The following is a 57671-nucleotide window of genomic DNA, read 5'->3' as shown; positions in this document are numbered from 1 at the left end:
ATACCGATTAAGGTAAAAACTGATAGTCCAATAGTATCTGAGAGTTTGAGGAACTTATTAACGCGTTTAGAGTTGGGGTGAAAGAATATTTGCATCCCTAATGAAGAGAGGGTGATAACAGTCAGGTAGCTCATATCCACCATCCAAAATAGTGGATGGCGATCTAAAATGACATCACGCACAGTGCCACCACCGATAGCGGTGACAATAGACACCAGTAAACAACCAAAAACATCGAAATTTTTGTGTTTTGCCAGTATCGTGCCTGAAATACTACAAGCGATAATACCAATCATATCAAAAAGGTAAATGAGAGAGCGTGGGTCAAACGTAGTGATTAGTGCTGAAGGGTTCAATGCGATAGCCAGCATGAGCAAATCTCACTAAGTTTGTATGATGATTGTCTGATTATTATAAGCCAATGCAGTAGAGCTTAGGGCTTGTTCTCATTTTAAAAATAGTGATAAAAATGAGATAAATTGCCGTCAAACAAGGAAAGAAGCGCAAATAATATTGAGATATTAAGAAGCTATTTGACGATGTTTGGCAAAATTTAGCTATTCTTAGGCCATTTAGAAAGTAAACGATTGAATTGAGAACACGCTCTAGTGTTTAAACCATATATATCGGTCTTATTTCACCAAACGTATAGAAGGCAGGTGCCAATCAAAACGCAATGCTAGCATCCGTACAGCAAAGATAACGCCCAGCATAACAAACTCGTTCAACCCAGCATTTACACCCAAACGATCAAGCAGCAGATAAGTGATCGAACCTACAATACTAGCAGAGATATAAATCTCGCGTTGAAGTAACAGTGGTATCTCATTACAGATGATATCGCGTAGCAGACCACCAATAATAGCCGTCCAAACCCCCATCATAATAGCGATAATAGCTGACATATCTTGTGTCAATGCTATCTTAAAACCGATCACGCTAAAAGCCGCCAACCCAATGGCATCAAACAGCTTCAATGCCTTATCAATCTTATGATATAGATGAAAGAATATTTGTAAAATAAGCGATGTCACTGTGATGACGATCACATAATTGAGGTCAGTCATCCAAAAGAGCGGATGACGGTCTAGCGCCATATCACGTAGTGTACCGCCGCCGATAGCATTGACCATCGCAACCAAGATACAGCCAGCAATATCAAAGCCTTTGTGCTGTGCCAGCAGTGTACCTGCGATCGCACAAGCAATCACACCAACCATATCTAATAAATATAATAAAATATCAGGAAAAATTAAATCATTAACCATGATTATATTACCAATATAATGGCCATCAAAATAGATTGGCTGTGCTGGACTAGGTTAGTTTTGAAGTTGTTTATATCAATAATTTAAATAGAGTTAACCTAATTTTAGATAGTAGTTTAGCCATCTTTTGCAAATAGAATAAGCCCAATGATAATCAGAGCAATACCTATTAAGCCCATCGCTGATGGCAGGGTATTATTGAGCAATAGCATACCGCCAATTAAGGCAAATATCACTTCACTTGCCTGAGTGGCATCAACCCCAGCCACTTCGCTTGAAGTTTCCGCTTTTTCACGGGCATATAAAAAGATACTGGTTGCCGCCACGCCTGCCAATAGAGCCACAAGTAAGGTATTGAATACCTGCTTAGTATCAGGCAAATCCGGATGAACGATAAAACCCAAAACCAACCAAAATGGCAGACTGCCCAAGGTCATTAACCATACTTTGTTAAAGGCATTTTGTAGCAGGGTGGTTTTGATAGCAGGTATACGTGCGATTAAAGTTTGCAGCACAGAGCTCGGCAAGGTTTGAGTGGGGTGGTTAAGGTTTAAGGAATCGACCGCGTCCGCCGTATAACTCATATCGGCTGACAATGCAGGTGCTTCTGTAATAAGTGAGGTTGTTTTTTTACTAATCTCGTTGGCTTGGATATCAATTTTTTGAGTGCTAGTAGGCTCGGCACTACGCTTGCGCGCATTGTAAGATACCTGCCAAACCAACTGGTTACCAATGGGATAGCTAAAGGCGGCTATTAGGGCAGGCACGGCACCATAAAGCAGCATATCTTTCATAGGCACTGCATCAGCATCTAGCAAAGAAGCGGCATGCAGTCCTTCACTGATATTGACCAGTACCACACCGGCAAATACTAATAATGCATATGCAATGAATTTTTTATCAAAACGTTGTCCGAATGCTAGCAAAACGAGTAGACTTGCGACCACTGTAAACATAAAGGTCGCGGCAACTACCCAGCCTGCGACATGATCGGCCGCGTAGCATATTCCTGTATAAAAAACTCCAAAACCAATACTGCCAGTAATACACCAAAAGCCCCAATGTTGACGGAATATAGTCATTAGCTCTGTAATACGCCCAAAACCATGCTGCATAATTATAATAGCCGTGAGTATTAGCCACATAAATGCATAGCGAAGGCTAGCTGACCAAAACCAATGCCCACCAGCCGCACTCATAACTTCGTTTAACACAAACGTCGAGCTAAAAAATGCCCCCGATAATAAGCCCAATAAAATGAGTTTGACCATACCTATATTCCTATCCTTGGGTCGCTATTTATGTTGAATATCCATTTAGATGATTGGACTATTATTTGCCTTTAGCATCTGCCCAGATGATTTTATGCAGTTGCAATTGGAAGCGTACGGGCAGCGCGTCAGCCAACATCCATTCTGCAAGTTCGCGCGCCAACAAAGGTACATCGGGGCTGACTTCGTCGTCGATATCCTCTGCGACATTAAACATCGGAGAGAACCAAACCGTTCCGACCAAATCGTTTAGCTCATGCTCGATCAACATGGCTTTTGCCCAGTCGTAATCAGTACGGTTCATGATGACAAACTTGATTTGGTCGTGCTGAGTGAGGTAGTCCAGGTTTGACCATAGATTCTTATCGACTTCGCCTGAGCTTGGCGTTTTGAGATCCATGACTTTACTGACCGCTTTTGGCACGTTTGCTACCGTGAGCGCGCCTGCGGTTTCAAGCGAGATTTCATAACCGTCGTTCAGTAAACGCTTCATTAGCTCAATGGCGTTCGGCTGAGCTAAAGGCTCGCCGCCAGTCAGACAAATACGCTTGCAAGGATAGCTTTTGATGGTCTCTATAATGGTTTCTAGCGACTGCCGCTCGCCGCCAGTAAAGGCGTATTCAGTATCGCAATAGACACAGCGAAGTGGACAGCCAGTCAAGCGTACAAATATCGTTGGCAAGCCTGAGGTCAGCGCTTCACCTTGCAAAGAATAAAAAATTTCTGTCAAACGTAGACCCGCTTCAGGATCAGTGACAGGAATGGCGGCGGTGCGTAATAGTGATTCACTCATAATATGTCAAATACAGTTAAAGATTGCTAATGGGATGAGGCATTTATCAACGGTAATAAAAAGGCAAGTTCTGGTATGGGCGTTTTGCGTTTGGATAAAGCCAAACCAAAAAAAGGGATTATAACGCACCACCCTCTATTAAGCTGCAAAAAAGACGCTGAAGTTTTCTTCAGCGTCTTTAATAAAGAGGATCTGTCGCTGTCCGTACGGTTTGGGTACGAGACTCTAAGTATTAAAAATACTAAGCTAAACGTAATAACTCATTGACTGATGTTTTAGCGCGGGTTTGTGCATCGACTTTTTTGACGATGATAGCAGCATATAAGCTATGCGTACCATCTTCTGAAGGTAAGCTACCCGGTACAACAACAGAGCCTGCTGGTACACGGCCACGATGAATCTCACCCGTTTCGCGATCATAAATGCGCGTTGATTGACCAATAAATACACCCATCGAGATAACAGCGCCTTCTTCGACGATTACGCCTTCAACGATTTCAGAACGTGCACCAATGAAGCAGTTGTCCTCAATGATAGTTGGATTCGCTTGCAATGGCTCTAATACGCCGCCGATACCAACGCCACCTGATAAATGCACATTTTTACCAATTTGGGCACATGAACCCACGGTCGCCCACGTATCTACCATCGCGCCTTGATCGACATACGCGCCGATGTTGACATACGACGGCATCAATACTGCACCAGCTGCGATGAAAGAGCCTTTACGAGCAACGGCTGGTGGTACAACGCGTACGCCAGCTTCTTTGAACTGTGCTTCGGTCCAGTTGGCAAACTTAGTCGGCACTTTGTCATAGAATTGCACATGTTCGCCCGCTGCCTGAACATAGTTGTCGTTTAAGCGAAAAGAGAGCAAAACGGCTTTTTTTGCCCACTGGTTCACGACCCATTCGCCATCCTTTTTTTCTGCAACGCGCAATGTGCCGTTATCTAGTTGCTCAAGTACTTGATTAATAGCATCACGCACGTCCTGTGGCATCGTGCTTGGGCTGTATTCGTTGCGTTTTTCAAAGGCTTGTTCGATGGTTTGTTGTAATGACATAAAGGTTCCTAAAGTTAGTGGAAGGTAAAGCATATATTATCGTGAAATAACTCGCATGACTTGGCGTAAAAACTTGCTTGCCGTATTGTCGCTAATTTGGCGACTTTTAGCAAACAAGTTGACCGCTGCTGTTAATTATCTGAGCTATGGCTTTCTATCCATTCTAAGATATCTTTATAAACTGTTTGGTGGTCTTTTTCATGCAAAGGCTCATGACGCATGTTTGGGTAGAGTTGGATATCTACTTGACTGAAATTTTGCTTGTTTAAGCGCGTGACAATTTTGCGGATGCCGTTACCCATATCTCCAATAGGATCATCTTCGCCGCTGATAAATAGCATCGGGAAGTTTTTTGGAATAGTCATTGCCCAGCCTTTGTTTAAGCCAGTTTCCATCAGAAAGAATAATGTCATAAAGCCATTATTGGTGAAATCAAAGCCCGTTAAGGGATCTGCTTCATAGGCTTCAATGGCGGCAGGATTTTCAGTTAACCATGCAAATTCTGATGAAGAGATGCGATCTTCAAGCTTACTATTCAAGACTTTATTCATCACCTTGGCAAACATTGCATTTGGTTTTTTGGGTGCTACTTTTGCCAGTACTTTATTGACTGGGAGTAGTACTTTAGTCAAGGGGTTGGCATCTGCTGTACCCATCAAAATAGCACCTGTAAAATTGTGTGCATGGTGCTTTAGGACATTACGCACAATAAACGAGCCCATAGAGTGACCCATTACAAAGTGTGGCACGTCAGGATGGCGGTTTTTTAAGCTATCTGCCATGACAATGACGTCTTTTAGCAGGGACTGTACTGGATGCTCTTCACCAAAAAAACCTAAATCTGCTGATGTTTTGACGGTCTTTCCATGTCCCAAATGGTCATAAGTTGCCACTGCGATACCATTATCCGCTAAAAACTGAGCGAAGTCTGCGTAACGTCCGCTATGCTCTGCCATACCGTGGACAATCAGTAACGTGGCTTTTACCACTGTGTTTTCATGGCTTGGTTCAAAAAAATCATGATGCAAGTAATGAATATTATCGGAAGAGAGAATGTGGTCGTTACCTGTATCGGTGTTGGTACTCATATAGGGTTCCTTAAACAGTTTTAATGAATGTTTTTAATAAATAGTTTCAATGGTTCATCATCTTAATAAATAGCAGGCATGACAATTTGAAATCGCCTGCTAAAATTTGGCTTATTATACGGCGCTTACCATGAGCTATTGTACTGGACGTTGGTAAATCGTTTGACCTTCTTTAATGGTTGTGATGACTTTGATGTCTTTGAGCTTGCTTGCCTCTATGGTTAACGGGTTGGCATCCAAGATAACCAAATCAGCCAGTTTCCCTGGCGTCAAAGTGCCTTTGCTGTCTTCTTCAAAATACTCATAAGCGGCATTGCTGGTAATGGCCTTTAACGCTTGATACGGCGTCGCTCGCTCATTTTTACCAATGATTTTACCTGAGCGTGAAGTGCGATTGACTGCTGACCAGACTGTAAATAGCGGGTCGACAGGTGTCACTGTGTCATCAGAGTGATTGGTGTATTTAAGTCCCATTCTATCAGCAGTGGCAATCGGGCTTGAAAAGTCGGCACGTTTTTTACCTAAGTTTTTAACGTGTACATCTCCCCAAAAGTAAGTATGGTTGGTAAAGAAGGACGGCACCATATTGTATTTTTTGAATGCGGCTAGCTGATCAGGTCGGGCAAATTGAGCATGAATGGGCACAGTACGGCGATCTTTATCAGCTGCTTGACCAGTCTTTTTGACCGCATACTCGTGTGCCTTGATGAGCATATCGGTTGCGCCATCACCATTATTATGGATAAAGAGCTGATTGTCACGAGCATAGGCTTTGACAAACATCTCGTTCAGTTCATCTGGGCTGACACTTGGTAGACCGCGGCAGTCCTTTTCACAATCTGGAACTGGCGTGAGATAAGGTTGGCTAAAATAGGCGGTCTTGCCTTGTGGCGAGCCATCTGCAACGATTTTGGTACCCTGTACTTTAAAACCGTTTTTATAGGTTTTCCATACGAAGTTTTTATCAGCCAAATTCTCATCTAAGTCACTCACTCCTGCCAGTGCGACCAAGTCAATTTTAAGTTTACCTGCATCGGCTTGTTTTTGAAAAAACTGAATGGTATTACGAGCTGTCGAACCGTTATGCGCCGTCGTTATGCCATTCTTTGCATAATAATCTTGCGTCTGCTCAAAGAATTTGTCTTGATTCGGCGCTAACACTTCTAGCATATTGCGCACGAACGGATACATCGCCGTTTCTTGTACGAGACCGTTTGGTTCATTAGAGCCTTTAATTCGAGCAATATTACCGCCTGCTGGATTTTTACTGTCAGCAGTGATGTTCATCATGGCCAGCGCCTTGCTATTTGCCACGCCCATGTGACCACTTGTGTGTTGTAAATACACTGGATTGTTTGGCAATACTTTATCAATTTCACTTTTGGTCGGATGACGCCCCTCAGTGAGCTGAGTTTCATCATAACCCCAACCAAATATCCAATCGCCATCAGCAATGTTATTGTCCACTTTATAATCTTTTAGCGTTTGCATCATTTTGGGAATACTATCGACTTGACCGATAGGCGGCGGGTTGAGATTGACCTGACCCATGGTGTTCGACACCATATCAAAATGACTGTGCGGATCGATAAAGCTGGGTAATAAGGTTTTATCTTGTAGATTAATCTGCGCGGCATTTTTATATTTCGATTGCGCCTCTTGTAAATTGCCCACATAGGCAATCTTGCCCGCTTGGGTGACTAAGGCTTCAGCCATTTGCGGCTGATCACCCTCCATCGTGATGATGTTGCCATTGTAATAGACAGTTGCTGAGTTGCTCATATCCTTGGGCGCGGTCTGCATGGTAGTGCAACCTATGACACTCATTAATCCAATGCTCAGTACAGTTGGTTTTAGTAATGTGCTCATATTCATTACGTTATCTTTAAAGGTGATTTGATGCTTACATCCGTGTGTCATAAGCATTGGTACGTGGTGGGCTTTCTATATTCTAAAAGTATTCATATTTTATCAGTGAATGTTGTTTTAAAAGATAGGAATGTTGCAACCAATTTAGCGATAAAGCCTTGTGCGGTCAATGCTATTTAAGAGTTTTGCACTGACAACTGTGGTATTGCCAATTGGATGAGAAGGTCGATCTATAAAGCTGCTGAATATAATATCTTAAAAGCCAAATTGACAAGTGCTGTATGACATCCTACGAGACGTCATGCTCATTTGGCATAAAAGGTGAAAATTAAGATATTAGTTGTCAATACTGTTTCACAATCAGGTATGATTAATTAGATAAAACACAAAGTGATAAGTCTAAAAATGAGATGATAATTTTATGAAATAGTCATAAAAAGCAATTGCTTGCGTGTGAGTTTTTCTTTTTTAACCTTTTATTTTTGCGTTATTACTCTTGCTTTAGAGGTACTACCAGCGGGGTTTTATACCATTATGAAATCAACTATCGAATTACTCGAGCACACGGATTTCCCAGCGCTCAAACGTCGTGAGTTAACCACGCTACAGGTAAATATGGGTTACTTATTCAATATGTCTTGTGTGCATTGTCATGTGGCTGCCATTCCTTACCGCACAGAGATGATGTCGCGTGAACTTGTTGAGTTGATTCTAGAAGTCTTGCAGGCACAAAATATCGAGACGCTTGATTTAACGGGCGGTGCGCCTGAGATGCACGAAGACTTTAAGTATTTGGTTACAGCCGCACGTGCCTTGGGTGTAACAGTAATTGATCGCTGTAATCTGACTATCCTGATGGAAGAAGGCTTTGAGGACATGGCGCAGTTTTTGGCAGACAATGCGGTCGAAGTAATGGCTTCTCTGCCATGTTATTCATTAGAAAATGTCGATAAGCAGCGCGGTAAAGGCGCATTTGATGACAGTATATTGGGATTGCATAAACTCAATGCGCTTGGCTACGGCAAGAAAGGGTCAGAACTCACGCTGAACCTTGTCTATAACCCGCAAGGTGCGACGCTGCCGCCCAATCAACAGCAGCTTGAAGCAGATTATAAGCGCGAGTTAAAAGCGCATTTTGATATCGAATTTCATCAGTTATTTGCCTTGACCAATATGCCCATTCAGCGTTTTGGTGCGGTGCTATTGGCTAAAAACCAATTCTATCCCTATATGGATTTGCTCAAAGCCAATTATGTGGCCGCCAATTTAACCGAAGTCATGTGCCGATCGACCATTAGTGTCAATTGGTTAGGAGAGTTGTTTGATTGTGACTTTAACCAGCAATTAGAGATTCCAGTGCCCAACAAGTCCCGTCGGCATCTAAGCGATTTGTTAACGCAAAATCCTACTGGCGATGACATTGCCATTGCAGATCATTGCTATGGCTGTACGGCAGGGCAAGGAAGTAGCTGCGGTGGTGCGCTAGAAGAAGAGACAATAGATCAGACGATAGAAAAAACATCATCGATTTAAATGGAGTAACTCATGTCAGTATTGAATAGCCGAAGACCTAATAGTCCAAGATTGAATAGTAAAAGTCTTTTTTTAAGCAGTGGTTTATTAATCAAAACGGCAGTGACCACTTCTATACTGTTAGCCAGTATGGCAAGTTATGCGGATTTTAATCACAGCACTTGGGATAGTTTACTGAATAAAAACGTTACTATGACCAATGGTGGCAAAGCCTCAGTCGTTAATTATAACGGTATGAAAGCGGATCAAAGCAAACTTGATAGCTACATGGCGGCGACTGGTAAAATCAGCCAGTCGGAATTTAACGCTTGGAGCAAAGATGAGCAATTAGCATTTTTGATTAACGTCTATAATGCTGGAACGGTAGAGCTGGTTTTGACCAAATATCCTAACATCAAGTCGATTAAAGATATTGGTGGAATATTTGGTTCGCCATGGAAACAGGATTTCGTCACGCTATTAGGCAAAAAGCGCTCGCTTGATGACATCGAGCACAATCTAATCCGTGGCTCTAAACGCTACAACGAACCGCGTATTCACTTTGCAGTGAACTGTGCGAGCATCGGCTGTCCTGCGCTATTAAATGATGCTTTTACAGGGCGTAAATTAGATAAACAATTAGAGCAAGTGACGAGTAAATTCCTCGCGGATAGTAGTCGTAATCGTCTCAAAGGTAATACGTTAGAGATATCGCCAATTTTTAAATGGTATAAAGAAGACTTTGAAACCAACTGGCGTGGTACTAATGATTTAGAAGGGTTTTTGGCTCGTTACAGCTCGTCTTTAGGGCTTAATAAGTCGCAAACGGCTGAGCTAAAAGCAGGAAAAGTGAAGATTGGTTATACCGATTATAATTGGAGCCTTAATAAGAAATAATGGTAACAACAAGTAAGAGTACTGCTAACTATGACGGCTATGGCAACGGTTTCTATCATTATTACAGTACTCAATGAGGTAGATAATTTGCCTTTATTGTTTGATAATATCAATAGGCTAAATCCAAACCCGCAGCAAGTGATACTGGTCGATGGTGGTTCAAACGATGATTCTATTGGCATAATCCAAAGTTTTATTAATGAGTTAAAGCCTGATAATGATTGTAAAATTGATTGGCAAATGACTGAGTCTAAAGCAGGGCGCGCTGCAAATGAATACAGGCGCAGCGTTAGCAACTAGCGATGTATTACTATTTTTGCATGCCGATACGCAATTGCCAATGAACGCTATAGAGAGTGTTTCTGAAGCGATGAAACGGGCAGAATGGGGACGTTTTGATGTGCAAATAGCCAGTCGTCAACCGACACTGCGATTGGTCAGTCAAATGATTAATTGGCGCTCACGGTTGAGCGGAATCGCGACAGGCGACCAAGCTATTTTTATTAGCCAGTCTTTATTTAAGCAAATCGGTGGCTATCCTAACCAAGCGTTGATGGAAGATGTCGAGCTTTGCAAACAGTTAAAAGGTATTGCTAAACCTGCTTGTTTAAAAAGTAAAGTCATCACATCAGCAAGACGCTGGCAACAGCATGGCACTTGGCGGACGATTATTTTGATGTGGCATCTACGTTTTGATTATTGGCGCGGCGTATCAGCTGATAATATCAAAGCGCGTTATTATAAATAAAAGAATAAGCTCTTACCATGAATCAAAACCAACAAACTTGTATTATCCTCTTTGCCAAGTTCCCCGCACAGGGCATGGCAAAAACGCGCTTGCAGCCAGCTCTTGGTATTGAAGGTGCCGCGCAAATGGGGCATAAACTACTATTGCATAGTATAGAGCAAGCAGTCGCTACCGGCTTTACGGTTGAGTTATGTGTTAGTCCTGCGCCAACTGATCCTTGCTGGCAAACGCTTGGTTTGCCTGACTCGCTGCAATGGTCAGCACAAGCAGAGGGAGACTTGGGTTTACGTATGTTAATCGCCAGTCGGCAAGCATTAGCACGTTTCGAGCACGTTATCTTGATAGGTACGGACTGTCCTAGTCTTACAACCATTCGTATTCGACAGGCTGCCCAGCAGTTAGAAACACAAGATAGCGTCATGATTCCTGCTTTTGATGGTGGCTATGCACTGTTTGGTTTTAAGCAAGTTGCTGCTCGTTTATTTAGCACTATCGAATGGAGTACGGCGAGCGTCGCAAAGGTTACTCAACAGCGCTTGGCAGAATTGAGCTGGTCTGTAGCGTTGTTAGCACCTTTGCCTGATATTGATGAGCCTGAAGATTTGCGGTACTTACCAAATGGCTGGCTTGATGGTTATAAAGTTATTGAGAATTGAGAATGCCTTATCATTTAGGGTTTTTAGGTATGAAAAAATCATCGAGCTATTTTGTTGACCCTATTAGGTTGATTATAGTTCGATGGCTTTTTGGTAATCATAAACTGGTATGGCTAAGGCAATAATGCTGAAAGTCTGGTTTTAGTCTCTTCATTCATCGCCTCAACAGGCGTGACTAACGCTTGAGCTAAAGCTGTATGGGCAATAGAGTCAGGCTGTTCTACAGCGAGTAGGGCGACCGCCTGCTTAATCACTGCTTGAGCGTTTTCAGCATTTTTCATTAGGTTTCTTATGGCATAGTCTGCACTAACGGTTTCTTCGGTAGGGTGCCAACTATCAAAGTCTGTGACCAATGCGAGCGTTGCGTAAGCCATACTCGCTTCACGAGCAAGCTTAGCCTCTGGCATATTGGTCATACCAATGATGTCCGCTTGCATCTGTCGATACCAGTGTGACTCTGCACGAGTGGAGAACTGCGGCCCTTCGATACAGATATAAGTGGCTTTTGCATGACATTGACCTTCGGCTATCTGCGCCTGAGTATAAGCACGCGTTAGAATATCCGCGACTTTAGGACATAAAGGATCAGCCATCGCGACGTGTGCCACTGCGCCTTCCCCAAAGAAACTGCTGTTTCGATACTTAGTCATATCGATCATTTGATCGGGAATGACCATATCTAAGGGCTTAAGCGCTTCTCTTAGCGACCCCACTGCCGATACCGAAATGACGTAACGTACGCCCAAATTTTTGAGGGCATAAATATTGGCACGATAAGGCACTTCGGAAGGGGTGAATTTGTGACCTTGACCATGACGAGTTAGAAAGGCGACCTTTACGCCATTTAATTCACCTAAGACAATATCATCAGAAGGTGTACCGTAAGGCGTCGATATGCTGACACTATGTTTATTGGTTAAATCTTGCATCTGATAAAGACCACTACCGCCAATGATGGCGATATCGGCAGATACTAATGCTGATACTGCCGCTGACTTTTCTACACTAGATATTGTCATAAAGGTTTTCCCTATTTTTAGAGTAACAGATAACGTTGCCAAGATATGTGGTGACGAATTTATAAATTTAGACGGGATCTACTTTAAGTGAGCTGCCTTACAAGATAACGGCTTAGGGTTTATATATAAAATATAATCAATCCTACAGTATGGTAAAAGTGCATTAAGAGCTACCATCTAGTCATTTTATATCAGTATTTTTTTGTCAAATAACAAATAGTCTCGTTTATATTTAGATGATTATAAAGGTTTACAATAGACACAGACTTTGGTTAAATGAATTATATTATGAAACATTGTTCCGCATAGCAAGACTATATTTGGCTATTGATTCATTACAAGAACTGCTGCGCCTTTACTTAAATAGCTTCGCATATAAAGTGTGAGTGTAGAGGGAATCTGGATGGCAGTTTATTTATAGCAAGAATTGCTATATTATTACAGGTCTGTAACGCATCACTATTGATATATTGATGCCGTTAAGTGTATTAACTCGATTATTTCAAGGATGAATTCAATGCTCAACTCTCTAAAATCTCCGTTACTTTTATCAGCAATGTTAAGCGCCACTTTAGGTCTGACAGCATGCTCATCACCAAGTTCAGAAAGTACAGACAGTACGGCAACAGATAGCGCTGCTACTGACACTGCCGCCGACAAACTGGATACCAAGTTTCTGACCATCGCCACTGGCGGAGCATCTGGCCCTTATAACATCATCGGCACTTCATTATCAGAAGTCTATGTCAAAACCTTTGGGGTCAACTCAAAAACACAAACTACTGGGGCTTCAGTCGAAAATGTCAATCTATTGACCCAAGGTAAAGTCGATATGGTATTGGCGCTTAGTGATGTAGTCACCGACGCGGTCGAAGGCAAAAACAACTTTGATAAGCCAATAACCAACATCCAACAGATTGCAGTCTTGTACCCTAATGTGGTGCAAATTGTCACCACCAAAAAATCTGGCATCAAAAATATTGAAGACTTACGTGGTAAGCGCATCGCTGTGGGCGATCAAGGCTCTGGCACAGAAGTAAATGCTCGGACGCTATTAGAAGGGTTTGGTATCACATATGATGACGTTACCGTTGATTATTTAGGCTTTGCGGAAGCAGCGGACGGTATGAAAGCGGGTAAAATTGAAGCGGCTTTCTTTAGTAGTGGTCTGCCAAACTCTTCATTGATGGAGCTAGAGCAGGGCTTAGACTTACAGTTGATCACCATCAATCAAGACAAGCTACAAGAAATCATTGCGACTAAGCCTTACTTTAAGACCTTTGAGATTCCTGCTGGCACTTATGGCAATGACGCCGCGATTCCAACCGCAGCAATCATGAATGCTCTATTGGTTAGCTCTGAGTTGTCTGAAGCAGATGGTTACAAGCTGACCAAAGCGTTATTTGACAATTTAGACGGTCTAAAAACAGCGCACCAAGCGGCTAATGATATTAGCTTAGCAACCGCTCGTGAAGGTATGGTCGCACCTATCCATCCTGGCGCTAAAAAGTACTATGATGAGCAAGCAGCTAAATAAGCGTTTAGGGTTATTGATTGGCGTGGCAGGCATTGCCGCGCTGGTTTTTTTTACGCTATGGCATCTCTTTGTCCGTCAGCCTGTGGTGGAAGTGCGTGTCGCAGGCATCGATGGTGCTAATGATAAAGTTTGCTATTTTGTCGAGCCAAATTTTCAACTGCGCTGGATACACTCTGTAGAAAAACAATGGTGGGAAGAGCAATACCAACGTATAGACAGCAGTAGTACAGAAGACGCTGCATTGCTTCTGACCACCACTTATTTTGAAGCTTTTGGGGCGGGCACACCCTCAACCGAAGCGCTTGCTACGATACAAAAACCTGGCTATCTGGGTTATCAAATCAATGAGAAATTGCCTAAGCTCAATTGGGTGGTCTCACGGCTTACCAAAGGTGAGATTGACTATGGTAACTACCAGATGCTCATTCATCGCTGGGTGCCAGACTATTCTGAAGTAACGATCATGCCGAAAACGTATGGTTTCATTGATAGATTTAACAAGGATTTGTGTCATGAACTCCCAAGTGATGGATCACAATAATGTGACAACGATGTCAGATAACCATATCAATAACGACTTGCCTATACATTCCAACACGGATGCTGATACTCAGGTCGACGCTGAACTCGAGGAGCAAGCCCACAATAAAGCCATATTAGAAAAGTATGATAGAGAATCCATCACAAGGCACATCACTCAAGGGCCAGTGAAGTATTTTATCGCTGGACTTTGCATTTTATATTCACTGTTTCATTTATATATCACCTTTAATCCCATGCCAGCGCTGCTACAGCGCTCTGTACACGTGGGCGTTGGTTTTGCCTTAATTTTCTTAATTTTCCCCGCAAGTAAAAAAAGCAGCCGTCAGCGCGTTGCATGGTATGACTGGATTTGGTTTGCCCTTTCATTGTCTGGCATGGCTTATCTGATATATGAATATCAAGATATCGTGACCTCACGTGGCGGTATGGCCAATCAGATGGATGTGATATTTTCGCTGATTACGGTGGTCTGCGTATTAGAAGGCAGTCGCCGTATCACAGGTTGGATTTTACCGATATTGGCAGGGATATTTTTGGCGTATCCGTTTGTCAGCCACTTAGACTTTATGCCCGATAGGCTGCTGACTCGTCCTTATGATATGGGTGATATCTTTGGTCAATTATTCCTAAAAACCGAAGGCTTATACTCTGTTGCGATTGGTGCATCGGTCACTTTTATCTTTTTATTCATTCTTTTTGGTGCATTCTTAGCGCGCTCGGGAATGGGGCAGCTGTTTAATGATTTGGCATTGGCAATCGCCGGTCATAAAAAGGGAGGTCCGGCAAAAGTAGCGGTGATTTCTAGTGGTTTTATGGGCAGTATTAATGGCTCTGCTTTGTCAAATGTGGTCAGTACTGGTGCCTTTACCATTCCGCTCATGAAAAAGGTTGGTTACCACAAAGATTTTGCCGGTGCCGTTGAGGCAAGTGCCTCTGTTGGCGGGCAAATATTACCGCCAATTATGGGCGCGAGTGCCTTTATCATGGCGGAGACAACAGGCTTGCCGTATAGCACAATTGCGTTGGCGGCCTTATTGCCAGCGATATTGTATTATCTGGGCGTCATTGCGCAGGTGCATTTTCGCGCTGGTCGTCGTGATCTAAAAGGTATCGCTAAAGAAAGCTTGCCAGCCGTGAAAGAAGTGTTAAAAGCCCGCGGTCATATGCTGCTACCGATTGTATTTTTGATTTTCTTATTAATCAGAAATGTGCCCGTCGGATATGCAGCGGCTTATACCATTGGTTTTACTGTCGTGGTTAGTATGCTGCGAAAAGAGACCAGGATGGGTTTCTCTGACATTTTGGGGGCATTAGAAGATGGTGCACGCCAATCGCTCGCGGTAATGGCTGCCTGTGCAGTCGTCGGTATTATCATCGGAGTCGTGAGTCTAACCAGCTTTGGAACGGTGATGACCTCATCAATTGTCACACTTGGTGCAGGGTCGTTATTTTTCACACTTATTTTGACCATGCTTGCCTCGATGGTATTGGGCATGGGACTGCCGTCTATTCCTGCCTATATTATTACGGCAACGATGGCAGCACCAGCCTTAGCTGGCTTTGATATTCCAATTTTGTCGGCGCACATGTTTGTTTTCTACTTTGGTATTTTTGCCAATATTACACCGCCTGTGTGTCTAGCCGCCTTTGCTGGTGCGGGCATATCTGGTGGCGATCCGATGAAGACAGGATTTTTATCGCTCAAACTGGCACTCGCCGGATTTATCGTGCCGTTTATGTTTATCTATAGTCCAGCGATGTTAATGATTGATCCTACTGGGCTTGCGGTAACTGCTAAGGACTTCCCGCTACCACCTATTATCGATATTATCACGGTAGTATTGACGTCAATTACGGGTGTTATCGCACTTAGTGCAGCATTAGAGGGTTATTTTAAAAGCGATATGAGCCCAGTAACACGCGTTGTTTTGGCAATCGGAGCTTTGCTGTTAATCTATCCTGGAATAACGACTGGTCTAGTGGGTGGCATGATCGTTATTGCTATCGCCATCCTTAATACTAGAAACAGTGGCGAGCCAACGCCCACTTTAACCATTTAAGACGTTGCGGTTGAAGGTTTTAAAAATCTATTAAAGCTAAAAAAAGGGTGAATAACATAAAATGTTATTCACCCTTTTTACATGCTCAACTTAATTTTTAAGCATTAGCTCATTAAACCCCGACACTTAGCAGCCAAGTTTGCCTTCTGCTGCCAATGCTTTTTTACTACGGATTGGCGCTGGGCAGTCTTCGCCGTAATATTGACGATCGGCAAAGTAGCTTGAGCGTACCATTGGGCCTGCCCAAATGTTAAAGAAGCCAATTTTTTTACCATAATCCATATAACGCTGGAACTCGTCTGGATGGACATAACGATCGACAGGCGCGTGGTTTTTACTAGGTTGCAGATACTGACCAACCGTAATCATATCCACATTGTGCGCTTTTAGGTCATCAAGCAAAGCATAAATCTCTTCTTCAGTCTCACCAAGGCCAACCATAAAACCGCACTTGGTCGCGATATCAGGGCGACGCTCTTTATAGAGTTTGAGCAAATCTAACGAATGCTGATAGTCAGAACCTGGACGGAAGGCTTTATATAAACGAGGCACGGTTTCGATGTTATGGTTAAAGACATCTGGCGGTGTTTCAGTTAACAAGTCTAGCGCGATATCCATACGACCACGGAAATCAGGCACCAATATTTCAATGAGGCAATTCGGGCTAAGTGCGCGAGATTCATTGAGCACTTCAACGAAATGCATCGCGCCGCCATCTTTTAGATCGTCACGATCCACAGAGGTGATTACCGCATACTTAAGCTGCAAACCTAAAATAGTCTCGGCAGTGTGACGCGGCTCATCTGCATCTAGCTCATTAGGACGACCATGACCGACGTCACAGAACGGACAGCGACGGGTACAGATATCACCCATAATCATAAAGGTCGCCGTACCATCAGCGAAGCACTGCGGTAGGTTAGGGCAGGCCGCTTCCTCACAGACGGTATAGAGCTTTTGCTCACGCAAGGTGGCTTTGATACGAGCTACTTCAGCGGGCGAAGACATTTTAACCCGAATCCAATCTGGCTTTTTCTTGGCCTCGATGGTCGGAATCACTTTAATTGGGATACGAGCAACTTTATCGTAGCCACGTAGCTTTTCGCCTTGAATGGCTTTTTTAGGTTTGACCTTAGCAGCAGGCACATGTGTTTGTACGGCAGTTGTCATAATAAAGTATCTCTTAACCCTTTATAGTATAAGGGTTTATGGAATTATTAGAATGTGTTGTGAGTGAGGACATTATAGCAGAAACTTAGGGGCTAATTTTCAATGAATAATGTTTAACTGATCATTTTGAGGTGGATCATTAAGGCTACTATGGTTTGTCTCGCAACCATAGTTTTAAATATCTATATCAATATTTAACTCATTCAGGGTTTCTATGGCAGCACGAAACGCTTCTTGAGTGGCAGGTGCCCCGCAATAAGACAAGCTGTGCATTAATACTTCTCGAATTTCAGCGACACTTGCGCCATTATTGATGGCACCTCGAATGTGCCCTTTTAGCTCAGTGGGGCTTTTTTGTGCAATTAAAAAAGCAATGGTGATTAAGGAGCGGTATTTGCGCGGTAATACTGAGTCATCTTGCCAAGTGCTGCCCCAAGCGTGTTCGATAATCCAGTCTTGTAATGGTTGGGTAAATCCAGTCGTGCTGTCAAGCGAGCGTTTGACATGTGCCTCACCCATCACGTCAGTGCGAACTTTGAGACCGTTTTGATAATTAGCGTTACTCTTTATATTACTGTTTTCCATGTCGCTGTTTTCTCTACTTTTGTTTTCCACTGCACTACTATCCATATCATTATCCTTAATGTTTATTCGTTTAGTATATGGTTAATAAAAGCTGTTTTTTCAAGCGTTATTTTTCTAAGTGATATTTTCTCTAAGCTATCGTATCAAGATGATATTTTATCAAATAATATCCTATAAAGCGTCTAGCAGTCACCGCGTATTTATTTAATCATAAATCGAGCGGTGCTTGACTAAAATGACAAGCTATATATCGATTGTGCAAGGCTGCTCAATCATATTGTTGATGGTACTATTTATATAATAAATGTTCAATATGAGCCCTTTATAACCGCTTTATGAGCCTTTTAAAGGCTGAGCCATTAACATTTAGGGCATTTTAAGCTATGATTGCACCAATAATTATTCCATCTAGTATATAGACGCAGGCGGTCATGCTGACTACCCACGTAATGTACTAATACTCCCAACTGACGAGGACGACTATTGTGTTAGAAGCTTATCGTAAACATGTCGAAGAACGTGCTGAGCTAGGAACGGTTCCGCTACCACTGAATGAAAAACAAGTAGCAGAGTTGGTCGAACTACTAAAGAATCCACCAGCAGGCGAAGATGCGTTCTTGATGAACCTGCTAGAAAACCGTATTCCTGCTGGCGTTGACCAAGCGGCTTACGTTAAAGCGGCGTTTTTAGCAGCGATTCTTAAGGGTGAAACCTCTTCACCACTTATTAGCAAGCAAAAAGCCGTTCAAATACTAGGCACGATGCAAGGTGGCTACAACGTTCAACCATTGGTTGCTGCACTGGATGACGCGGAAGTGGCACAAGATGCTGCTGAAGCGTTGAAAAAGACATTACTGGTGTTTGACGCGTTCAATGACGTGACTGAAAAAGCAGAAGCGGGCAATGCTATCGCTAAAGAAGTGGTTCAATCTTGGGCTGACGCTGAATGGTTCTTGAACCGTGATGCTGTACCAGCAAAGACGACTTACACGACGTTTAAAGTGACTGGCGAAACCAACACCGATGACTTGTCGCCTGCGCAAGATGCGTGGAGCCGCCCTGATATCCCATTGCATTCATTGGCTATGCACAAAAACTCTCGCGACGGCATCACTGCTGACGAAGAGGGCGTTGTCGGTCCAATGAAGCAAATCGAAGCGTTAAAAGAAAAAGGCCATCCACTCGCTTATGTTGGTGACGTGGTAGGTACAGGCTCTAGCCGTAAATCTGCGACCAACTCAGTATTGTGGCTCATGGGCGATGATATCCCGAACGTGCCAAACAAACGTGGCGGCGGTCTAGTACTTGGTAACAATATTGCGCCTATCTTCTTTAACACCATGGAAGATTCTGGCGCATTGCCAATCGAAAAAGTAGCCGTTGATAATCTAAACATGGGTGATGTGTTTGACATCTATCCGTATGAAGGCAAAATCACTAAGCATGATTCAGATGAAGTGTTGTCTACGTTCAAATTGAACTCACCAACATTGCTTGATGAAGTTCGTGCTGGCGGTCGTATTCCTTTAATCGTTGGTCGTGGTTTGACCAATCGTGCCCGCGCATACATGGGTCTTGGACATTCAGATATCTTTGCTAAGCCAGAAGAGCCAGTTGATACGGGCAAAGGTTTTACCCTAGCGCAAAAAATGGTCGGTAAAGCTTGTGGTTTAGAAGGCGTACGTCCTGGTATGTACTGTGAACCAAAAATGACCACTGTTGGTAGCCAAGATACTACAGGTCCTATGACCCGTGATGAGCTAAAAGATCTAGCATGTTTGGGCTTCCAAGCAGACTTAGTCATGCAGTCATTCTGTCATACGGCTGCTTATCCAAAGCCAGTTGACGTTGAGACTCAGCACACGCTACCTGACTTTATTATGAACCGTGGCGGCGTAAGCTTACGTCCGGGCGATGGTATTATCCATAGCTGGTTGAACCGTATGCTTCTTCCAGATACCGTTGGTACTGGCGGTGACTCGCATACTCGTTTCCCAATGGGTATCTCGTTCCCAGCAGGTTCTGGTCTAGTGGCATTTGCAGCAGCGACTGGTGTTATGCCACTTGATATGCCTGAATCTGTCCGTGTCCGCTTCGTTGGCGAACGTCAGGCTGGTATCACGTTGCGTGACTTGGTTCATGCGATCCCTTATCAAGCGATCAAAGAAGGTCTATTGACCGTTGATAAGAAAGGCAAAATCAACGAGTTTAATGGTCGTATCTTAGAGATCGAAGGTCTAGAAGACTTGACCGCTGAGCAAGCATTTGAGTTATCTGATGCCTCAGCTGAGCGTAGTGCTGCTGGTTGTACCATCACTTTGTCTGAAGCGTCAGTGACTGAGTACTTAAACTCAAACATTACCCTTCTAAAATGGATGATCTCAGAAGGCTATGGCGATGCGCGTACTATCAGCCGTCGTATCGAGCAGATGCAAGAATGGCTAGCGAACCCAAGCCTATTACGCGCTGATGCTGATGCTGAATACGCCATCGATATGACTATCGATATGAGCACTATCAAAGAGCCTATCCTTTGCTGCCCGAACGATCCAGACGATGCAAAAACGTTGGCTGATGTCGCCGGCGATACCATTGATGAAGTGTTCATTGGTTCATGTATGACTAACATCGGTCATTTCCGCGCTGCGGGTAAACTGCTACAAGACGTACCAGCAGGTAGTTTGAAAACTCGTCTATGGATTGCGCCGCCGACTAAGATGGATGCGCGTCAGTTGATGGAAGAGGGTTACTACAACATCTACGCTCAAGCCGGCGCTCGTACTGAGATGCCAGGTTGTTCGCTATGTATGGGTAACCAAGCACGTATCGCACCGAAGTCTACTGCGGTATCGACGTCTACTCGTAACTTCCCGAACCGTTTGGGTCAAGGCGCTAACGTATATCTAGCTTCTGCCGAGCTTGCAGCAGTCGCAGCGGTACTTGGTAAATTGCCAACCAACGAAGAATATCAGCAGTATGCTGGTATGCTTGATAGCATGGGCGAGGAAGTGTATCAGTACATGAACTTCGATCGTATGGATTCTTATACTGAAGAAGCCGACAAAATTAACGTTGCTCAGTTGACCTAGTTTTGGTTAAATCTTAAGTTAAAAATTTTTAAGTTATAAAAAAACCCCGTATCGTGATGATGCGGGGTTTTTTGTTTTCAATATCAATAATGCATTTAACTATAATCACGACAGGAGTTGTCGTAATAGACATACGTCTGTACTCAAAATTCTTAAAATATATGTATAATCAAGAAATAAAATTGTCATAGGAATTAAGATGAGTTTTTCAATAGAAATACTATTAGGATTTTCAGCAGTGATAGCAGCTATTACTGTACCACTCATTATCTATTTCCTGCAAAAAAGTAAAAGGAGATTGGCTTATGAAGTTGTTTCAAATGCACAGTTAGTTGGAGTTAAAAGTGAGGTTCAAAATAAGATTAAAATTTATTATGAAAATAAACTTGTTGAAAATGTACATCTAGTATCAATTAGAATCATCAATAGTGGTAACCAACCTATTTCAATAGACGATTTTGCGAGACCAATCAGTATACAACTCGGCAGTAATACAAACATTTTGACATCTGAAGTGTTAGGATTAAATCCCAAAGACTTAGATGTAAGTATTTTGAAAATGCAAAATAGCGTCGAAATTCAACCTCTGTTACTTAATCCAAATGACAGCCTTACTCTAAACATTCTTATAAGTGACTATAGAGGAGGTTTAGAAGTTTCTGCTAGAGTTAGAGGAATTAGCAATATTGAAATTTATAGAAAACCTGAGTCTATAAAAAGTATATTCTTATTTTCATTAGTCGTTTTACTGTTAATTTTAAACTTTTTTAACGCTGTATTTAAGAATAAAATTGGAAGTTTTTTTGGCTTAGATAACCAAAATCTAGCATTGATACTTTTGGGCCCTATCATTATATTTATGTGCTATACGATGGCAAGCCTCTTGTATCAAGTCATTAAGGATTTTCTTATAAGGAAAGTTAGAGAGGTTTATTCTGAAGAAAGTAAGGAATGATCTATCTATAAAATATTAGGTATTTCTCTAGATAGGATTTATATAAATTGTTTACACTTCAAAGTGCTTTATTGAGTCTCTTACTACGATAAGTGTACTGGCTGATTTTTTAACCTATCTTCTGTATAATATAAGGGCAGGCGGAAACCGTGGCTCTGTACTGAATCTATCTTTTCTATCTCGGGACGGACCGATACTTTGACATGCACCTTGCTGTTTAAATACAGGTGCTTTGGAGTCTTGGTTGATGACCTTATCACCGCTCAAACGTCGTCTGACATATGTGATTATCTTTGAGATTATCGCTATCATTTCTTCTACTTTTGTATTGATGAAACTCAGTGGTAGCGACGCGGCAGAATCATTACCAGTTGCTGTGATGGTGTCATTGGCAGCAGTGATTTGGAACTTCTTATACAATACAGCTTTTGAAGCGTGGGAACGTCGTAAGCATGTGGCAAAGCGCACCTTACTCATTCGCAGTGCGCATGCATTAGGGTTTGAAGGCGGATTGGTATTGATTTGCTTACCACTTTATATGATTTGGTATGACGTTGGCTTAATCAAAGCTTTTATGATGGAAGCGGCGTTACTGCTATTTTTCTTGGTTTATACCTTTATCTTTACCTTGGGTTTTGACAAGATATTTACCTTACCGCATCACTATAAGACAGCCTCTGATTCTTAAGAGTTAAAAGTGTTACTTAAAGATATGCTTAATACAGAATTTTCTTGATATCGTATGACCTAAAAAAAAGGCTGCCATTAGGCAGCCTTTTTGATGATAGCGCAAAACAGAGTGTGATCAGGTTATTATTTACCTTGATAAACGGGCTTACGTTTTTCCATAAAGGCGGTAATACCTTCTCTAAAATCATCCGTTTTAGCAAGCATGGTCTGTTGATCCACTTCCATATCGAGCGCTTCATTGAGACCCATATAAGCGTGCGTGTTAATCATATGCTTCATTGACGCCAATGCTTTTCCGGGCAGATTGCTCAGGCGCGTTGCCAATGCCAATACGCTAGCATCCAGCTCGTCGCTACTGACCACATCATTAACCAAGTTTAAGCGTGCCATATCTTCCGCTTTGAGTTTATCGCCAAGCATGACCATCTCAGTGGTTTTTGCCACACCGATCAATTGATTCAGTAAATAAATGCCACCAGCATCTGGTATTAGACCGATATTGACAAAGGCTTGCACAAATTTGGCATTGTCAGCGGCTATGCGAAAATCACAAGTCAGTGCCAAGTTCATGCCAGCACCTGCCACTGCGCCTTCTAATTTGGCGATAATAGGCTTATGAATATTACGCAGCTTTAAGCTAATCTCAGCGACTTCGCCAACCATAAAGTTTAGCTTATTCGACAGCGCCTCGCTTTCCATGCCGTTTTCTAACATCTCACCGATATGACCGCCACTTGAAAAGTTATTGCCTGCGCCTTGCAAGATGATGACTCTGACGTCTTTATCTTCATCTGCATTCGTCAGTGCATTCATCATGGCATCTTTGAGCACTGTGCTAAAGGCGTTCAGTGTCTTGGGATCGTTCATCGTGATGGTTGCGATATGGTTCTCTACTTGATATTCGACGAGAGGGTTTGACATAGTTGATATCCTTAATTGAGTTTTCTATAAAACGTTTTTGGTAACACTAGCTATTGGCAGTAAATGTGACAAATAATGCAATGCCAAATACTATAGCAGTTTGAGCTTATTATAAAAACAGGATCTGTGCGCGCTTAAGACATGATTCAGGTATGGTGTTTTTTGCTGCTATCATATTGCTAAAATTATTAAACCTACCATTCAAAAATAAGGCTACTATCTGTAGAAAGGTTGAATTATGCTAGGGTATGTCCTAAATTCAATCGAGCATTCTCTAAATGGGTTAAAAATGGCTAAATTTTGCCAAACTGCGTCAACTAGCTGATGAATATCTCGATATTATTTGTGCTGTTTTCCTTGTTTGGTGGCAATTTATCTCATTTTTTTCACCATTTTTAAAATGAAGAGACGCCCTAGAAGGCAGGTTTTAAAAGACTGATTTTTTATTTATTAAACCAACAAGGAAGTGGTTATGCCAATTATTAATGCCAATAATGTTGAACTTTATTATGAAGACAGCGCGCCAAATGATAAGCAAAAACCCATCATGGTATTTGCCCACGGTCTGCTGTGGAATACACACCTATTTGACAAGCAAGTTGAGTATTTTAAAGCTGGTTATCGCTGTATTACGTTTGATTTTCGAGGACAAGGTCAGTCTGAAATAACCAAGTCTGGCTATGATATGGAAACCTTAACCGAGGATACATTGGCATTATTAGAGGCGCTAGATATTCATAAATGCCATTTGTTAGGGTTATCAATGGGTGGGTTTGTCGCCCAGCGTGTCGCACTCAAACGCCCTGAGCTATTGCTGTCGCTTACCCTGTTAGAGACTTCTGCTGATCCTGAAGATCCCAAAAACGTGCCGCAGTATCGTAAGCTGGTCAAAGCCATTCGTTGGCTGGGTCTTAAACGCGTGAGTAACAAGGTCATGCCTATTATGTTTGGCAATACTTTTTTGACAGATAAGTTGCGTAAGTCTGATCGTAAGCAGTGGTTAACGATGCTACAAGGCAATCGCAAAGGTGGAGTCATTAAGGCAACGATGGGCGTCATTGAGCGGGCAGGCACCTACGATCAGCTAGGGAGTATTATGGTGCCGACATTAATCGTGGTCGGTGATGAGGACACAGCAATCCCTTATTCAAAGGCTGAACGTATGCATTTTGCGATAGCAGGGTCTAAATTGGCAGTAATCAAGGGCGCTGGTCATACCGCCACCGTAGAAGAGCCTGAGCAGGTCAATCGAGTGATTAACACCTTTTTAGCGGACTGTGTCTAGTTTTGAGTTGGTCTTGAAATAGCCTTAAATAAGGCATCGTTTTAATAATAATAGAGTAATGAAATCTTTGTGCTAAAAAAAGCCGTTATCTTGAATGTGATAACGGCTTTTTTATTGAGCGCATGTAAAAGAGTGCATTTAAAATATTAATTTGAAACATTGATTTGAAATTAGGGCACGTACTTATTTTTAGCCCATTTAGGCGCTTTCGTTCAGGTTCAGGACATGCCTTATTAACCTTAAGGTTTTTATTTATAACCGTGCCGTATAGTCATTATTGCCGTCATCAAGAGTGCCACATGCCTCGGCACGATTGACGATTTCTGTTGCCCACGCGCGATGGGTAGCAGGCTCTAGCATGGTATTATTATATTTAAACACCGCTTTCGCCTCGCTATGCAAGATTGCTTGCGCCTCATCTAAAATGCTCAATGGTACGCAATAGGCTTGTTGCACCAGCGCAATTTGGCTTGGATGAATGACTGTTTTGCCGACCAATCCTAAGCTAACATCGCGGGTCAGCTCTTGCATAAATAGCGTTGGCTGATCCAAATACTCAAAGACAGGCGCTGTTAAATAAAAGCCATGTGGCACAAAGCAGCCGAGCAGCTGATAGGCAAGGGTGCCGATAGGAGTATCATAAACGATGCTGTTTTTGGGACGTCGCAAACGCAATGCTGCAAATAAATCATTGCCACCGATACGCAAAGCAAATACAGGCTGGCTAAAGGCTTCTTTAAAACCAATGGCCAATTCCTGATTATGATGTGGATTAAATAGCGCTGCGGTTTCAAGCGTCGGCATTAATAGTTGCTCAGTACTCAGATTTTGACAGGCCATACGCCAATTGGATAGGCTATACATATCGACTTTTGGCATGACAAAGCCATCAATCAAATCGATATGGGCAAAACCTGAGAGCTGCTCTAACATCGCTGGATGACGCGGACGTATAAATACCAGCGGGCGTGTTGGTTGCTCAATCTGAATGTCGGCATGTTTTGATGGGTCATTGATGCTATCGACATGCGTCGCCCATGTATGCAGCAACGTTTGCAAGCGCTCAATTGCCAGCTCAACATCATTATGGCTAACCGCATCTTCTAGGCAGATGATAATACTATTAATCGTTGGTAATTTATCACGCTTAATGACTTGCCAAATATCTTGGCGAGTTGCTGGCATGTATAGGCTAGCCCCCAACTGATACGGGTGATGCGCATGTGGTTTGAGCATCGCATGACGCTCAGTAATAAGGTGAGCGTAAGACTGGGTATTTTGATAAAGAGTAGACTCGTTGTTTTGCATATCTGACATAATTGGCATCATCAATAGTGATAAGTGAATGGGTATAAAATCTAAGAGGTATCATCAAGTAATATGGCTTAGCAGCAATGACCGCAAACCCAAAAATACGTTTGGTAATGTCAAATTCGTTTAGCCGACAAGAGGGAGTACTTGTACTTTTTTCTTTCGCTGCTTTGAGTTTGAGACGGGTCTGGTTTATAAAAAACGCGAGTGTAGCAATGATTAATGGTCTTCGCTACGTTGCTTGATAAGCGTGATGGCTTGATAGGGATGTATTTTATCACCTAATACACTAACAATGATATTTCGCTGGGCACATAAATGTCTTAGCAGTATGGTATCAGGATGATCAGCGCTGGCTAATAATATGCGTTCAGGGTCACGGCGCAATATCGCCCGTGTTGCCTCTGCAATCGTTGGCTTAATGCGGTTACGATTGGCGATAGCGTAGTCTGCTGCCAGCTTGTCGATTAAAGCAGCTGTCTGATAGCGCGGCTGCTGAAACGTCGGAAAGCACTTCAAAGATGGGGCTAATGCACGGCGCGCTGCATCGATATGAGCGATGAAAGCTAAGCTATGGTCGACCTCAATTAAGTTATCATAAAACACGCTGCGGTGTAGCCCCAATGCTGGCTCGGTATATAAACTTCGCGAAATCAGTCCTGATACCGTACTATTTAATAATCCTGACGGAATTAGCCAGTCATCGATACTAGCTGCAAGCCAAGCAACGCCAGCTGGATCAGCCAGCGTTAATAAGGGAATAACACCTGCGCCTTGATGAAAGATATTGGCAAAGTTTGCATGGCTAGGATCGCTAAATTTTTCTAAACTATGAGCAAGCTCTTGATAAATCGCGCCTTTGCCTGTCCAACCGTCAACAAATACGATAGGACTGTCTGGATGAGCATTCAATATCATTTGTAACGCAACTGGATCAAGTCCGCGGTCGCGAATGATGCTGATACCATAATGCACGCTCGGCAAAGCAGAGCTGCTATTAACGTCTGCTAACGCACGCTGCAACAAAACGCCAACTGGCAAACCTGCGCGTACCAAACTGACTAAGACTAGCGGGCGCTCATTACTAACGGTATGTTCATTTCGAGATTTTTGAAAAATGTGATGTAGCGTATAAGCCAAATTAGTAATGTCAGTGGCAGTCCTCTCAGCTCCTTGCTCTAATGCTTGCGTGTATAGCTGCTCATGCATAGCAGTAGGCGCTTGCTCCAAGGTCAACATATCAGAATAATGACGTTGCCCACTTTGAATAAGTGCTTCTTTTTGACTGACTGGCACATCGGCGACCGCGTTTTTAGCGACTATATCGAGCAGTACGGTCACATCACTGGCAAGATAGCTGCCTGAGCCATATGCTTCTAATTTTTGAACATTAGGGTTCGTTATATGATGGGTCATAAAGTGGCTTCTACTTCTATAAACGGCGGCGATTATTGTTTTTATTTAGGAGAGATTAAGTGTTTAGAATGATTGAGAGCTAAGTCGTTCATGTAACTGACCATGATTGGGCATACCATACCAGTCAAGCAGCTGTAAAAATGGTAAATCAGCCAAACTGTCACCAAAGCCAAAGCTTGGTCGTTGACTGTCTAAATGATTAGCTAACAAGAACTGTACCGCATGGCGCTTATGAACTGCGTGCGGCAATATCGCTAGATTATTCGCATTCACGTGCACATAAAAATCCTGCTCAAAGTCTCGTATTAACGTTGGCAGTTTTGCAGCGAGATCTACTAATGCTTGATGGTCTTTTTGCGCATGTTTAATAGCCAGATAAATGGTTAATTCTCTATTATCAGCGCCATTGTTAAAGCTATCGATATGCGGTGTAAAGACCAGCTGGCTACTGTCATTTTTGCTGTGATTCGCGAATAGCTGGCTCAGCTGCTGCAATTTTTCCTGCAATGGCGCAAGCTTATTATACATATACTGTTGCCACTGGGCTTGTAACATACCGTCTTTGTCAAGAATAATCGCGCCATGAGTCAAAACTTGCCAGCTATCAAAAGGCAGTTTAACACGCTGGATTTCACTGCGGTCGCGTGCCGTCACTACGATTAGATCAGTGCTAGCAAGTAGCCAGTTAAAAAATGTGGCTTGGCGCTGACTCATAAAACTTAATGGCTCGCCTTGTTTGTTAACGGTTGCGCAAATCAAGTTTTCAGCTTCAGTGGTGGGTAAGTCCCATGCGTCAATTTTACGCTGAGTTTGAAATAGCGTATCGTCCAAATCCATCAGCGCGTAAGGCTTAACGATATCAGGATTGGCTTGAAAGAATGGGCTGGTCATAAAGGTGTCCGTAAGGGTTGAATGTGAAAAGCAGAGCGGGATTTAGAGGATAGTTGTAAGAGGACAGTTCTTATAAAATAATTTACAGCGTCGGACTCACCACCAATACATTCTCTAAACCTTTCCACATAGTATCAACGCTATCAGCGGGCGTTTCCACACACAAGACAATCAAATCCCAATCGTTAGGTGTAACGTTATAAGCAAAGTTGGTCATCCCAAGCCCATAATTATCATTAAAACTTAGCATCGAGGTAATTGCGCCACCAAGCGCAATCGGTGAGCGGGTTAACGCACTAAAATTAACCGTATGCTTACTATTCTCTACATGCGTATGTTGTGCAAGCCATTCCGCCAATAAAAACGGTAACCAGACAAACTCATTACTGCCCAATACTAAGATACGCTGTGGCAACTGGTCTTTATCAAACGGCTCTTTCTCAGGTTGAGCTTGCTTGTTAAAAACGTTAAAGGCAGTTTGAAACCTCAAAAGATAATGATCAAACCCATCGGTGCTATCTAGGGTTGGGAAACGTCCCCAATTACCAGTATTACCTAGAGACTGACTGCCTGCTTCAGTTGTATCAACCGATGGCATCGTGATCGGTTCGGGATTGGGCGCATCCGTCCAAGTCCATGCACCAGACAGTAGATGATGACGTTGAAAGTAGATATTGGGCAGGCGTTTTGCGATTTGGTCAGATACAGCCTCATTTACATCGGCTGCATTCTGATTCTGGTTTAAAGACCAATCAACCAAAGTGGTAAGATGTACTTGCTCTAACTGGTCAAGTCCTGCGTTACGAAGGGCTGTGACGACATTGACGCAAGTATTGCCCGTCGATGCTTCATCATCCACCATAATCAAGGTTTTGCTCGCTAGTAACTGCGCTTGGGTCACTGTATCTGCACTTTGATAAATGAGATGCTGGCTGGCATGACTGTGGTCTTCGCTGAAAGTGGTTAATAAAGAGTCGCTGCTACTGTCATGACTGTCATGACTGTCATCATGTTGCGCATGACGCGTAGAGTTCAATAGTAAGGAATTGGGATAACGCGTTTGCAGCGCTTGGTGCACACCAGCCGATAAGCCAACCGCCGTCTCTGCCATACCAATGACTAAAATCGGCTCAGGCAAATCGCTAGGAACCAAATTCGCCAAGTCAGTAAAAGCATGACGCATGATGCTAGGAGCTACTGGAATATGACGACCTAATACTTTTGAGACAAACAGAAAGGCACGTTTTGGGTTAATGCGTTGTGCAAAGCCAAGTAAGTCTTCTAATTGATAATCGTTACTTGGTTCTGCCCCATTTTTCGTAGTGGCTGAATTGGTTTGATAGGTTAAATCAAGATTGCCGCGTGGTAGGGTAATGGTCGTGCTGTGTTGCTTATTTAACATTTATTTTCCTTTGATCTTTCAGTTTTCTATATCGTTGTAATGATTGCTTAACCCTGACAACCTACTAACCACAAAGCACCACGGCTTTTTTTACTTAATTGCGGCGTAGTCAGCGGCGCAGCTGTCGTGCGTAACATGCCAGATGAGTCAGATAAATTATCTAAACTAATTCCAGCGCTCGCGAGTAGGGCGGATAATAACTGAAATTTCACCGCATAGTTCATATTTTGTGCATGTTCATGGACGAGGCTGGACGTTACCATGCCGATAACTTCACCAGTCGGCAGTAATAAAGGGCTGCCGCTAGAGCCTGGCTGAATAGGCGCAGTAAATTGCAGATAGCGAATATCATCGCCAAACCCTGTCAGTCCTGAGATGCAGCCTTGCGTTACTTGTAATTGGCTACTCAATCCTGATAACGGAAATCCTAAGGTGGTGATGGTTTCACCCAAATTATCAGTACAACGCTGTGCTAAGGGTAAATAACTTGGCAGCGGCTCGATTACTCTAATAATGGCTGAATCACTACCGATATCGCTGAGTACCACTTGCGCTTCACGATCGGGCTGCCCTTGCTGACGCACACCAATCATCGCCGCCGATTCAATGACATGATAACAAGTCAGTAAATGATAGGGATCGATAGCAAACGCTGTCCCTGTCCAAGTTTCACCAGACTGAACTTGTCTGGGCGGACGTGCGTCACTGTTAGGATAACCTTGCTGCTGTGCGCGCTGGGCATCTTGGATAAGGGCATGCGTATCTGGCGGACGCATATCAAGGCTCACTTGTACATGATGCTCAAGACTTGCCAGTCCTTGGGTGGAGCTTTCACCAAGGGCACGGCATTTAAATTTTCCATTGCGTCGGTATATCTCTAATATGATCGCCGCCTTGACATGGCGCTCGCTTGCGGTAAATTCATAACGAATATCGCCCTCATTGAGGGTTAAGTTTACCTGGCTCAATTCAACGGCAGGTAAGTTTAGGCTTGGCTCATGATAAACATAAGCAATCAGTTGTAAAAAACTTGCACCTTGTTTATCAAATAATGCAGGCAAATCCAATTGCCATGCATTTGGATCATCTTTGCTATTGAGCTGCGCCCATTCCTTCGGTTCATGAAGATAAGCAGGACTACAAGCGGCTTTTCGATGCTCATCCAAAGGCAGCCATAGTAGCCCAAGCTGCTCGCCAAACTTTGACTGATCTGTCGTTGCAAAGGCGACCGAACAATTCGCTGTCGCGATGACCGTATTTGCCCCTAACACTAACGTGGTTTGTGCTGTCATCGTTTGCCTCTTATTGAATATATTCGGTTGCCATGGATTTATTATTGTCGATTCATTGCCGTCAGCTTTTTATATTATTATTTTGACTTATTTAGTGATGTCTTCTTCAACCTTTACACCGACCATAATAGAGCGTACTTGGCAGGGGGTTATTTGTTGCGCGATATCAGCCAATATCGGTTTATCGGTTAAGCCTAGCCAATAAGCAAATCCAACTTGGGTTAAATCCACACCGCTATGGGTGGTGTAGTCGATGCCACCAGAAGGGCGGCTATTAATCTCAAGCACACGGTGCTGACCGTCATCATCAGCTTTGGTTTGGACACTGACGATGCCATCGCAGCCAAAGGCTTTTATGAGTGGAATGACGACATCCATGACCGCTTGCTCGTAGCCGATATGCTGGATTTTTCCTGTTTTATAGCGGGTGACAGCAGCCAATACTTCGCCATATTCACAGACGACATCGATAGAGTACTCTTGCCCTGACAAATAAGGCATTAGCAGCATGGGAATTGGGCGTTCCTGCACCATGACACTGTTTGCATAGGCATTAATAAATTGCGTGGTATTGATTTTTTTCTCTTCGGTAAAGTATAAATGCTCAAAGCTATCATATTGCTCATCTACTTCTTTGCCCATTTCTTTAACTTTGCCTAATCGCCAAAACCCTTGTGCAAAGATTCCCGTGACCGGTTTGACGCATAATGGTTGGTGACCGTACGTAGCAAGTAATGCTTCAAGCTCTGCGACATTATCAAAGCGCCACGCCTCGGCAACGGGAATATTATGCTCATGACACTGCTGCATAAAGGCAAACTTATCATCTATTACTTCTAACGCTGCCACACTCGTTGCACCCGTCAATAAACGAATACCAGCCGCGTCAAACGCCTCACGGTGGGCTTGGTAATCAATACCATTGCGCCCAGTGAGCAGTACTTTTACGTTGCTTTTCTGAGCTTGCTCTAACACAAACTGCCAACGCGGCATCAATGGCTCAATAGATTCGAGTACGACTTGCTCATCGTTCTCTATGGCGCTCGCAGAAGGCTCACGGTAAACGCTATCGGCAAATTCAAAAATCTCAGGTCTATTGTGGCGGTGTGAAGCGATAATGTTGAACGGAGTATCAGCGTGATTTTTTAGGGTTTGCAGGCTGGCTAACATATCACGCTGGCTTGACTGACCTTCAGCTAACCAAACGGCAGGTGATGCGGCAGTTGATGTTGTATGATCGTTATCGTTAGCAGGGGTTTTCATAATTCTCTCAGCATTATCGTAGGTTTTAGATATAATTGAATAATTCACTATCGTCATCGCAACACCATCAGGAATATAAGCAAGCCTCAAACAGCAATCAAAAAAACAAGCCGTAATATTGCTAATAGTAGGGGCTATTATATACAAATGCTAAGCGTTATAAATGCTGCTGACAAAATAGCATGGAGGATTTGTAAAAATATTTTTTAGGGTCATTGGCACGTTATTGAACGGTCGTACGCTTTAAAAGTCAGCGGCCATCCATGCTACTATATGACAATTATTAGCATAACAAACACACGCACATAATAAATAATTCAAAGGATGTATGATGAGCCAAATCCAACCTCAACAACTGATTGCTGGTGCCAATGCGCCACTGCCAACAGATCATATTAGCATTCGTATTTTAAGCCAAAGTGCAGTCGATTGCGCGGCATATCGCCTGACAACTGACGGTAAAGTACGCGGCGATGGCGACATGATATTTTATGGGCAGACACGTAGCGATGATGGCAGTGTGAGTTTCCGTGGTCATGATAGCGATGGGTTTTTTGATATCAATTTACCTGCGCAGCCTGCAAATATTGAGAAGATAGCGTTAGCGTTTTCTAGTGCGCAGCCGCTTGCTCAAGTTGGCGATGTCGATATTCAGGTATTGCAAGGCAGCCAAGTGCTGATGACTTGCCAACTAAGTGCAGCCGGACGTAATGAAAAAGCCATTATTTTAGCGGAATGTTATCGCCGCCAAGGTAGCTGGAAGTTCCGTTTTATTGCCCAAGGTTTCGAAGGAGGGCTGAAGCCTTTGTCTGAGCATTTTGGTGTAGAGATTGCTGATGAAGCGCCCGCTCAAAGCCCTGTACAAGACCAGTCACAAGGTCAAGCTCAGCCCATCAATACGCAGCGCCCAATTAATACGCAGAAAGCAGGTAGTGCACCTCAAACAAGCACGCCGCCGCCAATTCCTACAGCTTCTCCAAATCCGTCAATTAACCTAAGCAAAATCACTTTAACCAAAAATCAGTCTAGCATCAACCTAAAGAAACGTGATGACTTTGGTAAAATCTCTGTTAACTTAAACTGGAACCAAAATCCGACTGCCAATCAGCAAGCACCCAAAAAAGGCTTGTTAGGCGATCTTTTCAAACAACATAAAGCGGGCGGTATTGACCTTGATGTTGGGGCGATGATTCATCTAAAAAATGGTGAAAAAACCTTGATTCAAGCCTTGGGTAATCGCTTTGGTAGCTTAACATCAGCGCCTTACGTGTGTTTGCGTGCTGATGATAGAACGGGACAAGTCAGCGGCGGTGAGTGGCTAGATATTAACGGTCAGCAGTGGTCGCAGATAGAAGAGGTGTTTATCTTTGCTTTCATCTATGAAGGTGCACCAAATTGGGCGCAAACCGATGGAGTGGTGACCATTCATGTGCCCGATCAGCCACCGATTGAGACACGTCTTACAGAAGGGACAGGTAATTTGCCAATGTGTGCGATTGCGCGTCTGGTCAATCAGCAAGGTAGTATCAACGTTGAACGTATTAACCAGTATTTTAAAGGACATCAAGAGATGGATAAAGCCTTTAACTGGGGCTTTAGCTGGAAACGTGGTAGTAAGTAATAGCTTCGATAATATCCTGTAATGCAAAAAAGCCAGCCCATCTAATGATAGATGGGCTGGCTTTCTAAGAGTCATTAATTATTAGTTGTATTACTTGCTCTTTTTATTTTTTAGAAGTGTGTTTATTTTCATACCTATCTAATTGACTTTGTAACTGTGTTAGCTTTTTATTAATCATTTCACGATTTTTTGCTGACTTCATCCAATTGGGTAGTCTTGAAGGCATGCTGGCATTACCAGCATCGGCTGTTCTTTCTCTTAATGTTGCATTGATATAACTATGTAATTCAGTTAAATGGTTCTGATTAAATGCCCAAATTTTGCCAAATCGGCAGGGTACTTGTAAGAAAAGAGGAAGCCAAAATCAGCGTCAATAGCTAACCTTGCATCATAACGTTGGTATTTATTCGCTCTTTCTACGGGTACTGTATTGGTTTTACCACAATTTGAGCAGTCAATAGCAATAGTAGAGGGTAAAGCTTGTTTATAGGAGGATATTATTTCTTCATTAGCAGTCAATTGTGTACCACAAAAGCTACACGGGCAATCTCCTATTAAATTACATTGACCTACCCAGTCGGCTTGATCTTCATTTTTTACTAATGATAATTGGCAGTGTTTACAGACAAATTTAGCACACCAAACTTTGCGTTCACTTTCTATTCTGTATTGATGTTCATTTTCAACTTTACCTACAGTGCCACATTCGATACAGCATACTATACTTTGCTCGGCATAATAAGTTAGCCTGTAACCGTTATCAATGTGTCTTGCTTGCATATCTCTTTCACACTCTGAGCTTATTTTATTCATATTATAATAATCAAAAAAACAGCTCAACGAAAGTCGTTAAGCTGTTTGTATTGAAAATAATGAAATTTAAAAATAGATCAAAGATTACGCATGCGGCGTAATAGCAGGCATCAAATCATGAAAGGTGCGACCAGAAGCCGTTTCACCAATCGCATGCATTTTCCACTCATTATTATGACGATATACTTTTGCCATAATCATCGCGGTATGACCACCTTGCGCTGATAAATTGTAGCGCGCGACTTCCTGATTGTTATTGGCATTGACGATACGACAAAATGCATTTTCTACCGTTTCAAACGTTTGACCAGTGAAACTATTGACCGTAAATACTAGAGAGACGACATTGGCAGGGATTTTTGAAAGATCGACATTGATAACTTCGTCGTCACCATCGCCGTCGCCAGTGCGGTTATCACCAGTATGGACGATACTGCCATCTTTTGATTTCAGCTGACTGAACCAAATCGCATCGATGGCTTGTTTATTGGTATCAAACATGATGCACGAGGCATCTAAGTCAATCGAGTCGCCGCCGCTACCGCCACCAAATAATTTACCCAAGAACCCACCTTTTTTCTCTTGTGGTCCTTGCGCCACGTCCCAGCCTAGACCCAGTTTTACTTGGGTAAGCTCGCCGCCCGCTTCTTTGCTTAGGGAGATTTTCTGACCTTTTTGTAAGCTAACTGCCATTTGATTATCCTTATAATAGTTATTTGAAAATTATAGTTGGGTAAAAATCATAGTTGTTTTAAAAGCGCTATAAAATATTGCCAAGTAAGCCGCTATTGCCGCCTCGACCGCCGGAGCTAGTCCCTAAGACGCTTTGTAGCCAGCCTTGGTAACTATCACGATTACGAGAGCAGATAATGACTTTGCCTGAGCCTGAGAAGTTTAAAACCATACCTTCGCCACTGGTGACCGAATTGATAATATTGCCCATGAAGCCTTTTTTCTTACTGGTGGCGACTGAGAGTTTGTATTCCAAACGCGAGTCCCAACAGACCACATGACCGTTATCAATGATGACGTCTTTACCAGGTTCAACATCAATCTCAAATAGTGAGCCGAAACCTGATACCACTACCTGACCTTGACCTTGCGTCTGCATCACCATAAAGCCACCAGTATCACCGAAGACGGCGCCACCTAGATTACGTTGAATCTTAGCCTTCACATCGACACCCGTTTGCGCCGCGACAAATGCGCCGTCACTGAGCGTATATTGCTGTGCACCGCAATCAATGATTTGCATATCACCGTCGAGCGTTGGCGCAAGTAAACAATCGCCTTCACCATTGACTGCTTCGATTTGCTGTTGAAATAGTGACTCGTCGTTGGCAAAACGGCGCATAAGTGATTGCATCAGACCGCCTTGCAGCTTGCCTTTTAGCTCAAGGTTTGATTCCATCATCACCATTGCATTGGCTTCACAATAGATGGAGTCGCCTTTTTTGAGGTTACAATGAAGAAATGGTTCAATGGTACCGATCAAGCTAAACGTGGCGGTCATAGGGTGCGAATCCTTATATCAGTATTCTATATGTTTATAAGTCATATCTGTAAGTCGGCTTAACCATAGATTTTCGCTAGCCTATTACTTTTAAAGCCATCAAATGCGATAGTAGGGCACACTTGATGGCTTTTCGGGCTTATATTATTAGCGTTAGGTGTTAGTTAGCTCTTAAACATTAACGCCATAAGAAGCCGCTAATGGTCCAAGACCACCGCTGAAGCCTTGACCAACGGCACGGAATTTCCAGTCGCCACTATGGCGATACAATTCACCAAAAATCATCGCGGTTTCGGTGCTACCGTCTTCTGATAAGTCATAACGTGCGATTTCAGCATCGCCATTGTCGTTAACGACACGGATATAAGCATCGCCCACTTGACCAAAGTTTTGATTGCGGCTTTGACCTTCATAAATAATCGCACAGATAGCGACTTTGCTCACGTCAGCTGGAATGCTAGCAAGATTGATTTTGATTTTTTCATCATCGCCGTCGCCTTCACCAGTACGGTTATCGCCTGTGTGCTCAACCGCGCCATTGTCTGACTTTAAGTTGTTAAAAAAGATGAAATCTTGGTCATTACGTACTTTGCCTGCTTCATTGACCAAAAAGCCAATTGCATCTAAGTCAAACTCTTGACCGTCAGTAGCACGTGGATCCCAGCCAAGACCGACTGTAATATTGGTTAAACCCGGCGCTTCTTTTGATAAGTTTACGTTGCCGCCTTTTGTTAAGCTAATAGCCATATAAATATCCTTTTGATTAATAATTGAGTGGATTGAATGATAAAAAAAATAAACTAAAATAGTGCAGTGGTCGATATATAAATGCAAACAATGAATAAATTTACTCGTATGCCACGCCCTGCATATCATTACGATTTACTATACTAAGCGATTGCTTACTAAGCAAGGCGTATTTTGTGTGATTACGATATGATTACTAAGGGACATATCAATGCTGCAAGTCTGATACTTTTTAACCGTCCGAGCAACAGTCGTTAAGGTGTTGTTATCAAAAAGTAAATTAGATCGTCAGGCAGTGCAACATAAAAAAGCACTTATTCAACGAGTGTCAAATAAGTGCTTTAGAGCAAAAACGGGTCATACCAACTGCTTTGGTACAACCCGTCTATTTTTAAACTAACTTTATCTATCCACTTTATACTGTTTGATATTAAAAATTTTTGCTTGGTTTTTTAACATCGAACGAGCATCAAGTAATTGATTTGGCTTCTCGCTTACGATAATTGAGTGAAGCGACAAACGCCCAACCAATAAAGGTAATACCAATCAGACCAGTGATAAGCTCTGGTACATGGAATTTCACTGATAGCAGCATGATGATAGCTAAAGCACCGATAGCATAATGCGCGCCATGCTCAAGATAGACATATTCATCAAGGGTGCCTTTGTCGACCAAGAAGATAGTCATCGAACGTACAAACATCGCACCAATAGCCAGACCTAGCATAATAACGATTACGTCATTAGTAATCGCAAATGCGCCAATCACGCCATCGAAACTGAATGAGGCATCAAGGACTTCTAGATATAAGAAACCGATGATACCACCTTTCATAATCGCGCTAGTTGCAGCACCAGTACTATTACCTTGAGCATCTAGTTCTTCTTCAAGATCACCCTCTAACATACCAGAAACCACTTGTACGCCAAGGTAAACTAAGATGCCCCATACGCCAGCGATTAGGACCGCAGCTGATTGCTCAGGCTTGGCAAATGATACGGCAATCATCAAGACGATAAGCGCAACGAAGACGCTCATGGCATCGACTTTACCTAATTTTGCCAGACGGCTCTCAAGCCAATCGAACCAGTGTACTTCTTTTTCATCAAAGATGAAGTTTAAGAAGACGAGCAATAAGAAAATACCACCAAATGCTGAGATTTCGGCATGATGCGCCAATAGTCTGGCTGAGTATTCTTTAGGATCGTTCAATGCCAAATCGATTACTTGCATCATACCAAGGTCAGCAGTAACAGCGACGATAACAATAGGGAATACCAAACGCATACCAAAGACGGCGATTAAAATACCTACCGTTAAAAATATCTTTTTCCAAAACTCGTCCCAGCCCTTAAGGACTGAGGCGTTGACCACCGCATTATCAAACGATAATGAAATCTCCATGACGGCCAAAATAGCGGTAATAGATAGGGTGGTTATCATACCGCCCATACCGCCATGTGAATATCCCCACCATGCCGCGACCGCTAGGGCGATGGCGGTGAAAATAAAGTCTAAATAAAAATGTCTCATGACACATCCTGTCTGGTTGCATAAAGCTAAGGTCGGCCTACTATAGGCACAAACCACAAAAAAAGCGGTTATCGCTAACCACTTTTTTTGCATAATTCTAAACGAAACATAAAGCATTACTAGTCATTTAGCTATGAATGATTGTGACTATTTTGCAACCATATTTTACAGCCATTATCATTGCTAATGGTGAGTACAAATAGAGGGCTAATACTTGCTTTATATTTTGAGTTTAATGGTCATATAGTAGTCTAAGCATGAATAAATTATCAAATTAGATAACAACGCCATACTGTTGACACATGGCTTGCAAGCCGCCTGAATAGCCTTGACCAACGGCACGGAATTTCCACTCACCGTTGTGACGATAGACTTCGCCAAATACCATTGCTGTTTCAACAGAGTAATCTTCTGCCAAATCAAAACGTACCACTTCCGTGCCTGTCTCTTCATTCACGACACGAATAAAGGCATTGGCAACTTGACCAAAGTTTTGACTACGAGCCGCCGCATCATGAATAGTAACAGTGACGACAATTTTATCCACATCAGCAGGTACTTGAGTCAGGTTTACTTTGACGACTTCATCATCGCCATCACCTTCGCCAGTGCGGTTATCACCAGTATGCTCAACCGCGCCATTATCAGACTTAAGCTGATTATAAAAGATGAAATCATGGTCGCCACGTACTTTACCCGCCGTGCTGAGCAAAAATACACTGGCATCCAAATCAAATTCAGCGCCAGAGGTTGCGCGTTCATCCCAACCAAGACCGATAAGCAGTTTGGTCAAATTTGGGTCAGTTTTGGTAAGCGATAAGTTACCGCCTTTATTAAGTGATAAAGCCATGGTGTTATCCTTGTTATTAGAGTGATTGAGGGTTTGATAGTTAAGTTATATAAATAAAAACAATCGCAATAGTGGGATTAAAGCGCTCGTAAATCTACGCTTCACGGTTGCTTAGCTAGTATTTAGTGACGCTCTATCATAGCAACAAAAAATGACCCAATCAAAGCTGATTGGGTCATTGTTATGTGTACGACCAGACTGACTATAAAAGTTGGCGTCTAAATGCGGTGGTCAACCTTTATATCCATCCATAAACCTAAATTATCAGCCCTGACGATGACGAATCTCAAAACTTTGATGAATGGGCTTTTTAATATCAAAATCAAAACCAATGGTTTTTTGCGTGATATCAATAATTTCATAACGCTCAGTTAACTGCTCATCGAGCTCAAAGCGGGTAAAGTTATTTGAAAAATACAAAATCCCGTCAGAGGTCAAGCGGTTCATCGCGCGATTAATGAGGGCAGAGTGGTCGCGCTGCACATCAAAGGTACCTTGGAACTTTTTCGAATTCGAAAAAGTCGGTGGATCGATAAAGATGATATCAAATTGTTCAGTATTGTCTTTAATCCATTCAAAGATATCGGCTGCGACGAATTGATATTTATTGCGGCTAACGTCCAGACCATTTAATACAAAGTTTTGCTTACCCCAGTCTAGATAGTTCTGTGACAAGTCAACGCTGGTGACTTTTTTCGCGCCAGCAAGCGCTGCATGTACACTTGCCGTACACGTATAAGCAAATAAGTTCAGTACGGATTTATTACGACTGTTGTCTTTGATACGGGCACGCATATTACGGTGATCAATGAACAAACCCGTATCTAAATAGTCCGTAAAGTTGACGTAAAAATACGCACCATCTTCACGTGCAACATGAAATTTACCACGCTTTTCTGTGGTGTTCTGTTTGCTATATTGGTCATTACCAGACTGGCGTGCACGGGTCTTGATAAATATTTGTTCACGGTTAATACCAAAAACTTCACGAATACCCATTAGTGCCAAGTTGAAGCGTTTTTTAGCCGTCTCAGGTGGAATGGTTTTTGGTGGCGCATATTCTTGCACGTGCACATAGTCGCCATATAAATCGACGGCGACTTTGAAGTCGGGCAAGTCAGCATTGTAAACGCGCAAATTACTAATCTTGTCTTTTTTAGCCAACTTCTTCAGCTTGGACAGGTTTTTTTGCAAGCGGTTGATAAAGTCTTGTCCTTCTTCCACTTCAATCTCACGTTTTTCGAAGCGACTAACGAGATTGCCCGTTTGTCCCGCAATCAACGTGCCATAGCGGAAATAAACGGTGATAGCACCATTATGACAGCGTAAGGTTTTTGGTTCTTTGATAGGTAAGATATCAACTTGCTCAACATTAGATGCCAATATGCCAAGCATCGGATCAATGCCGCTACCAGCAAAGCTGTCTTGCAAAATAAGTCCAATCGCCTGATATAACGGCTTAATCATCTCTTCGTCACCCAAACGCTCACCATAAGGTGGGTTGGTGATGATTAGAGGATTGCTCAATCGACCGTCATCGACCAATGGCTTCAAAATAGTGCTCAGCTGGTCAAGCGCACGCGTCTCAAGATCAAGCAGTGGTAATAAATCTTGCAAACCTGCGGCAATCAGGTTTTTCTCTGTTGCTAAAATCGCGCCGCTATCAGCATCAAAACCCAAAATCAGCGGTAATGTATCTGGTTGCTCATTAGCAATTGCTAAGGCTTCGCGAAAACGTGTCTGGGCATCATCGATCATCTGTTGCCATAAGGCATCGTCATGATGCTGCCATTGGTAAAAACCAAATTGATTGGCGGCTTTATCGATACCCACAGCATAATCGCAATGCATGAGTAGTGCTTCAATAATAAAGGTGCCAGACCCACACATTGGATCAATTAGCGCATTATAAAAAGGTGCATTGCCAGCTTCATTTTTCTTGTGCCAGCCTGCACTATATAGTAGAGCCGCTGCCAAGTTTTCTTTGAGTGGCGCTTCAGTCATTGCCACACGATAACCACGGCGATGCAAACTGGTGCCTGATAAATCTAAATACAGCTCAGCTTGCTTATCATTCACGGTTGCAAATATAGAAAAGTCTGGATTTTTACTATCGACGTTAGGACGGCTGTCATAAACTTCATTGAACGTATCTGCAATCGCATCTTTGATACGTAGCATCGCAAACTGTTGACTGACGGCGACACGCTTGTCGACCGACAGACGAATGGCAAAGGTTTGCTCTAAACTAAACTGCTCAATCCAATTGACCGATTTTGCCAAGCCATAAAGTTGCTCAGCCACATCGTATTCGGCATTGATGTTTTTGCGTTTAATGAGCATTAATACCCGCGAGGCGACACGTGACCACAAACAAATGCTATATAAGTCACGCAAAGTACCAGTAACTGCCAGACGGCCTGTACTTTTGATTTCACTTGCAATACCAAAACTTGTCAGCTCAGTTTGGAGTGGTGCCTCAAGCCCATCGGCACAGGTGATAATAAGGTCAAGCGACAATTCTGGTGAAGCTGCTGTTAGAGATGCGGGCGCGGTTGTTTCGGTCATACGGATACCTGTGGGCTAAATTGATAAGTAATGCACATCATAAAATAAGATGTTTAACCGCCAATTTTACCATAATTCAGGGCAGGATGGTTTAAAGTGGTGGTGTTTATCAAAGAGAGATTCAGCAACGCTATCTTTCACAAAATCATGCTTATCATCCTAAAGATGAAAACCTTAAGCCTAAAAATTGTGGGATAAATTGCTCAAGAGATAAATAATATAATGAGCTTATTTATCCGCTTTGCTCAGTGGTGGTGTTTCTGACACGACCTGCGTTGTAGTCGCAAAAGGTTTAGTGGCAATAGGATAATCCACATCCTTTGGCATAAGCAGACGCATATGAGGATAAGGAGTAGAAATATTAGCGGCATCAAAGGCACGCTTGATATCTTCTTTTAGACCTTCCTTGATTTTGGGCATGCGCGCGACAGCGGCAGGCTTGACCCAAAAACGCACGATAAAGAACACTCCGTATTCACCAATTTCATCCACGGTGGCCGAGGTTTCAGGACGGCTGAGTACCACATCGGTGTCAGTAAGCACCTGCAAAATTTCCTTGCGAGCAGTATCGACATCATCTTCAAAGGCGATACGCACACGAATATCGAAACGTATGAAGTTCTTGGAGGTTAAATTGGTCACCTCAGAGGAGGCAACGTTAGAGTTGGGAATAATGACGGTGATGTTGTCTCGCGTCAAAATATGGGTGGTGCGTAACGCAATGAGTACGACGCGACCCTCGTTGTCATTGATATGAATCCAGTCGCCAACTTGAAAAGATTGTTCGAGTAAAATGGTAATACCTGCAATGAAATTAGCAAGCGTTGACTGGGCAGCAAAACCGACTGCCAAGCCCACAATCCCTAAACCTGCGACCAATGAGACGATATCGAAACCAAATTGCGCCATGACGCTGGCAAGTCCGAGTACTAATAGCAGCACTGACAAGATGTTTTGAAGCAGCTGCTCTATAGAAGCATTGAGACCATAATGCTGTAACACCTTATGGATAATCTGTCCAGATGACGCCCAAAGTACATAATAAATACCCGCCCATGTACTGGCTTTTGCAGTAGCTTTGATAGTCTCTGGTTCAAAATAAATCTGACTCATAATGGCAATCAAGCTGGCAACTATCCAGATATAACGCAAGACTGAACGGACAATCTTAGTACGGCGCTCATTCAAGCGGATTTTTGTCCTACTTTGCTTAAGGATATAAATGGCAAGCCAATAAAAAAATCCCAACACTGCCAGCAGTATTAGGATTTTGATGGCAGTACTAGCGAGCTCTACCGCTTGAGACGACCAATCAAGTGACTCTTCATCGACAGAGCCGCCAAGCGCAAGGTAGAGGCTAGTATGCAGGTCACGAACAATCTCTTTAAAAAAATCAGTAATACTAGCGATTGCCATTTTTTGGTCCATGCAGAGTTTTTTAAAGTATCTCAAGTCGTCAGTGCTACCAAACACAACATGAGTGATGATTAATAAGGCACATCCTTGTTTTGAAAGTGTAGCTGAGCTGATGCTTAAAAGCTATCTTCCTGTGTGTCTTGGTATTGATAAGGTATTGCCATTTTATGTTGAACATCGCGTAACGCGGTACGTAAGCCCTCTAATATCGTAGGATGATAAAAAGGCGTATCGAGCATGGCCTTAACACTCAAATCATTGGTAATCGCTGCCGCTAAAATGTGTCCAATATACTCGGCATCAGGACCCACCATACTAGCGCCTAAGATTCTATCAGTTTTTTTACAGCAATAGATATGTAGCAGACCACAGTTGACACCCTTTACGCGACTACGGCCTTGATTATCGAAGCTGACGCTACCGATGACATATTCTAAGCTTGTATCCTGTTGAATGTCTGGTAGAGACATGCCGACGTTAACGATTTGTGGTGAGCAAAACACAATCGAGAAGGGCGTGGCGGGCGGGCGAATATGAGCGGCGTCTTCATTCTCGCAGACCATGCTTCCAGCGCTATAGCCTTCATCACTGGTCACATGCAATAGTGGAAGGTTGGCGTTGGCATCACCAACGATATAGACATCTAAATCACCAATCTGACCTGTTTTTTTATTCAAGTGCTTTGGACGATCTTTGTCGTCAAGCTCAACGTCTAAGTGTTCGACTCCCAGCGGTTTGATATTATTGCGGCGACCGGTCGCAACCAGTACATACTCACCTTGCCATTGTTGCGACTCTCCAGCACTGTCTTCATAATCAATGAACGCGGCTGAATGGTCATTATCCGTGGCTGTTTGCACGCCGACATCACTGATTCTGCTGCCCAAATGCATGGTCAATTCGCGGCTTAAGCAATCGATAGCTTTGTTATTGATATCATCGTCTTTGAGACCTGCAACACGTTTGACACGATTAAACAAAGTTACTTCTACGCCTAAGCGTTTAAAGGCTTGCGCAAGCTCTAGTCCGATAGCACCTGTACCGACGACGGCCATTGTTTTTGGTAAATTTGTGAGCTCAAAGATCGTATCAGAGGTGAGCATGGTGTCACCAAGCTTATCTGCCCAGCCATCTGGGATAAATGGAGAGCTGCCCGTGGCGATAATGATTTTGTCAGCGGCAATCAGCTCATCATTGACTTCAATGAATCCTTGGTTATTGATATGAGCGCGTCCTGAGATTTTTTTGTGATCAGGCCAGCTATCTACTTGAGCTTTGACGTAGCTAGCAAAATGAGCACGCTCGTCCCGAACGCGCTGCATGACTTGCTTGCCATCTATCTGGACAGTGGCATGGACGCCAAATTTAGCAGAGTGATTGGCTTCATACGCGCGATCAGCGGCGGCAATCAATAATTTACTTGGCATACAGCCGACCGCAATACAAGTGGTCGTCCAGAATCCGTCATTAATAATAACAACATCATCATGGGTTTTACTGGCTTGACGAAAAGCATTTTGCCCAGCAGTACCTGCACCGATAACGGCAACAGATACTTTGCGAGTAGCTTTGGATGCTGTGTTATCCGCTGCAGTATCGGATTGTTTATTCATATTATTCTCAAGTTATAAGATGTTTATTATTCAGGGCTGTTTTTTAGATGATTTTTTTAAGAGATTCCTCTGATAAGAGATTGCTCTAAAAAATTATTAAAAAACGACTTTCAGCCTCTGATATCCAGCGTTTATCGTAATGATTATTAGCGTCTATTTTAAAATGCTTTTTTATGACTCTTAGTTTTATTGGTTAAGGTGCTAAGGTTTCAAGCAAACGTTCAGTGTAGCCTTTGGCACATAAATTTCGCTGAGCATGAGTCAGCTCGCTATCTTTGTTAAAGACAAAGGCTGAACGGACTAGCCCTAACGTTATTTTTCCATACATATTTTTTTCTTTAATAACGTCAAAGTATTGGCATAGTTTTTCATCAGTATCGCTGATAAGGGCAATGTTTAAATCATATTTGGTGATGAATTTCTCATGAGATTCAACACTATCACGTGAGACGCCGATAATGTCATAGCCTAAATCATCAAACTCATGGAGGTGAGCAGTAAATTCGGTTGCTTGAGTGGTACAGCCTGGCGTACTATCTTTTGGATAAAAGTACAAAATAAGTCCTTTATCAGTATTGGCAATCATCTCTTGGAGATTGATTTCATCATGGATAAAGTTGCCGGCAAGCTTTCGTACTATCGTCACTGGAAAGTCAGGTAAGGTTAGGTTTTCTGTGGTTGGTTTTGCCATTATAAAATCCTTATTCATTTTTGTTTATGTCAGTACTTATATTCGTGCTTATGTCGATTGGTAATCTATACTGTGTTCTTATTATAAGCAGATTAGCAGCGATTCATAATCAGTTTTACACTTTGCGCCTGTATTGACAACAAAAAAGACTGGCAATAGCCAGTATATTTCACTTCTATTTATTCTGAGCTATGCTGAAGAAACCGTACACCTAAACTTGGTAAACTAACGACTCGATGAGGAGTTTACCATGACTAAGAAAATCAGAACTTACAGCACAGAATTCAAAGCTGAAGCCGTCAAGAAGATAGCGGACAACGATGGGGATATTTCAGCGACTGCAAAGCAGCTTGGTATCGCCATGCAGACCTTATCTAACTGGCATAACAAAGCCACTCAAGGCAAGCTTGAAGGGACTGAGCAGTACGATACACAGCTTATGGCCGTGATGGAAGAGAACAAGCGCCTCAAACGACAGCTTAAAGTGGCTGAAGAGGAACGAGAGATACTAAATGAGGAAGGATAAAGCGAAGCACTGTTTCGCCCCGATGCAAGATGAGAGCTATGCTCGAATGAGGCGACGGCGTACTTCGCCAAGCACGGCTAGTAAGGTATGCCTTTATAAAAACTAATAGACAGGTTTTTAGTATCGTCTCTATGTGCCGTGTACTAAGTATTAAGCCGTCAAGCTACTACGACTGGATCAATCGTGATATCAGCGACCAACAGATACATAATAACCATTGCGAGCTACTAGTTAGAGCCGCTCACAGTGAAAGTAAAGAACGTTAAGGGGAGTTTATGGAACAGTACGAGCAAAGGAGTATATGTCTCGAATGAAAGATAGTTTTATCATAATAACGATGCAAGCAATGAGGAGGCAGGAAGAAGCAAACTTGCCTAATGATTTAGATATCGTGTATTGTAGATTTATTTGAATGAAGCTGAGAGTAAACAATACAATGAAAGCATTAAACCACTTATTCACATTCATATCAGGCATTGTAGTTTTAACAGTTTGTTCTTTGGGAATAGCAAGTGCCAATAATGAATATGCCATGGTTGCAGCCGAACCATCTAGTGCAGAAGCATACGCAAAAGCACAAGCAGCAGGAAAAGTAGCTAGGGCAGAAGCATACGCGAAAGCAGACGCAGCCATTGCAAAAGCAAACGCAGCCATTGCAAAAGCAGAAATAGCTAGGACAGAAGAAAAAGCAGCTAGGGTAAAAGTAGAAGCAGCTAGGGCAGAAGCGTACGCAAAAGCACACGCAGCTTGGGCACAGTCCAGTGCAGAAGCAAAAGCAGATAGGGCGGTATCATTCAAGAGGATTGAGCTGAAGGAATTAAGCACACATTGAGCGACAGCTTATGCAGCGGTGCTAGCGACCTGATGCAAGTATGCAAGCAATAAGAAAGCGTTTGAAGTGGCATGAAAACCCTTATCGAAAACCTAAAGGCATGCACTATGAAACCTATAACCGGTTATTCACTGAATATCACGATATAGAAGATTATTATATGAGCTGCTTAACGAAGTTTGATGGGGTTACTAGTGTTAAGAGAATGAAATAAGGGGAGTTTTTCGGAGTGCTATAAAAGGAGAGAAAGCTACAGGTAACTATAAAAATGGCTACCAATAGATATAGTATTTAATATATATGTAATAAAAACAATGGTTTAGGTATATACAAAAGACTGGCAATAGCCAGTCTTTTGTATATCAAACGAGATGTGTATTACGCTGGTTTTTGTGGCTGTTTTAAATCTAAGCCAACAGTGCATTGCTGCAAATCTTTTTGCATTTTTTTGACGTAAGGCAGTCCAGAAGGATCTTTTTTGTCTTGAGCATAGCTCTCAATTTCCCACATCTGACCGATGGTCATGTTGCTACGCACACCAATAGTGCAATTGCATAGTTTGGTCGCATCGCCTTTGTCAGCGACTTTATATTTGACCGCACCATTAACGCAGGTATTGATGTTATTTTGCTTAATATCGGCAGCGTTTGCTTGTGGCATCACAAAAATGGCAGCTAAAGCTAGGGGTAATAATGGCAACAACTTCATAAATATCCTCTTACGGGTAACATCAATTTTCTAAATTTTGTACTCAAAGTCAAGCAAAAGTACTCATAGTTCGTTGACTAATGTGGTTACTTATATCTTGTGATAAATGCAATCGCTCATACCATAACAAGTATGTGAGTTAAAATACAACGGCGGTGTGCTGTGTTAATGCAAGCGAATGTTTCGCTAATGTTGATTGCTATCACGCTTTCATGCAAGTGCAATTCTATCATTCACTAAGATTGATAATGGGTTGGGTCAGTGATGCCCGCCTGAGCAAATCCTTGACGGCGTAAGGCACAGCTGTCACATACACCGCAAGCAAGACCTTGTGCATCGGCTTGGTAGCAAGATATGGTTTGCCCATAATCGACGCCCAATGACAATCCAAGCTCAATAGTTTTTGCTTTTGACAGTTGCTGTAAGGGCGTTTGAATGGATAAGTGATGACCGGTAACGCCCGCTTTGGTGGCAAGATTGGCCATATGCTCGAAGGCGGCAATATACTCTGGACGACAGTCAGGGTAGCCTGAGTAATCGACTGAGCTGACGCCAATGACGATATGATTGGCATCGGTCACTTCAGCAACGGCTAGCGCATAAGACAAAAATATCGTATTACGCGCAGGCACATAGGTGTTAGGAATAGCGTCGTTATCGATCTCATCACGCTTTTTATTAGGGAATTTATCCGTATCGCCATCAGGAACAATCATACTGTGATCTGTCAGCGAAGAGCCACCAAGCTGAGCGATATCAATATCAATGATTCTGTGATTGACCCCTGCAGTCTCAGCGATGGCTTTTGCCGCGACCAGCTCACTATTGTGGCGTTGACCATAATTAAAACTGACCGCAGTCACTGACGCATAACGTGCCTTGGCCCAATACAAACAAGTCACCGAATCAAGCCCGCCTGACAGTAGCACAACGGCATTTTGGCTTTTATGCAGAGCATTTAAGTCAGTATCGAAGGCTTGATTATTAGAGGCGCTTTGCGAAGTAACATTAGTCATAGTGGTATCTATTATTGGTTTGCGAAATGGGTTTGCGAAAAACGCCTATTTTAGCAAAAATACGCTCATTACAGAACCACGAAGCCATTATAAATACGATATGAAACCTTAATCAGCTCAAAAGAGAAATTTGTTTATAAAAGTGTGGAGCTATTAGCAGTGCTATGGTCGAATGTTCAGCATGCCTTAAGCTAAGCCATAAAAAAGACTGAATATTTAATCTGATAGTTTACTCTCATCTTTTCAATCTGTTAGCAAATTTTGTTATAATCGCTGCTTTTAGAGCCACTGTGCTATTACTTCCTTGCTAAAGGCTTTATGCTTCCATTTTTTAGCAAAATTCCCTTGTAAAGATATTGAGTAACTTATGACCGCAGCAACCTTGTTTACGCCACAAATTACGCCTGAAATCGATGATATGTCAGCTGATACAGGTTTGGATAATCATGCTTGGGACACTGATGGTGATAGCATGGAATATGAGGATGTTGCTGACGATCATACAAATGAAGACAGTATCGCTACTGCACCGTCAGCGTCTACTGAATCAGCAGAGTTCCGTAAACTACAAAAGAAGCTGCGTAGACAAGTATCATGGGCGATTCGTGATTTTAATATGATCGAAGACGGCGATGTGGTGATGGTCTGTGTTTCAGGTGGCAAAGACAGCTATACCTTGCTGGATATTTTACTATTACTCAAGCGTATCGCGCCGATTAACTTTGATATCGTCGCGGTCAATCTCGATCAAAAACAACCCGGATATCCTGAAGATATTTTGCCAGCGTATTTGAACGAGCAGGGCATTGCCCACTATATTTTAGAAAAAGACACTTATAGTATCGTTAAGAGCGTGGTGCCAGAAGGCAAAACTTATTGCTCGGCGTGTTCACGTCTGCGCCGCGGCTCGTTATACGGTTTTGCTAAGCAGATTGGCGCAACCAAAATTGCGCTGGGTCATCATCGCGATGATATGTTGGCGACTTTCTTTTTGAATTTATTTCATGGCGGCACTCTTAAATCGATGCCACCGAAATTGCTCAGTGACGACAAGCAAAACCTACTTATTCGTCCACTGGCTTATGTCGAAGAAAAAGACATCATCGAATATGCTCGCTTAAAAGAATTTCCAATTATTCCATGTAACTTATGTGGCAGCCAAACCAACTTACAAAGAGCCATTATCAACGATATGTTGCGGGAATGGGATAATGCTCATCCGCAGCGTTTGGCCTCTATTTTTAAAGCCATGCAAAACGTCGCACCGTCGCAACTAGCAGACCGTGAATTGTTTGATTTTGAGCAGTTAAGTCTTGATCGTGATGACAATGAGCGTTTGTTTGAAGGGGATAACATCCAAGCTGGGCAGACCGAGAGCTTGGCTGAAATTGGCTTACCTGTATCGCCAAAAACTCAAGCGTTCAATCCGAAGTTCGATAGTAAGCTGCTTTCGACAGAGTCTGATAATTCAGCAGAAAATAAGCATACGAATCAGAAAATTCCAACAATAAATCCTGTTATTTAACGATTCGCTTATTCGATAATATTAAGTGACATTTATAAAAAATAGCATAAACCGTTAGTATAAAAAACCAGCTCATTATTGATAAATGGCTGGTTTTTTATGTGTTAATAAATTGAATATTAACAATGTCTATAAAAGTAGTTTCTATAAAATCAACTTTCTGCAAAAACAGGTAATGGGTCAAAGCTAACTTTTGAACGTGGTAATTTCGCCACATCTTGCATGCGCCAGTCATCTTTACCATCACTACTTACTTGTAGATAATATTTTGCTTTTAAAGGATCTATATCTACCTGCGCACTGTATTTATTGCCTTCGACATATTGAAGTACGACATCATGATCTTTTTTAATGTCGGTTGCATGCGAGATAGACAGATCTAGTTTTTCAGGATAAGCCAGAGGATTGCCATTCAGCAGTTTACCTGATTGCAGACTCTGTTCAGGATAATTTAGATAGAATACAACATCACCATTATCTGCAAACTGCATTTCGCCGTGCAAATCTAAGTCATAAGTCAGTTTGTCACGTGACACATCATGATAAAGCGTCTTACCATCCATATACCAGTCGTCACGTACCACGCTATCCCGAATTTGATAAGAGTAATAAACAAAAAAGATACAGGCCACTACGACAAATGCTGGCATGCCAATAACAAAAATAACCACCATGTAATTCTTATACCATGGCTGAGTATCTTGATGCTTAAAATTTGATGCTGGAGTAGACATAAAATACCTATTAATCAGATATCTGTTTATCAGATATCTATAAACTGTATCAATGGATAAGCTGACAACGAAACAGCTGCCAGTTTAATGATAAATCGTCCACCTACTAGCCACTGACTCACAGGTGAAATATAGAATTATATACTAGGGCGCATCCTCAGTCTGAATGAAAGCACCTAAATGGATTAAAAATGGTTAAATTTTGCCAAACTACTGGTTAATATACAGATGTTATCTGCACTATTTTCCCAGTTTAGCTGCCATTTATTGCATTTCTATTACCATTTTTAAAATGAGGACGCGCCCTAGCTAAGCTATCAAGCACTTATAAAAACCTACTGCCCTTGAGTAGTAAATACGTTTTGTTTACTGACTTTATACTGACCATCTTCACTGGTCACATTTAGGGTCACTGATGTTTGTTCAAAATCGATGACCTTAGGATCGCCATAAATACTCACAGGCATATCAAAGCTTTCACCTGCTTCTAATGGTACATCGTTGAATCGCAGCGCCAAGCTCAAACCTTCTTGTGGAGCAAGGGTTATTGTATAGGTATGCGGCTCTTGTGTCTTATTAGTCAGCTTGACAATATAGCTGTTTTCAATCATGCCTTGATTATTCACTGAAGACAACTGATTACGGTCACGGCGAATATCAATCTCTAACGGTACACGGTCCGTCAATGCATAAATAACGCCACCACATAAAATAGTAATAACGGCTAAATAAGCAAATAGACGTGGACTGATGACGCGGGTATTTTCTTTTTCTGACAACTGTCGTTCTGTCGTATAACGAATGAGTCCACGTGGATACCCGACTTTATCCATAATTTCATTACAAGCGTCAATACAAGCAGCACATTGGATGCAACCAACTTGCAAGCCATCTCGAATATCAATCCCAGTCGGACAAACCTGTACGCACATGGTACATTCGATACAATCCCCTAAATGTTCAGGATGGGTGCCTTTTTTACGTGCCCCGCGAGGTTCGCCACGTTCATAATCATAAGACACAACCAACGTATCTTTATCAAACATGACACTTTGAAAACGACCGTATGGGCAGATTTGGATACACATCTGCTCACGCATATAACCTGCATTGACGTAGGTAGCAAAGGTAAAGATAAACATTGATACCCATACCCATGTTGGCCAATCAGGAATAGGAATAAAACCAATGGTTTGCCAGCTTTGATATAAATAATCTGTGCCAGCGACGTAACTGACAAAGGTTGCCGCGGTAATCACTGAAAATACTAACCAAATAAAATATATCAAAGAACGTTTAAAGGCTTTTTTTGCACTCATCGGTTCTTTATCAAACTTAATACGCTTATTACGATCACCAATGACCCACTTTTCAACATATTGATAAAGATGTGTCCAAATCGTCTGAGGGCAGGCATAGCCACACCAAACACGCCCTGCATACACAGTCACCATGAATAAAGTGAATGCGGCAATAATCGCAAAGGCGGCAATGAAGTAAAAATCTTGGGTCAAAAAAGTCATGCCAAAAATATAGTAATGCTGCGACGGAACATCAAGCCATATTGCTTGCCTACCATTATAACGTAACCACGGCAAAAGCAGAAAAGCGGCTAAAAGCGCATACATCGTGACGACACGAATGTTTTGATAAAAACCGGTGACAAACCTAGGGTGAACTCGATGCTTGGTCGCATCAAGGTCAATTTGCTGTACAGGAATTTTATTGGGTTGTGGTGCTGACATAAACGTGCCTCTTTTAAAAAAGAATCAGTTTGCTGGCATGATGAACAAACATCTTTAATCATCAGATGTATGAGTGTGTGATGTTATCAATGTCAGTAAGTAGCGGATAAAATATTGAACAGAAAAATATTTTAACCCATCTACCAAATGATCGATTGCAAATAGCTTAATGAGAATGGGTGACTATCTTCTAAATTCGCCACTAATAAGTGGTTTTTAGGTACTGTCATTTTAGCATTCTCCCTATTATAAATGGGGTAATAATCTTAAAAACCAATCAATATATCAGCATAATGATCGATATATTGATCGTGCTATATGCAGTATTAAACCGCATTTCATTTACTACTCAAATTTTGATAATGCGGTAGCAGTTAATAAACTCTCATTAAAGAATTTATAAAAAAAGGAGAACTGCAATAACAGTTCTCCCTTTATCAAATCTTATCCACTGATGCTATGACAACCATCTTTAAATATTAGTTAGCCGTCGTTTCTACAGTGGTTGCTACTTGAGTAGCGGTTGGTGCTTTAGCAGCAGGTTGAGGGGTTTTGTCTGATAATGAGTAAACATAAGCTGCAAGCAGCATAATACGCTCATTACCCAGTTTGGTTTCCCACTCGGGCATCACACCAGCACGACCATAACGTAAGGTTTCGCGGATGGTCTCACGATCACCACCATATAACCAAATGTCATCCGTCAAGTTTGGCGCGCCAGTAGAAGTCATACCTTTTGCATCTGCACCATGACAAAGTACACAGTTAGTCGGCTCATTGAAGATGGCCTCACCTTGAGCGACTTGAGCTTTATCAAGCTCGTAACCAGGTTGGTTGCCAGATATTGATAGCACGTATTCAGATACCGCACGTACCCCATCTTCACCGATTTGATCACGCCATGCAGCCATACCACCAACTCGACCTTTATGTAGCGTGGTCAAAATGTTTGACGCTTCTCCGCCATATAACCAGTCATTGTCAGTTAGATTTGGATAGCCTACCGCACCTTTGGCGTTAGAGCCATGACAGACCGCACAGTTCTGTAAGAACAAACGACTACCAACTTTTAAAGCATTCGGATTTTCTGAAAGCTTTTCTACATAAGGGGATAGCTCTGCAGTTTTCTTGTCAATTTGAGCTTGCAGATCTGCTGGTGGTGTTTCACTGCGGCGCATCGTTGCCTGTAACTCAGCAAGTGCCGCTAAGGTCTGTGTCGCACCACTAGCATCCGCTTTTGCTAAAATGTTTTTCTCAAAGTTATCCGTAAATACTTTGTTATTACTCTCAAGCTCGCTATATAGCTCGTTCTTAGAGGTCCACGGTACAATTTCGCCATCGACTTCTACAGTGGCAATACCTTCCCATTTTGATGGGAAGATACCTGGGAAAAATACCCAATAGGCAACACCCCAAGCGATAGAGCCAAAAAATATCACGAGCCACCATTTAGGTAATGGCTTGTCGTACTCTTTGATACCATCATAAGCGTGGCCTGTCGTACCGTCATCTTCTAGTTCTGGCTTGTACTTCAATACCATTAGTAAGACACCGAGGATAGCAGCCCAACACATGATACTTAGTATGGTAATCCAAGAACTCCAAAAAAATGTCATCGTTTATCCTTATTGCGCTGCTCTTCAGACAGAGATTTTATATCCTCGTCATCAAGCGCAAGTTGTGCATCTTCTTCGAAGCGTTTTTTGTTTTTTGGCGAATACGCCCACCATGCAACACCTACGAAGGCAACAAAGGCAGAAACGGTCGCAATTGTTTGTAATTCACCAATACCCATTAGCGCTGTCCTTCCATCGCGGTGCCCAGTTGCTGTAGATAAGCAACCAAAGCATCAAGTTCAGTGGCACCAAGTACAGCATCTGGTGCTCCTTCGATATCTTCTTCAGTGTAAGGTACACCAAAGCGATCACGGAATAGACGCATTTTAGTTTGAACGTTTTCACCATTCACTTCGTTGGTAGCAAGCCACGGGAAACCAGGCATTACTGATTCAGGTACTAGTGAACGTGGCGCAATTAAATGCTGCTTTTGCCAGTCTTCAGAATAACGACCGCCAACACGTGCCAGATCAGGTCCAGTACGTTTTGAACCCCAAAGAAAAGGGTGATCCCACGTAGATTCAGCAGCACGTGAGTAAGGTCCATAACGTTCAACTTCAGCACGTAGTGGACGAATCATCTGAGTATGACAAACGTGACAACCTTCACGAATATAGATGTCACGACCCTCAAATTCTAGTGCAGTCCATGGCTGCATAGAGGGCAGGGGAGCATTCACCCCACCTTCTTCAGGACCCTTGTTGTCATATATCAATGGTACGATTTCGACTAGCGTTGCAAAGCTAATAGCAATAACGATACCGATAACCAACAAGCCTGTATTTTTTTCAATAATTTCATGCGGTGTACCAGACATGATCGCTCCTTATACGTTAGCTGCTGAAGGTTTATCAACACTAGGTTCATGATCAGTAGGATCTGCGATATCGACAGGCTTACCTTCTGGCATTTTAAGTGTTTTATAAACGTTATATGCCATCACAAACATACCCGATACATACAATAGGCCACCAAAAGCACGACCAATATATGGGAAATGTGAGAACTCAACTGTATCAACGAAGCTATATACCAATGTACCGTCTGGATTAGTAGCCAGCCACATCATACCTTGGCCAATACCTGAAATCCACATAGATACGATATAGAAAATAGTACCCGCTGTCGCCAACCAAAAATGCGTGGTGATTAAGCTGATAGAATACATCTTAGGTTTGTTATAAATACGTGGTAACAGTACATATAGCGAACCAATGGTAATCATACCTACCCAACCAAGTGCACCTGAGTGTACATGACCGACTGTCCAATCTGTGTTATGCGATAACGCATTCACTGTCTTAATCGACATCATTGGACCTTCAAAGGTCGACATCGCATAGAACGACAACGCAACAATCATAAAGCGAATGATCGGATCGGTACGTAACTTATCCCAACTACCTGATAGTGTTAGCACGCCGTTAATCATACCACCCCAAGATGGCGCAAACAGGATGATTGAGAATACCATTGCTAGAGACTGCGTCCAATCTGGAAGCGCTGAATAATGCAAATGGTGACCACCAGCCCACATATATGACGCAATAAGTGCCCAAAAGTGAACGATAGACAAACGGTAAGAATAAATAGGACGACCAATCTGTACTGGAACGAAGTAATACATCATTCCTAAGAAAGCTGCCGTTAGATAAAAACCTACCGCGTTATGTCCGTACCACCACTGCACCATCGCATCAGTCGCACCGCCAAATAACGAGTAAGACTTAAATGCGCTAACAGGAATCGCCATGCTGTTTACGATATGCAGTAATGCAATCGTAATAATAAATGCTGCAAAGAACCAGTTAGCCACATAAATATGTGAGGTTTTACGTTTGATGAGCGTACCGAAGAAAACAATGGCATAAGAGATCCATACCAAGGCAATCAAAATATCGATTGGCCACTCAAGCTCAGCGTATTCCTTGGTCGATGTTAAACCTAAAGGTAGGGTAATAACCGCTGATACGATAACGGCTTGCCAACCCCAAAAGGTAAACCAAGCTAAATAAGGAGCAAATAACCTTGTCTTACAGGTACGCTGAACAATATAGTAAGACGTTGCGAACAGGGCAGAGCCACCGAACGCAAAAATGACCGCATTGGTATGTAGCGGTCTTAAACGACTAAATGTCAGCCATGGAATGTCAAAGTTAAGTGATGGCCATGCTAACTGTGAAGCAATGAACACACCAATACTCATGCCGACGATGCCCCATACCACGGCCATTATCGTAAAGAATCTTACGATAGTAATTTCGTACTCACGGTCAACTGGGGCGACTGCTGTGTTTTGTAAACTCATTGGATGATTCCTTTACAGCCCGAATTATCAACAGAATTAACTAACTCTCCGCGCTATCTGCATCATAAAAGTAATAGTCAGATAAAAATAGAATCGCGGCACATGCTGTTTTTTGGCTCGCTTATCACCATAATATTATTAACTATCAATCTAAGCTTTCGCTTTATATCAGCTGGTATTGAGGCATAAAGGCGTTTTAAACGCACGACACTCACAGCTGGTCGATAGTAGGATTGTTAATAAATCATTAAGGTGAATAAGAAGATGCGCCGTTTTTGAGCATCAAACATCTAAAGAGGTGAAGTATTTATCTTCATTATTACCAAAAATGCTGTACTAATGAAGATAGATACCAATATCCATAGGGCCATAAAAAGGTACTGACCATAGACGTATGCTAGCGGCGGCTGACAAAAAAACATGTTTGCGTAATGTTTAGTTAAAACTCCCGACTCTGTTTAAGGGTATTGTAACGCAATCCTAATCAAATATCATCAGAACTATGCGGCAAAATACAAACTCTTTGGTAAAAATCTTAGCAAGCAACTTATTATTGCTGTGCAATTTGTCTATTTTATACCCCACTCTCAACATCAAAAGTGATTGAAAAAAGAAGAGCATCTCACTAATCTATTGTTTTCGACCAAGAATACAACGGAGTCATGAGATGCCCATAGACGAATTTATCATCAATATCTATT

General features: G+C 42.5%; 50 protein-coding genes and 1 pseudogene (1 of these 51 running past the window's edge). 16 read left to right on the top strand and 35 right to left on the bottom strand.

Translation table 11 applies throughout. The features are described from left to right. The 7 genes from INT03_RS03370 to INT03_RS03340 all read right to left on the bottom strand — a co-directional run. Positions 1–371 carry the 5' portion of a trimeric intracellular cation channel family protein gene (locus INT03_RS03370; protein ID WP_193007593.1) on the bottom strand. It extends 295 nt beyond the left edge of the window, so the window shows 371 of its 666 coding nt (coding positions 1–371); it begins with the start codon at positions 369–371; its stop codon lies off the left edge, out of view. A 261-nt stretch (positions 372–632) separates the two neighbouring features. Further along, positions 633–1268 carry a trimeric intracellular cation channel family protein gene (locus INT03_RS03365; RefSeq protein WP_193007591.1) on the bottom strand — a complete coding sequence of 212 codons (636 nt, stop codon included), beginning with the start codon at positions 1266–1268 and terminating at the stop codon, positions 633–635. A gap of 116 nt (positions 1269–1384) precedes the next feature. Further along, complete coding sequence (locus tag INT03_RS03360) at positions 1385–2539, bottom strand: multidrug resistance efflux transporter family protein (RefSeq protein ID WP_193007589.1); 1155 nt, start codon at positions 2537–2539, stop codon at positions 1385–1387. Between the two features lie 61 nt (positions 2540–2600). Then, on the bottom strand, positions 2601–3332 hold the full coding sequence (queE, locus tag INT03_RS03355) for a 7-carboxy-7-deazaguanine synthase QueE (RefSeq protein WP_193007588.1): 732 nt from the start codon (positions 3330–3332) through the stop codon (positions 2601–2603). 241 nt (positions 3333–3573) lie between these two features. After that, positions 3574–4395, bottom strand: a complete 822-nt coding sequence (gene dapD / locus INT03_RS03350) for a 2,3,4,5-tetrahydropyridine-2,6-dicarboxylate N-succinyltransferase (RefSeq protein WP_193007586.1) — start codon at positions 4393–4395, stop codon at positions 3574–3576. Positions 4396–4526: 131 nt separating this feature from the next. Then, positions 4527–5483, bottom strand: a complete 957-nt coding sequence (locus INT03_RS03345; RefSeq protein WP_193007583.1) for an alpha/beta fold hydrolase — start codon at positions 5481–5483, stop codon at positions 4527–4529. Between the two features lie 135 nt (positions 5484–5618). Continuing rightward, positions 5619–7352: an amidohydrolase gene (locus INT03_RS03340; protein ID WP_193007582.1), complete on the bottom strand. Its 1734-nt coding sequence runs from the start codon at positions 7350–7352 to the stop codon at positions 5619–5621. 534 nt (positions 7353–7886) lie between these two features. Between INT03_RS03340 and arsS the strand changes: the two genes are divergently transcribed. From arsS to INT03_RS03320, 5 genes are read left to right on the top strand one after another with little or no spacing between them, the layout of a single operon-like run. Then, positions 7887–8885, top strand: coding sequence for an arsenosugar biosynthesis radical SAM (seleno)protein ArsS (gene arsS, locus INT03_RS03335; protein WP_193007580.1), 999 nt, complete (start codon positions 7887–7889; stop codon positions 8883–8885). 12 nt (positions 8886–8897) lie between these two features. Beyond that, positions 8898–9761 (top strand): DUF547 domain-containing protein, encoded by an 864-nt coding sequence (locus INT03_RS03330; RefSeq protein ID WP_226950317.1) that lies wholly within the window; start codon positions 8898–8900, stop codon positions 9759–9761. A 39-nt stretch (positions 9762–9800) separates the two neighbouring features. After that, the gene (locus INT03_RS14905; RefSeq protein ID WP_226950316.1) at positions 9801–10061 is read left to right on the top strand and encodes a glycosyltransferase; all 261 of its coding nucleotides are present in this window, start codon (positions 9801–9803) and stop codon (positions 10059–10061) included. After that, positions 10033–10509, top strand: coding sequence for a TIGR04283 family arsenosugar biosynthesis glycosyltransferase (locus INT03_RS03325; protein ID WP_226950315.1), 477 nt, complete (start codon positions 10033–10035; stop codon positions 10507–10509). The genes INT03_RS14905 and INT03_RS03325 overlap by 29 nt, the downstream gene beginning before the upstream one ends. Before the next feature lie 17 nt (positions 10510–10526). Next, positions 10527–11165, top strand: coding sequence for a TIGR04282 family arsenosugar biosynthesis glycosyltransferase (locus tag INT03_RS03320; protein WP_193007578.1), 639 nt, complete (start codon positions 10527–10529; stop codon positions 11163–11165). A gap of 113 nt (positions 11166–11278) precedes the next feature. Here the strand turns inward: INT03_RS03320 and mtnP are convergent, their stop codons facing one another. Next, positions 11279–12184 carry an S-methyl-5'-thioadenosine phosphorylase gene (mtnP, locus tag INT03_RS03315; protein ID WP_193007576.1) on the bottom strand — a complete coding sequence of 302 codons (906 nt, stop codon included), beginning with the start codon at positions 12182–12184 and terminating at the stop codon, positions 11279–11281. A 517-nt stretch (positions 12185–12701) separates the two neighbouring features. Between mtnP and INT03_RS03310 the strand changes: the two genes are divergently transcribed. From INT03_RS03310 to INT03_RS03300, 3 genes are read left to right on the top strand one after another with little or no spacing between them, the layout of a single operon-like run. Next, positions 12702–13721 carry a TAXI family TRAP transporter solute-binding subunit gene (locus INT03_RS03310; protein ID WP_193007574.1) on the top strand — a complete coding sequence of 340 codons (1020 nt, stop codon included), beginning with the start codon at positions 12702–12704 and terminating at the stop codon, positions 13719–13721. After that, complete coding sequence (locus INT03_RS03305) at positions 13702–14262, top strand: DUF1850 domain-containing protein (RefSeq protein WP_226950314.1); 561 nt, start codon at positions 13702–13704, stop codon at positions 14260–14262. Before INT03_RS03310 ends, INT03_RS03305 begins: the two co-directional genes overlap by 20 nt. 10 nt (positions 14263–14272) lie before the next feature. Beyond that, the gene (locus INT03_RS03300) at positions 14273–16324 is read left to right on the top strand and encodes a TRAP transporter permease (protein WP_413469131.1); all 2052 of its coding nucleotides are present in this window, start codon (positions 14273–14275) and stop codon (positions 16322–16324) included. A gap of 126 nt (positions 16325–16450) precedes the next feature. On the opposite strand, the gene lipA is transcribed toward INT03_RS03300, so the two are convergent. Continuing rightward, entirely contained in the window at positions 16451–17494 is a 1044-nt protein-coding gene (lipA, locus tag INT03_RS03295) for a lipoyl synthase (RefSeq protein WP_055123860.1), read from the bottom strand. 174 nt (positions 17495–17668) lie between these two features. Next, positions 17669–18079: a carboxymuconolactone decarboxylase family protein gene (locus INT03_RS03290; RefSeq protein WP_226950320.1), complete on the bottom strand. Its 411-nt coding sequence runs from the start codon at positions 18077–18079 to the stop codon at positions 17669–17671. Positions 18080–18564: 485 nt separating this feature from the next. Between INT03_RS03290 and acnB the strand changes: the two genes are divergently transcribed. From acnB to INT03_RS03275, 3 genes are all read left to right on the top strand, one after another. Beyond that, entirely contained in the window at positions 18565–21168 is a 2604-nt protein-coding gene (acnB, locus tag INT03_RS03285; RefSeq protein ID WP_193007569.1) for a bifunctional aconitate hydratase 2/2-methylisocitrate dehydratase, read from the top strand. 199 nt (positions 21169–21367) lie between these two features. After that, the gene (locus INT03_RS03280; RefSeq protein ID WP_193007567.1) at positions 21368–22123 is read left to right on the top strand and encodes a hypothetical protein; all 756 of its coding nucleotides are present in this window, start codon (positions 21368–21370) and stop codon (positions 22121–22123) included. Between the two features lie 247 nt (positions 22124–22370). Continuing rightward, positions 22371–22811 carry a PACE efflux transporter gene (locus INT03_RS03275; protein ID WP_109589161.1) on the top strand — a complete coding sequence of 147 codons (441 nt, stop codon included), beginning with the start codon at positions 22371–22373 and terminating at the stop codon, positions 22809–22811. 125 nt (positions 22812–22936) lie between these two features. Here the strand turns inward: INT03_RS03275 and INT03_RS03270 are convergent, their stop codons facing one another. After that, positions 22937–23734, bottom strand: a complete 798-nt coding sequence (locus tag INT03_RS03270) for an enoyl-CoA hydratase/isomerase family protein (RefSeq protein WP_109589160.1) — start codon at positions 23732–23734, stop codon at positions 22937–22939. Positions 23735–24206: 472 nt separating this feature from the next. On the opposite strand from INT03_RS03270, the gene INT03_RS03265 reads away from it, so the two are divergent. After that, positions 24207–25019, top strand: coding sequence for an alpha/beta fold hydrolase (locus INT03_RS03265; RefSeq protein WP_193007566.1), 813 nt, complete (start codon positions 24207–24209; stop codon positions 25017–25019). A 252-nt stretch (positions 25020–25271) separates the two neighbouring features. Here the strand turns inward: INT03_RS03265 and INT03_RS03260 are convergent, their stop codons facing one another. The 6 genes from INT03_RS03260 to INT03_RS03235 all read right to left on the bottom strand — a co-directional run bounded on the left by INT03_RS03260 (position 25272) and on the right by INT03_RS03235 (position 32594). Further along, positions 25272–26336 (bottom strand): HpcH/HpaI aldolase/citrate lyase family protein, encoded by a 1065-nt coding sequence (locus INT03_RS03260; RefSeq protein ID WP_193007565.1) that lies wholly within the window; start codon positions 26334–26336, stop codon positions 25272–25274. A 213-nt stretch (positions 26337–26549) separates the two neighbouring features. After that, complete coding sequence (locus tag INT03_RS03255) at positions 26550–27746, bottom strand: cysteine protease StiP domain-containing protein (RefSeq protein WP_193007564.1); 1197 nt, start codon at positions 27744–27746, stop codon at positions 26550–26552. Positions 27747–27809: 63 nt separating this feature from the next. Further along, entirely contained in the window at positions 27810–28637 is an 828-nt protein-coding gene (locus INT03_RS03250; RefSeq protein ID WP_193007563.1) for an HAD hydrolase family protein, read from the bottom strand. Positions 28638–28719: 82 nt separating this feature from the next. After that, positions 28720–30039, bottom strand: coding sequence for a phosphoribosyltransferase domain-containing protein (locus INT03_RS03245; RefSeq protein WP_193007562.1), 1320 nt, complete (start codon positions 30037–30039; stop codon positions 28720–28722). 47 nt (positions 30040–30086) lie between these two features. Beyond that, positions 30087–31331, bottom strand: coding sequence for a trypsin-like peptidase domain-containing protein (locus INT03_RS03240; RefSeq protein WP_193007561.1), 1245 nt, complete (start codon positions 31329–31331; stop codon positions 30087–30089). A gap of 87 nt (positions 31332–31418) precedes the next feature. Continuing rightward, on the bottom strand, positions 31419–32594 hold the full coding sequence (locus INT03_RS03235; protein ID WP_193007560.1) for an ATP-grasp domain-containing protein: 1176 nt from the start codon (positions 32592–32594) through the stop codon (positions 31419–31421). A 331-nt stretch (positions 32595–32925) separates the two neighbouring features. Here INT03_RS03235 and INT03_RS03230 point away from each other — a divergent pair, with 331 nt between their 5' ends. Beyond that, a complete protein-coding gene (locus tag INT03_RS03230; protein WP_193007559.1) occupies positions 32926–34215 on the top strand; it encodes a TerD family protein in 1290 nt (429 codons plus the stop codon). 291 nt (positions 34216–34506) lie between these two features. Here the strand turns inward: INT03_RS03230 and INT03_RS03225 are convergent, their stop codons facing one another. The 10 genes from INT03_RS03225 to INT03_RS03180 form a co-directional block, all read right to left on the bottom strand. Next, on the bottom strand, positions 34507–34995 hold the full coding sequence (locus INT03_RS03225; protein WP_193007558.1) for a hypothetical protein: 489 nt from the start codon (positions 34993–34995) through the stop codon (positions 34507–34509). A 117-nt stretch (positions 34996–35112) separates the two neighbouring features. Next, positions 35113–35721 carry a TerD family protein gene (locus INT03_RS03220; protein WP_193007557.1) on the bottom strand — a complete coding sequence of 203 codons (609 nt, stop codon included), beginning with the start codon at positions 35719–35721 and terminating at the stop codon, positions 35113–35115. Between the two features lie 67 nt (positions 35722–35788). Next, positions 35789–36541: a TIGR00266 family protein gene (locus tag INT03_RS03215; protein ID WP_055123871.1), complete on the bottom strand. Its 753-nt coding sequence runs from the start codon at positions 36539–36541 to the stop codon at positions 35789–35791. Positions 36542–36712: 171 nt separating this feature from the next. Beyond that, positions 36713–37288: a TerD family protein gene (locus INT03_RS03210; protein WP_045445372.1), complete on the bottom strand. Its 576-nt coding sequence runs from the start codon at positions 37286–37288 to the stop codon at positions 36713–36715. Between the two features lie 469 nt (positions 37289–37757). Beyond that, positions 37758–38822 carry a DUF475 domain-containing protein gene (locus INT03_RS03205; protein WP_045445375.1) on the bottom strand — a complete coding sequence of 355 codons (1065 nt, stop codon included), beginning with the start codon at positions 38820–38822 and terminating at the stop codon, positions 37758–37760. A 274-nt stretch (positions 38823–39096) separates the two neighbouring features. Continuing rightward, entirely contained in the window at positions 39097–39672 is a 576-nt protein-coding gene (locus INT03_RS03200; RefSeq protein ID WP_193007556.1) for a TerD family protein, read from the bottom strand. A gap of 264 nt (positions 39673–39936) precedes the next feature. Further along, on the bottom strand, positions 39937–42240 hold the full coding sequence (gene rlmKL, locus INT03_RS03195) for a bifunctional 23S rRNA (guanine(2069)-N(7))-methyltransferase RlmK/23S rRNA (guanine(2445)-N(2))-methyltransferase RlmL (RefSeq protein ID WP_193007555.1): 2304 nt from the start codon (positions 42238–42240) through the stop codon (positions 39937–39939). A gap of 228 nt (positions 42241–42468) precedes the next feature. Next, on the bottom strand, positions 42469–43656 hold the full coding sequence (locus tag INT03_RS03190; RefSeq protein WP_226950312.1) for a mechanosensitive ion channel family protein: 1188 nt from the start codon (positions 43654–43656) through the stop codon (positions 42469–42471). Positions 43657–43772: 116 nt separating this feature from the next. Beyond that, positions 43773–45269 (bottom strand): dihydrolipoyl dehydrogenase, encoded by a 1497-nt coding sequence (locus tag INT03_RS03185; protein WP_193007554.1) that lies wholly within the window; start codon positions 45267–45269, stop codon positions 43773–43775. Positions 45270–45462: 193 nt separating this feature from the next. Further along, positions 45463–45960: a peroxiredoxin gene (locus INT03_RS03180; RefSeq protein WP_193007553.1), complete on the bottom strand. Its 498-nt coding sequence runs from the start codon at positions 45958–45960 to the stop codon at positions 45463–45465. A gap of 250 nt (positions 45961–46210) precedes the next feature. Between INT03_RS03180 and INT03_RS03175 the strand changes: the two are divergent. Together INT03_RS03175 and INT03_RS03170 are read left to right on the top strand one after the other, a co-directional pair. Further along, a pseudogene (locus INT03_RS03175) lies at positions 46211–46746 on the top strand (transposase); the annotation flags it as partial. A gap of 176 nt (positions 46747–46922) precedes the next feature. Continuing rightward, positions 46923–47318: a hypothetical protein gene (locus INT03_RS03170; protein ID WP_193007552.1), complete on the top strand. Its 396-nt coding sequence runs from the start codon at positions 46923–46925 to the stop codon at positions 47316–47318. A 378-nt stretch (positions 47319–47696) separates the two neighbouring features. Here the strand turns inward: INT03_RS03170 and INT03_RS03165 are convergent, their stop codons facing one another. Continuing rightward, positions 47697–48026: a hypothetical protein gene (locus INT03_RS03165; protein ID WP_045445384.1), complete on the bottom strand. Its 330-nt coding sequence runs from the start codon at positions 48024–48026 to the stop codon at positions 47697–47699. A 236-nt stretch (positions 48027–48262) separates the two neighbouring features. Continuing rightward, positions 48263–48979, bottom strand: coding sequence for a 7-cyano-7-deazaguanine synthase QueC (gene queC / locus INT03_RS03160; protein ID WP_226950318.1), 717 nt, complete (start codon positions 48977–48979; stop codon positions 48263–48265). Between the two features lie 430 nt (positions 48980–49409). Between queC and ttcA the strand changes: the two genes are divergently transcribed. Then, the gene (gene ttcA, locus INT03_RS03155; protein WP_193007550.1) at positions 49410–50567 is read left to right on the top strand and encodes a tRNA 2-thiocytidine(32) synthetase TtcA; all 1158 of its coding nucleotides are present in this window, start codon (positions 49410–49412) and stop codon (positions 50565–50567) included. Between the two features lie 152 nt (positions 50568–50719). On the opposite strand, the gene INT03_RS03150 is transcribed toward ttcA, so the two are convergent. The 6 genes from INT03_RS03150 to ccoN all read right to left on the bottom strand — a co-directional run bounded on the left by INT03_RS03150 (position 50720) and on the right by ccoN (position 56970). Further along, the gene (locus tag INT03_RS03150) at positions 50720–51301 is read right to left on the bottom strand and encodes a FixH family protein (RefSeq protein ID WP_193007549.1); all 582 of its coding nucleotides are present in this window, start codon (positions 51299–51301) and stop codon (positions 50720–50722) included. Between the two features lie 335 nt (positions 51302–51636). Then, a complete protein-coding gene (ccoG, locus tag INT03_RS03145) occupies positions 51637–53046 on the bottom strand; it encodes a cytochrome c oxidase accessory protein CcoG (RefSeq protein ID WP_193007548.1) in 1410 nt (469 codons plus the stop codon). Between the two features lie 479 nt (positions 53047–53525). Then, positions 53526–54662 (bottom strand): cytochrome-c oxidase, cbb3-type subunit III, encoded by a 1137-nt coding sequence (ccoP, locus tag INT03_RS03140; RefSeq protein WP_193007547.1) that lies wholly within the window; start codon positions 54660–54662, stop codon positions 53526–53528. Further along, positions 54659–54841, bottom strand: a complete 183-nt coding sequence (locus tag INT03_RS03135; RefSeq protein WP_010199605.1) for a CcoQ/FixQ family Cbb3-type cytochrome c oxidase assembly chaperone — start codon at positions 54839–54841, stop codon at positions 54659–54661. The genes ccoP and INT03_RS03135 overlap by 4 nt, the downstream gene beginning before the upstream one ends. Then, positions 54841–55479 carry a cytochrome-c oxidase, cbb3-type subunit II gene (ccoO, locus tag INT03_RS03130; protein WP_193007546.1) on the bottom strand — a complete coding sequence of 213 codons (639 nt, stop codon included), beginning with the start codon at positions 55477–55479 and terminating at the stop codon, positions 54841–54843. The genes INT03_RS03135 and ccoO overlap by 1 nt, the downstream gene beginning before the upstream one ends. 9 nt (positions 55480–55488) lie before the next feature. Continuing rightward, positions 55489–56970: a cytochrome-c oxidase, cbb3-type subunit I gene (gene ccoN, locus INT03_RS03125; RefSeq protein WP_045445398.1), complete on the bottom strand. Its 1482-nt coding sequence runs from the start codon at positions 56968–56970 to the stop codon at positions 55489–55491. Positions 56971–57671 lie beyond the last annotated feature (701 nt).

The organism is Psychrobacter sp. PG1 (assembly GCF_014897815.1).
In the GTDB taxonomy this organism is placed as follows: Bacteria; Pseudomonadota; Gammaproteobacteria; order Pseudomonadales; family Moraxellaceae; genus Psychrobacter.
The sequence above is the reverse complement of the archived record's forward strand: the minus strand, read 5'-3'. Positions and strand labels throughout refer to the sequence as shown.

Bases quoted from the DNA above. Each gene is read 5' to 3' on its own strand.
- INT03_RS03215 (WP_055123871.1), bottom strand. From the start codon at position 36,541: ATGACCGCCACGTTTAGCTTGATCGGTACCATTGAACCATTTCTTCAT.
- INT03_RS03220 (WP_193007557.1), bottom strand. From the start codon at position 35,721: ATGGCAGTTAGCTTACAAAAAGGTCAGAAAATCTCCCTAAGCAAAGAA.
- INT03_RS03245 (WP_193007562.1), bottom strand. From the start codon at position 30,039: ATGTTAAATAAGCAACACAGCACGACCATTACCCTACCACGCGGCAAT.
- lipA (WP_055123860.1), bottom strand. From the start codon at position 17,494: ATGACAACTGCCGTACAAACACATGTGCCTGCTGCTAAGGTCAAACCT.
- INT03_RS03225 (WP_193007558.1), bottom strand. From the start codon at position 34,995: ATGCAAGCAAGACACATTGATAACGGTTACAGGCTAACTTATTATGCC.
- INT03_RS03300 (WP_413469131.1), top strand. From the start codon at position 14,273: ATGTCAGATAACCATATCAATAACGACTTGCCTATACATTCCAACACG.
- INT03_RS03170 (WP_193007552.1), top strand. From the start codon at position 46,923: ATGAAAGCATTAAACCACTTATTCACATTCATATCAGGCATTGTAGTT.
- INT03_RS03185 (WP_193007554.1), bottom strand. From the start codon at position 45,269: ATGAATAAACAATCCGATACTGCAGCGGATAACACAGCATCCAAAGCT.
- INT03_RS03260 (WP_193007565.1), bottom strand. From the start codon at position 26,336: ATGTCAGATATGCAAAACAACGAGTCTACTCTTTATCAAAATACCCAG.
- INT03_RS03330 (WP_226950317.1), top strand. From the start codon at position 8,898: ATGTCAGTATTGAATAGCCGAAGACCTAATAGTCCAAGATTGAATAGT.
- ccoO (WP_193007546.1), bottom strand. From the start codon at position 55,479: ATGTCTGGTACACCGCATGAAATTATTGAAAAAAATACAGGCTTGTTG.
- mtnP (WP_193007576.1), bottom strand. From the start codon at position 12,184: ATGACAATATCTAGTGTAGAAAAGTCAGCGGCAGTATCAGCATTAGTA.
- INT03_RS03135 (WP_010199605.1), bottom strand. From the start codon at position 54,841: ATGGGTATTGGTGAATTACAAACAATTGCGACCGTTTCTGCCTTTGTT.
- INT03_RS03240 (WP_193007561.1), bottom strand. From the start codon at position 31,331: ATGACAGCACAAACCACGTTAGTGTTAGGGGCAAATACGGTCATCGCG.
- INT03_RS03205 (WP_045445375.1), bottom strand. From the start codon at position 38,822: ATGAGACATTTTTATTTAGACTTTATTTTCACCGCCATCGCCCTAGCG.
- rlmKL (WP_193007555.1), bottom strand. From the start codon at position 42,240: ATGACCGAAACAACCGCGCCCGCATCTCTAACAGCAGCTTCACCAGAA.
- INT03_RS03360 (WP_193007589.1), bottom strand. From the start codon at position 2,539: ATGGTCAAACTCATTTTATTGGGCTTATTATCGGGGGCATTTTTTAGC.
- INT03_RS03320 (WP_193007578.1), top strand. From the start codon at position 10,527: ATGAATCAAAACCAACAAACTTGTATTATCCTCTTTGCCAAGTTCCCC.
- ccoP (WP_193007547.1), bottom strand. From the start codon at position 54,662: ATGACATTTTTTTGGAGTTCTTGGATTACCATACTAAGTATCATGTGT.
- INT03_RS03235 (WP_193007560.1), bottom strand. From the start codon at position 32,594: ATGAAAACCCCTGCTAACGATAACGATCATACAACATCAACTGCCGCA.
- INT03_RS03180 (WP_193007553.1), bottom strand. From the start codon at position 45,960: ATGGCAAAACCAACCACAGAAAACCTAACCTTACCTGACTTTCCAGTG.
- INT03_RS03340 (WP_193007582.1), bottom strand. From the start codon at position 7,352: ATGAGCACATTACTAAAACCAACTGTACTGAGCATTGGATTAATGAGT.
- INT03_RS03210 (WP_045445372.1), bottom strand. From the start codon at position 37,288: ATGGCTATTAGCTTAACAAAAGGCGGCAACGTAAACTTATCAAAAGAA.
- INT03_RS03250 (WP_193007563.1), bottom strand. From the start codon at position 28,637: ATGACCAGCCCATTCTTTCAAGCCAATCCTGATATCGTTAAGCCTTAC.
- ccoN (WP_045445398.1), bottom strand. From the start codon at position 56,970: ATGAGTTTACAAAACACAGCAGTCGCCCCAGTTGACCGTGAGTACGAA.
- INT03_RS03265 (WP_193007566.1), top strand. From the start codon at position 24,207: ATGCCAATTATTAATGCCAATAATGTTGAACTTTATTATGAAGACAGC.
- INT03_RS03305 (WP_226950314.1), top strand. From the start codon at position 13,702: ATGAGCAAGCAGCTAAATAAGCGTTTAGGGTTATTGATTGGCGTGGCA.
- ccoG (WP_193007548.1), bottom strand. From the start codon at position 53,046: ATGTCAGCACCACAACCCAATAAAATTCCTGTACAGCAAATTGACCTT.
- INT03_RS03365 (WP_193007591.1), bottom strand. From the start codon at position 1,268: ATGGTTAATGATTTAATTTTTCCTGATATTTTATTATATTTATTAGAT.
- INT03_RS03275 (WP_109589161.1), top strand. From the start codon at position 22,371: ATGACCTTATCACCGCTCAAACGTCGTCTGACATATGTGATTATCTTT.
- INT03_RS03165 (WP_045445384.1), bottom strand. From the start codon at position 48,026: ATGAAGTTGTTGCCATTATTACCCCTAGCTTTAGCTGCCATTTTTGTG.
- queE (WP_193007588.1), bottom strand. From the start codon at position 3,332: ATGAGTGAATCACTATTACGCACCGCCGCCATTCCTGTCACTGATCCT.
- INT03_RS03200 (WP_193007556.1), bottom strand. From the start codon at position 39,672: ATGGCTTTATCACTTAATAAAGGCGGTAACTTATCGCTTACCAAAACT.
- INT03_RS14905 (WP_226950316.1), top strand. From the start codon at position 9,801: ATGGCAACGGTTTCTATCATTATTACAGTACTCAATGAGGTAGATAAT.
- INT03_RS03230 (WP_193007559.1), top strand. From the start codon at position 32,926: ATGAGCCAAATCCAACCTCAACAACTGATTGCTGGTGCCAATGCGCCA.
- INT03_RS03150 (WP_193007549.1), bottom strand. From the start codon at position 51,301: ATGTCTACTCCAGCATCAAATTTTAAGCATCAAGATACTCAGCCATGG.
- INT03_RS03310 (WP_193007574.1), top strand. From the start codon at position 12,702: ATGCTCAACTCTCTAAAATCTCCGTTACTTTTATCAGCAATGTTAAGC.
- INT03_RS03280 (WP_193007567.1), top strand. From the start codon at position 21,368: ATGAGTTTTTCAATAGAAATACTATTAGGATTTTCAGCAGTGATAGCA.
- ttcA (WP_193007550.1), top strand. From the start codon at position 49,410: ATGACCGCAGCAACCTTGTTTACGCCACAAATTACGCCTGAAATCGAT.
- INT03_RS03270 (WP_109589160.1), bottom strand. From the start codon at position 23,734: ATGTCAAACCCTCTCGTCGAATATCAAGTAGAGAACCATATCGCAACC.
- INT03_RS03255 (WP_193007564.1), bottom strand. From the start codon at position 27,746: ATGACCCATCATATAACGAACCCTAATGTTCAAAAATTAGAAGCATAT.
- INT03_RS03345 (WP_193007583.1), bottom strand. From the start codon at position 5,483: ATGAGTACCAACACCGATACAGGTAACGACCACATTCTCTCTTCCGAT.
- INT03_RS03290 (WP_226950320.1), bottom strand. From the start codon at position 18,079: ATGGAAAACAGTAATATAAAGAGTAACGCTAATTATCAAAACGGTCTC.
- arsS (WP_193007580.1), top strand. From the start codon at position 7,887: ATGAAATCAACTATCGAATTACTCGAGCACACGGATTTCCCAGCGCTC.
- INT03_RS03190 (WP_226950312.1), bottom strand. From the start codon at position 43,656: ATGGCAATCGCTAGTATTACTGATTTTTTTAAAGAGATTGTTCGTGAC.
- INT03_RS03325 (WP_226950315.1), top strand. From the start codon at position 10,033: ATGAATACAGGCGCAGCGTTAGCAACTAGCGATGTATTACTATTTTTG.
- dapD (WP_193007586.1), bottom strand. From the start codon at position 4,395: ATGTCATTACAACAAACCATCGAACAAGCCTTTGAAAAACGCAACGAA.